Origin of the sequence: Vibrio sp. 1731, from assembly GCF_033339955.1 — a bacterium.
Taxonomy (GTDB): domain Bacteria; phylum Pseudomonadota; class Gammaproteobacteria; order Enterobacterales; family Vibrionaceae; genus Vibrio; species Vibrio alginolyticus.
Map to the genome: position 1 here is coordinate 1 of NZ_JAWOVO010000022.1, position 57,264 is coordinate 57,264.

General features: G+C 46.6%; 60 protein-coding genes (1 of these 60 only partly in view). 23 read left to right on the plus strand and 37 right to left on the minus strand.

The genetic code is table 11. The features are described from left to right. Positions 1-84: 84 nt before the first annotated feature. The gene (locus tag R7035_RS20210; RefSeq protein ID WP_005379096.1) at positions 85-633 is read left to right on the plus strand and encodes a gamma carbonic anhydrase family protein; all 549 of its coding nucleotides are present in this window, start codon (positions 85-87) and stop codon (positions 631-633) included. A 7-nt stretch (positions 634-640) separates the two neighbouring features. Here the strand turns inward: R7035_RS20210 and R7035_RS20215 are convergent, their stop codons facing one another. From R7035_RS20215 to R7035_RS20230, 4 genes are all read right to left on the minus strand, one after another. Continuing rightward, positions 641-904 carry a DUF1488 domain-containing protein gene (locus R7035_RS20215; RefSeq protein WP_005379090.1) on the minus strand — a complete coding sequence of 88 codons (264 nt, stop codon included), beginning with the start codon at positions 902-904 and terminating at the stop codon, positions 641-643. A 3-nt stretch (positions 905-907) separates the two neighbouring features. Further along, a complete protein-coding gene (gene aroE, locus R7035_RS20220; protein WP_017635616.1) occupies positions 908-1,741 on the minus strand; it encodes a shikimate dehydrogenase in 834 nt (277 codons plus the stop codon). 101 nt (positions 1,742-1,842) lie between these two features. Next, positions 1,843-2,760, minus strand: a complete 918-nt coding sequence (hemF, locus tag R7035_RS20225) for an oxygen-dependent coproporphyrinogen oxidase (RefSeq protein ID WP_065274969.1) — start codon at positions 2,758-2,760, stop codon at positions 1,843-1,845. A gap of 47 nt (positions 2,761-2,807) precedes the next feature. Beyond that, the gene (locus R7035_RS20230; RefSeq protein ID WP_005379084.1) at positions 2,808-3,365 is read right to left on the minus strand and encodes an L-threonylcarbamoyladenylate synthase; all 558 of its coding nucleotides are present in this window, start codon (positions 3,363-3,365) and stop codon (positions 2,808-2,810) included. A 198-nt stretch (positions 3,366-3,563) separates the two neighbouring features. On the opposite strand from R7035_RS20230, the gene purE reads away from it, so the two are divergent. Next, entirely contained in the window at positions 3,564-4,049 is a 486-nt protein-coding gene (gene purE / locus R7035_RS20235) for a 5-(carboxyamino)imidazole ribonucleotide mutase (RefSeq protein ID WP_005379082.1), read from the plus strand. Between the two features lie 4 nt (positions 4,050-4,053). Continuing rightward, positions 4,054-5,187 carry a 5-(carboxyamino)imidazole ribonucleotide synthase gene (locus tag R7035_RS20240; RefSeq protein ID WP_132937257.1) on the plus strand — a complete coding sequence of 378 codons (1,134 nt, stop codon included), beginning with the start codon at positions 4,054-4,056 and terminating at the stop codon, positions 5,185-5,187. Positions 5,188-5,253: 66 nt separating this feature from the next. On the opposite strand, the gene R7035_RS20245 is transcribed toward R7035_RS20240, so the two are convergent. The 4 genes from R7035_RS20245 to R7035_RS20260 form a co-directional block, all read right to left on the minus strand. Beyond that, positions 5,254-5,823, minus strand: coding sequence for a type I DNA topoisomerase (locus tag R7035_RS20245; RefSeq protein WP_017821580.1), 570 nt, complete (start codon positions 5,821-5,823; stop codon positions 5,254-5,256). 76 nt (positions 5,824-5,899) lie between these two features. Beyond that, complete coding sequence (locus R7035_RS20250) at positions 5,900-6,379, minus strand: DUF494 family protein (protein WP_033906575.1); 480 nt, start codon at positions 6,377-6,379, stop codon at positions 5,900-5,902. A 2-nt stretch (positions 6,380-6,381) separates the two neighbouring features. Next, entirely contained in the window at positions 6,382-7,491 is a 1,110-nt protein-coding gene (dprA, locus tag R7035_RS20255; protein ID WP_017821579.1) for a DNA-processing protein DprA, read from the minus strand. Continuing rightward, positions 7,475-8,569 (minus strand): LysM peptidoglycan-binding domain-containing protein, encoded by a 1,095-nt coding sequence (locus tag R7035_RS20260; RefSeq protein ID WP_033906576.1) that lies wholly within the window; start codon positions 8,567-8,569, stop codon positions 7,475-7,477. Before R7035_RS20260 ends, dprA begins: the two co-directional genes overlap by 17 nt. Before the next feature lie 138 nt (positions 8,570-8,707). Here R7035_RS20260 and def point away from each other — a divergent pair, with 138 nt between their 5' ends. The 6 genes from def to R7035_RS20290 all read left to right on the plus strand — a co-directional run bounded on the left by def (position 8,708) and on the right by R7035_RS20290 (position 15,077). Then, a complete protein-coding gene (gene def / locus R7035_RS20265; RefSeq protein WP_005379068.1) occupies positions 8,708-9,226 on the plus strand; it encodes a peptide deformylase in 519 nt (172 codons plus the stop codon). A 33-nt stretch (positions 9,227-9,259) separates the two neighbouring features. Further along, positions 9,260-10,207: a methionyl-tRNA formyltransferase gene (gene fmt / locus R7035_RS20270; RefSeq protein ID WP_005379066.1), complete on the plus strand. Its 948-nt coding sequence runs from the start codon at positions 9,260-9,262 to the stop codon at positions 10,205-10,207. Positions 10,208-10,287: 80 nt separating this feature from the next. Beyond that, the gene (gene rsmB / locus R7035_RS20275; protein ID WP_005379065.1) at positions 10,288-11,571 is read left to right on the plus strand and encodes a 16S rRNA (cytosine(967)-C(5))-methyltransferase RsmB; all 1,284 of its coding nucleotides are present in this window, start codon (positions 10,288-10,290) and stop codon (positions 11,569-11,571) included. A gap of 63 nt (positions 11,572-11,634) precedes the next feature. Then, positions 11,635-13,011, plus strand: a complete 1,377-nt coding sequence (trkA, locus tag R7035_RS20280) for a Trk system potassium transporter TrkA (RefSeq protein ID WP_005379062.1) — start codon at positions 11,635-11,637, stop codon at positions 13,009-13,011. 9 nt (positions 13,012-13,020) lie between these two features. Next, entirely contained in the window at positions 13,021-14,466 is a 1,446-nt protein-coding gene (locus R7035_RS20285; RefSeq protein WP_005386656.1) for a TrkH family potassium uptake protein, read from the plus strand. Positions 14,467-14,492: 26 nt separating this feature from the next. Then, positions 14,493-15,077: a DUF3157 family protein gene (locus R7035_RS20290; protein ID WP_005379050.1), complete on the plus strand. Its 585-nt coding sequence runs from the start codon at positions 14,493-14,495 to the stop codon at positions 15,075-15,077. A gap of 33 nt (positions 15,078-15,110) precedes the next feature. Here the strand turns inward: R7035_RS20290 and trhA are convergent, their stop codons facing one another. Together trhA and R7035_RS20300 are read right to left on the minus strand one after the other, a co-directional pair. Further along, on the minus strand, positions 15,111-15,764 hold the full coding sequence (gene trhA / locus R7035_RS20295; protein ID WP_005386658.1) for a PAQR family membrane homeostasis protein TrhA: 654 nt from the start codon (positions 15,762-15,764) through the stop codon (positions 15,111-15,113). A 70-nt stretch (positions 15,765-15,834) separates the two neighbouring features. Next, on the minus strand, positions 15,835-16,641 hold the full coding sequence (locus R7035_RS20300; RefSeq protein ID WP_017635607.1) for a sporulation protein: 807 nt from the start codon (positions 16,639-16,641) through the stop codon (positions 15,835-15,837). A gap of 296 nt (positions 16,642-16,937) precedes the next feature. Here R7035_RS20300 and R7035_RS20305 point away from each other — a divergent pair, with 296 nt between their 5' ends. From R7035_RS20305 to R7035_RS20325, 5 genes are all read left to right on the plus strand, one after another. Next, positions 16,938-17,105 (plus strand): hypothetical protein, encoded by a 168-nt coding sequence (locus R7035_RS20305; RefSeq protein ID WP_005379043.1) that lies wholly within the window; start codon positions 16,938-16,940, stop codon positions 17,103-17,105. Positions 17,106-17,271: 166 nt separating this feature from the next. Beyond that, positions 17,272-17,538 (plus strand): YihD family protein, encoded by a 267-nt coding sequence (locus R7035_RS20310; RefSeq protein ID WP_017821571.1) that lies wholly within the window; start codon positions 17,272-17,274, stop codon positions 17,536-17,538. Between the two features lie 311 nt (positions 17,539-17,849). Next, positions 17,850-19,271: a cytochrome c oxidase accessory protein CcoG gene (gene ccoG / locus R7035_RS20315; protein WP_053304040.1), complete on the plus strand. Its 1,422-nt coding sequence runs from the start codon at positions 17,850-17,852 to the stop codon at positions 19,269-19,271. A 53-nt stretch (positions 19,272-19,324) separates the two neighbouring features. After that, positions 19,325-20,311, plus strand: a complete 987-nt coding sequence (locus R7035_RS20320; protein WP_031777274.1) for a serine/threonine protein kinase — start codon at positions 19,325-19,327, stop codon at positions 20,309-20,311. A gap of 34 nt (positions 20,312-20,345) precedes the next feature. After that, positions 20,346-20,948 carry a thiol:disulfide interchange protein DsbA/DsbL gene (locus R7035_RS20325; RefSeq protein ID WP_005379036.1) on the plus strand — a complete coding sequence of 201 codons (603 nt, stop codon included), beginning with the start codon at positions 20,346-20,348 and terminating at the stop codon, positions 20,946-20,948. A 46-nt stretch (positions 20,949-20,994) separates the two neighbouring features. Here R7035_RS20325 and R7035_RS20330 read toward each other — a convergent pair whose 3' ends face one another. Next, complete coding sequence (locus tag R7035_RS20330; RefSeq protein WP_017821568.1) at positions 20,995-21,873, minus strand: acyltransferase; 879 nt, start codon at positions 21,871-21,873, stop codon at positions 20,995-20,997. A gap of 149 nt (positions 21,874-22,022) precedes the next feature. Here R7035_RS20330 and R7035_RS20335 point away from each other — a divergent pair, with 149 nt between their 5' ends. Then, the gene (locus R7035_RS20335) at positions 22,023-22,979 is read left to right on the plus strand and encodes a DUF2860 domain-containing protein (RefSeq protein WP_005379034.1); all 957 of its coding nucleotides are present in this window, start codon (positions 22,023-22,025) and stop codon (positions 22,977-22,979) included. Positions 22,980-23,034: 55 nt separating this feature from the next. Here R7035_RS20335 and R7035_RS20340 read toward each other — a convergent pair whose 3' ends face one another. Continuing rightward, positions 23,035-24,558 (minus strand): YifB family Mg chelatase-like AAA ATPase, encoded by a 1,524-nt coding sequence (locus R7035_RS20340; RefSeq protein ID WP_005383862.1) that lies wholly within the window; start codon positions 24,556-24,558, stop codon positions 23,035-23,037. 465 nt (positions 24,559-25,023) lie between these two features. On the opposite strand from R7035_RS20340, the gene ilvG reads away from it, so the two are divergent. From ilvG to ilvA, 5 genes are read left to right on the plus strand one after another with little or no spacing between them, the layout of a single operon-like run. Beyond that, the gene (gene ilvG / locus R7035_RS20345; RefSeq protein WP_005378960.1) at positions 25,024-26,670 is read left to right on the plus strand and encodes an acetolactate synthase 2 catalytic subunit; all 1,647 of its coding nucleotides are present in this window, start codon (positions 25,024-25,026) and stop codon (positions 26,668-26,670) included. 11 nt (positions 26,671-26,681) lie between these two features. Continuing rightward, positions 26,682-26,966: an acetolactate synthase 2 small subunit gene (ilvM, locus tag R7035_RS20350; protein WP_005378958.1), complete on the plus strand. Its 285-nt coding sequence runs from the start codon at positions 26,682-26,684 to the stop codon at positions 26,964-26,966. Positions 26,967-26,978: 12 nt separating this feature from the next. After that, positions 26,979-27,917, plus strand: coding sequence for a branched-chain-amino-acid transaminase (gene ilvE, locus R7035_RS20355; protein ID WP_005378953.1), 939 nt, complete (start codon positions 26,979-26,981; stop codon positions 27,915-27,917). A gap of 13 nt (positions 27,918-27,930) precedes the next feature. Beyond that, entirely contained in the window at positions 27,931-29,772 is a 1,842-nt protein-coding gene (ilvD, locus tag R7035_RS20360) for a dihydroxy-acid dehydratase (RefSeq protein WP_005383859.1), read from the plus strand. 2 nt (positions 29,773-29,774) lie between these two features. After that, positions 29,775-31,322 carry a threonine ammonia-lyase, biosynthetic gene (gene ilvA / locus R7035_RS20365; protein WP_065274979.1) on the plus strand — a complete coding sequence of 516 codons (1,548 nt, stop codon included), beginning with the start codon at positions 29,775-29,777 and terminating at the stop codon, positions 31,320-31,322. 54 nt (positions 31,323-31,376) lie between these two features. Here ilvA and punR read toward each other — a convergent pair whose 3' ends face one another. After that, positions 31,377-32,279, minus strand: a complete 903-nt coding sequence (gene punR, locus R7035_RS20370) for a DNA-binding transcriptional activator PunR (protein ID WP_017821565.1) — start codon at positions 32,277-32,279, stop codon at positions 31,377-31,379. A 152-nt stretch (positions 32,280-32,431) separates the two neighbouring features. On the opposite strand from punR, the gene punC reads away from it, so the two are divergent. Next, on the plus strand, positions 32,432-33,637 hold the full coding sequence (gene punC, locus R7035_RS20375; RefSeq protein WP_005378946.1) for a purine nucleoside transporter PunC: 1,206 nt from the start codon (positions 32,432-32,434) through the stop codon (positions 33,635-33,637). A gap of 44 nt (positions 33,638-33,681) precedes the next feature. Here the strand turns inward: punC and R7035_RS20380 are convergent, their stop codons facing one another. Continuing rightward, entirely contained in the window at positions 33,682-34,458 is a 777-nt protein-coding gene (locus R7035_RS20380; RefSeq protein WP_017821564.1) for a transporter substrate-binding domain-containing protein, read from the minus strand. A 115-nt stretch (positions 34,459-34,573) separates the two neighbouring features. On the opposite strand from R7035_RS20380, the gene R7035_RS20385 reads away from it, so the two are divergent. Then, positions 34,574-35,314 carry an amino acid ABC transporter permease gene (locus R7035_RS20385; RefSeq protein ID WP_005383852.1) on the plus strand — a complete coding sequence of 247 codons (741 nt, stop codon included), beginning with the start codon at positions 34,574-34,576 and terminating at the stop codon, positions 35,312-35,314. A gap of 84 nt (positions 35,315-35,398) precedes the next feature. Here the strand turns inward: R7035_RS20385 and glmU are convergent, their stop codons facing one another. The 23 genes from glmU to R7035_RS20500 form a co-directional block, all read right to left on the minus strand. Then, entirely contained in the window at positions 35,399-36,760 is a 1,362-nt protein-coding gene (gene glmU, locus R7035_RS20390; protein WP_025768924.1) for a bifunctional UDP-N-acetylglucosamine diphosphorylase/glucosamine-1-phosphate N-acetyltransferase GlmU, read from the minus strand. Between the two features lie 149 nt (positions 36,761-36,909). Beyond that, positions 36,910-37,332: a F0F1 ATP synthase subunit epsilon gene (locus tag R7035_RS20395; RefSeq protein WP_005378937.1), complete on the minus strand. Its 423-nt coding sequence runs from the start codon at positions 37,330-37,332 to the stop codon at positions 36,910-36,912. A gap of 18 nt (positions 37,333-37,350) precedes the next feature. Beyond that, a complete protein-coding gene (gene atpD / locus R7035_RS20400; protein ID WP_005383849.1) occupies positions 37,351-38,754 on the minus strand; it encodes a F0F1 ATP synthase subunit beta in 1,404 nt (467 codons plus the stop codon). Between the two features lie 35 nt (positions 38,755-38,789). Continuing rightward, positions 38,790-39,656 (minus strand): F0F1 ATP synthase subunit gamma, encoded by an 867-nt coding sequence (atpG, locus tag R7035_RS20405; RefSeq protein ID WP_005378932.1) that lies wholly within the window; start codon positions 39,654-39,656, stop codon positions 38,790-38,792. Between the two features lie 44 nt (positions 39,657-39,700). Next, complete coding sequence (gene atpA, locus R7035_RS20410; protein WP_005378931.1) at positions 39,701-41,242, minus strand: F0F1 ATP synthase subunit alpha; 1,542 nt, start codon at positions 41,240-41,242, stop codon at positions 39,701-39,703. 13 nt (positions 41,243-41,255) lie between these two features. Continuing rightward, on the minus strand, positions 41,256-41,789 hold the full coding sequence (gene atpH / locus R7035_RS20415; protein WP_017635596.1) for a F0F1 ATP synthase subunit delta: 534 nt from the start codon (positions 41,787-41,789) through the stop codon (positions 41,256-41,258). A gap of 14 nt (positions 41,790-41,803) precedes the next feature. Beyond that, entirely contained in the window at positions 41,804-42,274 is a 471-nt protein-coding gene (gene atpF / locus R7035_RS20420) for a F0F1 ATP synthase subunit B (RefSeq protein WP_005378929.1), read from the minus strand. Between the two features lie 74 nt (positions 42,275-42,348). Then, complete coding sequence (gene atpE, locus R7035_RS20425; RefSeq protein ID WP_002540812.1) at positions 42,349-42,603, minus strand: F0F1 ATP synthase subunit C; 255 nt, start codon at positions 42,601-42,603, stop codon at positions 42,349-42,351. A 57-nt stretch (positions 42,604-42,660) separates the two neighbouring features. Further along, positions 42,661-43,473 carry a F0F1 ATP synthase subunit A gene (gene atpB / locus R7035_RS20430; RefSeq protein WP_005378922.1) on the minus strand — a complete coding sequence of 271 codons (813 nt, stop codon included), beginning with the start codon at positions 43,471-43,473 and terminating at the stop codon, positions 42,661-42,663. Positions 43,474-43,481: 8 nt separating this feature from the next. Next, positions 43,482-43,871: a F0F1 ATP synthase subunit I gene (locus R7035_RS20435; protein ID WP_318146242.1), complete on the minus strand. Its 390-nt coding sequence runs from the start codon at positions 43,869-43,871 to the stop codon at positions 43,482-43,484. A gap of 189 nt (positions 43,872-44,060) precedes the next feature. Beyond that, positions 44,061-44,942 (minus strand): ParB/RepB/Spo0J family partition protein, encoded by an 882-nt coding sequence (locus tag R7035_RS20440; protein WP_005383840.1) that lies wholly within the window; start codon positions 44,940-44,942, stop codon positions 44,061-44,063. 24 nt (positions 44,943-44,966) lie between these two features. Continuing rightward, complete coding sequence (locus R7035_RS20445) at positions 44,967-45,740, minus strand: ParA family protein (RefSeq protein WP_005383838.1); 774 nt, start codon at positions 45,738-45,740, stop codon at positions 44,967-44,969. A 10-nt stretch (positions 45,741-45,750) separates the two neighbouring features. Beyond that, complete coding sequence (gene rsmG / locus R7035_RS20450) at positions 45,751-46,386, minus strand: 16S rRNA (guanine(527)-N(7))-methyltransferase RsmG (protein WP_206225441.1); 636 nt, start codon at positions 46,384-46,386, stop codon at positions 45,751-45,753. Further along, positions 46,386-48,281, minus strand: a complete 1,896-nt coding sequence (gene mnmG / locus R7035_RS20455) for a tRNA uridine-5-carboxymethylaminomethyl(34) synthesis enzyme MnmG (protein ID WP_318146243.1) — start codon at positions 48,279-48,281, stop codon at positions 46,386-46,388. The genes rsmG and mnmG overlap by 1 nt, the downstream gene beginning before the upstream one ends. Before the next feature lie 477 nt (positions 48,282-48,758). Further along, the gene (mioC, locus tag R7035_RS20460; RefSeq protein ID WP_318146244.1) at positions 48,759-49,193 is read right to left on the minus strand and encodes an FMN-binding protein MioC; all 435 of its coding nucleotides are present in this window, start codon (positions 49,191-49,193) and stop codon (positions 48,759-48,761) included. Positions 49,194-49,293: 100 nt separating this feature from the next. After that, on the minus strand, positions 49,294-50,655 hold the full coding sequence (gene mnmE / locus R7035_RS20465) for a tRNA uridine-5-carboxymethylaminomethyl(34) synthesis GTPase MnmE (protein ID WP_005383836.1): 1,362 nt from the start codon (positions 50,653-50,655) through the stop codon (positions 49,294-49,296). Between the two features lie 130 nt (positions 50,656-50,785). Then, positions 50,786-52,408 carry a membrane protein insertase YidC gene (gene yidC / locus R7035_RS20470; protein WP_005383834.1) on the minus strand — a complete coding sequence of 541 codons (1,623 nt, stop codon included), beginning with the start codon at positions 52,406-52,408 and terminating at the stop codon, positions 50,786-50,788. Between the two features lie 2 nt (positions 52,409-52,410). Then, on the minus strand, positions 52,411-52,668 hold the full coding sequence (gene yidD / locus R7035_RS20475) for a membrane protein insertion efficiency factor YidD (protein ID WP_005378822.1): 258 nt from the start codon (positions 52,666-52,668) through the stop codon (positions 52,411-52,413). Further along, positions 52,635-52,958, minus strand: coding sequence for a ribonuclease P protein component (gene rnpA, locus R7035_RS20480; protein WP_005394102.1), 324 nt, complete (start codon positions 52,956-52,958; stop codon positions 52,635-52,637). Before rnpA ends, yidD begins: the two co-directional genes overlap by 34 nt. A 46-nt stretch (positions 52,959-53,004) precedes the next feature. After that, the gene (gene rpmH, locus R7035_RS20485; protein ID WP_005378825.1) at positions 53,005-53,139 is read right to left on the minus strand and encodes a 50S ribosomal protein L34; all 135 of its coding nucleotides are present in this window, start codon (positions 53,137-53,139) and stop codon (positions 53,005-53,007) included. Between the two features lie 242 nt (positions 53,140-53,381). Beyond that, positions 53,382-54,119 carry an amino acid ABC transporter ATP-binding protein gene (locus R7035_RS20490; protein ID WP_005378827.1) on the minus strand — a complete coding sequence of 246 codons (738 nt, stop codon included), beginning with the start codon at positions 54,117-54,119 and terminating at the stop codon, positions 53,382-53,384. Beyond that, positions 54,116-54,787, minus strand: a complete 672-nt coding sequence (locus R7035_RS20495) for an amino acid ABC transporter permease (protein WP_005378829.1) — start codon at positions 54,785-54,787, stop codon at positions 54,116-54,118. The genes R7035_RS20490 and R7035_RS20495 overlap by 4 nt, the downstream gene beginning before the upstream one ends. Before the next feature lie 114 nt (positions 54,788-54,901). Next, positions 54,902-55,648 (minus strand): amino acid ABC transporter substrate-binding protein, encoded by a 747-nt coding sequence (locus R7035_RS20500; RefSeq protein WP_005378831.1) that lies wholly within the window; start codon positions 55,646-55,648, stop codon positions 54,902-54,904. Between the two features lie 412 nt (positions 55,649-56,060). Between R7035_RS20500 and dnaA the strand changes: the two genes are divergently transcribed. Beyond that, on the plus strand, positions 56,061-57,264 hold the 5' portion of the coding sequence (gene dnaA / locus R7035_RS20505) for a chromosomal replication initiator protein DnaA (protein WP_005378835.1). The gene runs 203 nt beyond the window's last position; only the first 1,204 of its 1,407 coding nucleotides appear in the window; the start codon lies at positions 56,061-56,063; the stop codon falls past the right edge of the window.

Genomic DNA, 57,264 nt, shown 5'->3' on the forward strand with positions numbered 1-57,264 from the left:
TGGGTGTTTTTTATTCTAAAAGGCGAGTTTTCACTACTATTCTACCTCCATACACCCTGTAATCGCCCTGAATAAGGAAAAAAGATGAGCTCAATGAGAAGCTACAAAGGTATAAAGCCTGAACTTGGTGAGCGTGTTTACGTTGACCCAACCTCTGTTTTAGTCGGTGATATCCGAATTGGCGATGATTCTAGCATTTGGCCACTGGTAGCAGCGCGAGGTGATGTAAACCACATTCACATTGGTGATCGAACGAATATTCAAGATGGCAGTGTTTTGCATGTCACCCATAAGAACGCCGAAAACCCAAACGGCTACCCATTGATTATTGGTAATGACGTTACGATTGGCCACAAAGTGATGCTGCACGGTTGTGAGATCCACGATCGTGTTTTGGTTGGTATGGGAGCTATTGTTTTAGATGCTGTTGTAATTGAGTCAGAGGTGATGATCGGAGCAGGCAGTTTAGTGCCACCTGGGAAAGTATTAGAAAGTGGCTACTTATATGTTGGAAGCCCAGTAAAACAAGCTCGCCCTCTATCAGAAAAAGAACGAGCTTTCTTGCAAAAGTCTGCCAACAACTATGTGCAGAACAAAAACGACTACTTAAATGAAGTAAAAGACTTGAACTAAAACCCTGTTAACCGATGATGATATGGCCTTCTTCGTTGAAGGCTTCATCTTCTATTAGCTCTTCAGCCATTTCTTCTAGGTCGAATCGGTAATCAGTAAACACTTTAATTGCCGCTTGCTCAGTTTCAATCAGTGAACCACTGAGCTTTTCTAACTTTTGTTTCGTCACAAAGCACTCTATTAGTGCGCCTGATTGTTGCGCCGAAAAGTTTACCGATTGTGATACTTCATCCCATGATTGAATATCTGGGAATAAGATGGATTGATTCATCGCTTATTGACCTTCAAGGTTCTTTCTTAGTTCTCTGAGAATTTGTTTGGCACCAGGACGTAAGCCACGCCAGAGCATAAAGCTTTCCGCAGCCTGCCCAACTAACATTCCAAGACCGTCATACGCATGAGCGGCACCATTCTCTTTTGCCCATAAGTTAAAGCTCGTCACCCCTTTGCCATAAATCATGTCATAGCTTGTACTGTTAGCGGCAAAGATGGAGGATGAAATAGTCGGTAGTTCACCACTAAGAGAAGCGGATGTGGAGTTAATGATGACATCATACTCTTCATCAATACTTGCCATCTCTTTGGCGCGGATAGGACCGTGAGAGACAAACAGCTCTGCAAGCTCCTGTGCTTTACTAAAGGTACGGTTGGTAATGGTTAAAGAGGTCGGCTTTTGATCGAGTAGTGGCTTAATAACACCACGAGCTGCACCACCAGCGCCAATAATTAGGATTCGCGCGCCTTCCAATACAACCTGATGCTGAAGCAGATCTTGCACTAAACCTGCACCATCAGTGTTGTCACCGATGATTTCACCATCGTCTAACTTCTTGAGGGTATTTACCGCGCCTGCTAACTGAGCCCGTTCTGTCAATCGACTAGCAAATTGATAAGCATCTTCTTTAAATGGCATAGTGATGTTGCACCCCTTGCCACCTTCAGCAAAAAACACCTTCGCCGCGTCAATAAAACCATCAACAGGTGCACTTTCTGCGGTATACACCAAAGACTGATTAGTTTGACGAGCAAACAAAGTGTGAATGAATGGCGACTTACTGTGTCCGATAGGATTACCAAACACGGCATAGCGATCGATTTGCTGGGTCATTTCCTTACCTTTGTTCCTTACTTAGATATAGAGAAAACAGGGCCACCTGATTACAGATGACCCTATCACTATCTATCTATATAGAAAAGGAGATTCCGTGCTTACCACTCTCGTGGCGTTAGGTATCGCTCGTAAAGTTCAGCTTCTGGCGATCCCGCTTCTGGCTCGTAGCAGTACTCCCAGCGAGCGAGCGGCGGCATTGACATCAGAATCGACTCAGTACGCCCACCACTTTGTAAACCAAATAAGGTACCACGGTCATACACTAAGTTGAACTCTACGTAACGGCCGCGACGATATAGTTGGAATTCACGCTCACGCTCACCATACTCGATCTCTTTACGACGAGAAACGATCGGCAAGTAAGCCTGGCAATAGCCTTCACCGACTGCTTTGATGTAAGCAAAACACTTATCAAATTCCCACTGGTTTAGATCATCAAAGAACAAACCGCCAACACCGCGAGTTTCATTACGATGTGGTAGGAAGAAGTATTTGTCACACCATGCTTTATGCTCTTGGTAAACATCGTCACCAAATGGCGCACAAAGCAGTTTTGCAGTGTCGTGCCATGATTGGCAATCTTCTTCAAATGGATAGAACGGCGTTAGGTCAAAACCACCACCAAACCACCAAATTGGGTCTTCGCCATCTTTTTCTGCAATAAAGAAGCGGACATTGGCGTGTGAAGTCGGTACGTAAGGGTTTTTAGGGTGAATAACCAAAGAAACACCCATCGCTTCAAAACGACGACCCGCTAGCTCTGGGCGATGCGCTGTCGCAGATGCTGGCATTTCTTTCCCTTCCACATGCGAGAAGTTCACACCTCCCTGCTCGAAAACAAGGCCATCACGCAAAACACGTGAGCGACCACCGCCACCCAGACGCTCTCCTTTTTCACGTTGCCATGCATCTTCGACAAAGACGGCCTTTCCATCTTCTTGTTCTAACTGCTGACAAATGGAGTCCTGAAGTGACATCAAGAACTGCTTTACGGCGTGCTTATCGATCGCTGACATACGTTATTACCTATTACGTGAAACCTAATGATGGCTGGCTAGCAGGGTTAACCCTGTCTTAATATTTGTGAAGTTTTAGCGTCACGAATCTCGCTGGGTTTATCACGACCGCTGGTCTCGCCACGAAGAATGGCGACCAGCTTATCACCCAACTGCTCTTCGACTTCTTCCGTGGTCATACACGGTGGTAAGCCGGAGAGATTCGCGCTGGTAGAGGTTAACGGCTTTCCGAATGCATTACACATTTTTTGCACCAAAGGATGATCAGTCACACGAACCGCAATTGAATCAAACTGCCCTGAAACCCAGTTGGATACTTTATCGCTCGCTGGCATGATCCAGGTGTATGGGCCTGGCCAAGTGGCATGAACAGTCTGTAATTGTTCTTCAGTCAACTGAGATTCATCAATATAAGGCAAGAGCTGATCATAACTTGCCGCGATGAGAATCAGCCCTTTTTCTACCGGACGCTGCTTGAGCTCTAATAGCTTTTGAATTGCTTCTGGGTTATCTGGATCACATCCGACACCAAAAACCCCTTCTGTTGGATAGGCAATCACTTCGCCTTGCTTGAGTGCGTTGAGCACTTGTTCAAAGTTATCCACCGATTACTTCCTATTTGTTTGACTGTGTTGTTTTCACTAAGTGTACAAATATTCATTCTCAGACACTAAAGCAATTTTTTATAAAATGTATCAATAGCGCCAACAACAAGACGCAAACGTTTGCTTGAGATAAAAATCCCCGTATAATGCGCACAAATTTATAGCTCACCTAATTTTTGCAGCTTAAAGGAGTTTGAGATGAAAGTCGGTATCATCATGGGTTCTAAATCCGATTGGCCAACCATGAAACTAGCAGCGGACATGCTAGACCAATTTGGCGTGCCTTACGAAACAAAAGTCGTGTCAGCACACCGAACTCCTCAATTACTGGCTGACTACGCTAGTGGCGCAAAAGAACGCGGCATCAAAGTTATCATCGCAGGCGCAGGTGGTGCAGCCCACCTACCAGGTATGGCGGCGGCGTTTACTAGTTTGCCAGTGCTTGGGGTTCCCGTTCAGTCTCGTGCACTGAAAGGTATGGATTCACTGCTTTCTATTGTACAGATGCCAAAGGGAATTGCGGTTGGTACATTGGCGATTGGCGAAGCGGGCGCAGCAAACGCCGGTATCCTAGCAGCGCAAATCCTAGGCACTCATGATGAAAACATCATGGCGAAGGTAGAAGCATTCCGTAATGAGCAAACGGAAACAGTTCTCGCAAATCCAAACCCTGCAGAGGATTAATCAGATGCATGTACTGGTTCTTGGTGCGGGTCAGTTGGCTCGTATGATGTCTCTGGCTGGTGCGCCACTGAATATTCAAATTTCAGCTTACGATATCAGCAGCGGTGATGTCGTTCACCCTTTAACTCAACAGGTACTTGGCCATGGCTTGGAAAATGCGATTACGCAAGTTGATGTGATTACTGCCGAGTTCGAGCATATTCCACATGACGTGCTCAAGGTTTGCGAAGCGAGCGGCAAGTTCCTACCAAGTACGCAAGCCATCAAAGCAGGTGGTGATCGCCGTATTGAAAAAGCACTGCTTGATGATGCTGGCGTGCGCAACGCGAAATACTACGTCATTGAAACTCGTGAAGACTTTGACCGCGCAATTGAACACGTTGGTATGCCAATGGTTCTGAAAAGTGCATTGGGTGGTTACGATGGTAAAGGTCAATGGCGCTTAAAAGAAGCTTCTCAAGTCGACGACATTTGGACTGAGATGTCGGAGTGCATCGCGGCAACACCAACTCAAGCGATTGTTGCTGAAGAGTTTGTTCCTTTTAACCGCGAAGTATCACTGGTTGGTGCTCGAAGCAAAGATGGCAGTGTGGAAGTGTACCCTCTGGCAGAGAATGTTCACACCAACGGTGTATTGAGTCTTTCTACTGCGATTGATGCGCCAGGGTTACAGGAACAAGCAAAGCAAATGTTCACGGCAGTCGCAGATAGCCTAGATTACGTTGGCGTATTAGCGCTTGAGTTCTTTGATGTCGATGGGGCACTTTTAGTGAATGAGATTGCTCCACGCGTGCACAACTCTGGTCACTGGACACAGCAAGGTGCAGAAACGTGTCAGTTTGAAAACCATCTGCGCGCAGTGTGCGGCTTACCATTAGGTAGTACGAAATTGGTTCGTGAAACTTCAATGATCAATATTCTTGGTGAAGACACACTACCAGAAGCATTGTTATTAATGGATGGTTGCCACCTTCATTGGTATGGCAAAGAGAAACGTGCAGGTCGCAAGATGGGACACATCAACGTGTGTGGCGACTACCCAGGAGAATTGCACCGTAGGTTGTGCGCTCTGGCAGACATCTTAGACCCAATAGCTTTCCCAGCCGTGCAAGCGTTCGCTAAACAGCCTCAACACTAACGTTTGGCAGCAAAAAAATAAAAAAAGGGTCGCACGATGCGACCCTTTTTAATTCCTTTGATGTATTTACCCTTGTTGGGTGTGCTGGCACTTACGGTTGGCACATTGCAATTTCACACCACTGGCGAGTTTCTTCTCCACCAACAAAGTAAAACCACATTCTTCGCATCGCCCCTTGACCGGAGCAAGGTTCACAGCAAATTTGCATTTAGGGTAGTTATCACACGCGTAGAATGTTTTGCCAAATCGGGTTTTACGCTCAACCAAATGTCCTTTGCCACATTCAGGGCAAGCGTGTTGCTCTTGTGACTGCGCCTCTGGCTCTGGTTGATTAATCGACTCAATATGATGACAAGCCGGGTAATGGCTACAACCAACGAACATACCGTAGCGCCCTTGGCGGAGAACCAACTCATTGCCACACTCAGGACAAGGCACACCCAACTCTTTCACGATGTGACCATCATTGCTGTGTAGCGGTTTAATGTAATCACAGCTTGGGTAATGGTTACAGCCGAGAAATGGGCCATGTTTTCCGTGCTTGAGAGTCAGCTCACCACCACATTTTGGACACGGCTCGTGCTCCAAAGCGTGTTCATGGGCAGAGAAAAGGGTGTTGTCGATTTTACTACTCATACTTACCGTTTCGTGAAAAACACACAAAAAGACAAACTCGCGTTTATTCTAGCTAAACTCGAACTTGCCCAGATGGTTAGTGAAGAATCCCTTGTTCCTTGGTGTACAACAGCTCTTCCATTAGCGTGTAAGCGTTTTCGTTGCCAGGCACATTAAACAGCACCATCAGAATGATCCATTTGAGGTCTTCAAGCTCAAACTCACTCGTTTCTAATCCCATCACTCGGTCAATCACCATTTCGCGAGTTTCTGTGGTTAACACATTGATTTGCTCGAGAAACAATAGAAATCCTCGGCATTCCAAATCTAAACGCTGCGTCTCTTTCGCTGTGTAGATACGAGTTGATGACGAAGCCATGCAAGTCGAGATTGCAGAAGAGGTGTCACTTTGCTGCAATGCGGCAAGCTCTTCTAACCAGACAAGGGCTTTGTAGATATCTTTTTGTTGGAAGCCTGCACGAAGCAACTCTTCTTCCAACTCGTCTTGTTCGACCTGTAACTCTGCATCGCTATGGATGTAGGTTTCGAATAGATACATCAGTATATCCATCATCATAGCTAGCCCCTCCCCTTTCGAATATAGCCACCTGAAACCGCAACGACATGCCCAGAGAGTTCTAACTCTAAGAGCTGCATCATGACTTCTTGGACAGGTATATTGGTCCTGTTTGCAAGAATATCAACCGGTGTAGCTTCACTTCCTACGTTAGCTAACAGCTGAGGAAATGGCAATTCTTCTTCATCATTTAACGTAGAAAATAAATCGGTACTCTGATTAATAGACCAATCAAGCAAGGACTGTATTTCATCTAAGACATCTTTCGTCTTTTCTACGAGGCAAGCGCCATGACGTATCAACTGGTTTCCACCGCAGGCATTGGGGGCATTGATTGACGCTGGCAGCGCAAATACTTCTCGACCTTGCTCAAGCGCGTAACGAGCTGTAATTAACGAGCCGCTCTTTTTCGCCGCCTCGACGACCAGTACACCAAGCGATAATCCACTAATAATACGATTACGACGCGGGAAGTTTTCTGGGCGCGGCTTGGCATTAGGCCGAAACTCAGACACCAAAGCCCCGTGTTCAATAACACGTTGCGCTAAACTACGATGACGTGCTGGATAAATATTTGCTAAACCAGATCCTAGCACCGCAATCGTCTTACCACCGGCTTGCAACGCACCATCATGCGCATGACCATCAATGCCTAAAGCGAGACCACTGGTGACAATAAAATCGTGCTGAACAAACTCTGCAGCAAACTGACGTGCATGCTGTAATCCATCAATACTCGCATTTCGACTGCCAACCATCGCGATTTGTGGCTGAGAGAGACAAGTAGGGTTTCCTTGAACAAAAAGTAGAGGTGGCGGTGCAACGATTTGTTTGAGTTGAGGTGGATAACGCGGGTCAGTCAGTGTCAGGATATGATGATTTGTAGAAGCCTCAAGCCAGCTTAAACAAGCATCGACTTCTTTATCTGTTGAAGCCCAAGCTTGAATTTGCTTAGTTGTTAACCCAAGTTGTTGTAGCTGTTCAGGAGAGAAGTTTACGATGTTACGTGGCGTGTCTCTTGCCAGTAGCTTATTCATTTTGACGCCGCCAATGCCTGGTAAACAACTCAGTTTTAACCAGGCAGCGAGATCATCGTTATTTCGTCGATTCATCGATGGTTAATTCGTCCGCCAACGGTGACACCACCGAAATATCTTGGTTAATGGGTTTAGTACTGTTAGTGATCAGTGCCAAGCTAAAGTACTCATAAGGACGAATGACCAGCAACTCACCAACTTTGCTTTGAGGCAAAGTAATTTTCTTATCAAGCACGCCAAACTCTTTCTTGAACTCATCGCCGTCTTTGTAAACTGGGTGCGCGTCTTCTTTTAAATCAAACACACTGCCTTGCTTCAGATTGTCTGACGTGCCTTTATCAATCACCACGACTTGGTTAGTTGAACTAAAGCGAATGCCTTCGATATTACCTAGCAACTTTGCAGAACTGCCTTGTGGCGACGGCAGCGGATAGAACGTAGTCGTGAAGTCAGTATTCTCAACCGATTGATTTGGCAACGCGATATCGTTACGTAGGATTTCTTGCATTTGCGATGTAAGCTTCAAACCTGAATAATCACTCGAAGCTTCAACGAGCTCGCCTTTGGCAATCAAACGCAGCGCGGTAATCTCTTCGGACACATCGTCACGCGAAAAGGTAGCTACTGGTCGGTAAATAGCCCAACCTGTCGCGGTCTGATTGCCATTGATATACAGCACATCTTCTGCAGTCAGATACTTACTGCCTTTGCTGCTACCCATCACTTTTGCTGCTCTGTTCAACGAATCTTTATCTAGCAACCGATCCGATTGAAGGTAAGGCATCACCAAACCTTCCGCAACGGTTGGTACGGCTTTCTTTTCTGTGATGCGAGCTTTCGGGCTCAGCTTCTTAACCGGTTTTAGGCTCAACACGGGCTGACCGTTAATCCACACCAAAGACAGCTTGTCTCCGGGATAAATTAAATGAGGGTTATCGATTTCCGGGTTTACTTGCCATAAACGAGGCCACAACCACGGGCTATCTAAGTACATGGCCGAAATATCCCATAGCGTATCGCCCTTCACGACTACATACGTTTGTGGCGCATCATCTTTAACAGTCAGTGGGTTCGCATCCACATTTGCTACAGCGTTGAAAGAGAAAAGTAACGGCAACGTAACACTGGCAACGTTGCGGAAAATTCGATTCATGACCCTCGTCCTTGGTCTATTAAGCAGGAACCAGAATGGAAATTGGTGCAAGGATGCTGTCATTTAGGCTATAAAATGTCTAGAATTGAGCCAACAAGGTTTGTGCTGTTTCGGCACAGTTCAATATTTCGAGTGAATATGTCTGTATTACAAGTATTAACATTCCCGGATGATCGCCTGCGCACAGTCGCAAAGCCTGTTGAAGCGGTGACCCCTGAGATTCAAAAAATCGTCGATGACATGATTGAAACCATGTACGACGAAGAAGGTATTGGCCTTGCTGCAACGCAGGTTGATATCCACAAACGTATCGTAGTGATTGATATTTCAGAAACTCGCGATGAGCCGATGGTGCTAATCAACCCTGAGATTCTGGAAAAGCGTGGCGAAGATGGCATCGAAGAAGGCTGTCTGTCGGTACCAGGTGCACGCGCACTTGTGCCTCGCGCTGCAGAAGTTACCGTTAAGGCACTGGATCGTGATGGCAAAGAGTTCACCTTTGAAGCCGACGACCTGCTAGCGATTTGTGTTCAACACGAGCTTGATCACTTACAAGGTAAGCTGTTCGTGGATTACCTATCGCCACTGAAACGCAAACGCATTCAGGACAAGCTAGCGAAAATCAAACGCTTTAACGAGAAGCAGCAAAACGCTTAATCTCGAACCATACCAATTAGAAGGAAGTCTACCTTGAGTCAGTCTTTACGAATTGTCTTTGCAGGTACTCCGGATTTCGCCGCCCGTCACTTGGCGGCGTTGTTGTCTTCGGAGCATGAAGTCATCGCGGTTTACACAAACCCAGATCGTCCAGCGGGTCGTGGCAAAAAATTGGCTGCGCCACCGGTAAAACAACTGGCGCTAGAACACAATATCCCGGTTTACCAACCTGAAAGCTTTAAGTCCGACGAAGCGAAACAAGAACTTGCCGATCTGAACGCCGACCTCATGGTTGTCGTGGCGTACGGTATGCTGCTGCCACAAGCGGTTCTTGATACCCCTAAACTGGGTTGTATCAACGTACATGGTTCTATCCTACCTCGTTGGCGTGGTGCGGCTCCAATCCAACGCTCTATTTGGGCGGGCGATGCAGAAACTGGCGTGACCATCATGCAGATGGATATCGGTCTCGACACTGGTGATATGCTGAAGATTGCAACTCTGCCAATCGAAGCGACAGATACCAGCGCTTCAATGTACGAAAAATTGGCTGAGCTTGGTCCAGAAGCCCTGATTGACTGCCTAGTAGACATTGCTGCGGGTAAAGCAGTGCCAGTGAAGCAAGACGATGAGCTCGCGAACTATGCGAAAAAGCTCAGCAAAGAAGAAGCACGCATCAACTGGAACGACGATGCGGCGCACATTGAGCGCTGCGTTCGTGCATTTAACCCATGGCCAATGAGCCACTTTGAGGCGGCAGAAAACAGCATCAAAGTATGGCAAAGCCGTGTGGCAGAGCAAACCAGTGACAAGCCAGCCGGCACCATCGTACAAGCAGATAAAACCGGTATTTATGTTGCGACAGGCAACGGCGTACTGGTGCTAGAGCAACTGCAAGTTCCTGGCAAAAAAGCCATGTCAGTTCAGGATATTCTGAACTCGCGTGCGGCTTGGTTTGAAGTGGGCACTCTGCTGGTTTAAGCCATACTAGGGGTTATTATCCCCAATTATACGAACTTTTAGAGGGCAGAGATGCCCTCCTTTACTTTAAGGTACTCATCATGAATGTTCGCGCTGCGGCTGCTAACGTCCTGTATCTTGTCGTCGACAAGGGCCACTCACTTTCAAGCGCTCTTCCAGCGGCTCAACAAACGGTACGACCTCGTGACCACGCTCTGTTACAAGAGATCTGTTACGGTGCGCTACGTTACCTCCCTCGCCTAGAAATGATCGCAAACCAGTTGATGGATAAGCCGCTCAAAGGCAAACAACGTGTATTCCATCACCTAATTCTGGTTGGTATTTACCAACTGAGCTTCATGCGTATTCCTGCGCACGCAGCAGTCGGTGAAACGGTTGAAGGCACTAAAGAGCTGAAAGGTCCTCGTCTGCGTGGTTTGATTAACGCGGTATTGCGTAACTACCAGCGCAACCAAGAAGAACTCGACCAAATGGCCGTCAGCAACAACGCTGGCAAGTACGGTCACCCAAGCTGGTTACTAAAACTGCTGCAAGAGGCCTACCCACAGCAATGGGAAAGCATTGTTGATGCGAACAACCAAAAAGCACCAATGTGGCTGCGTGTGAACCATCAACACCACACTCGTGATGAATACCTTGCGCTGCTCAAAAATGAAAACATTGATAGCACGCCACACACAGAAGCAATGGACGCCATAAAATTGGCCGCACCATGTGATGTGATGAAGCTACCTGGTTTTGAAAAAGGTTGGGTTTCGGTCCAAGATGCGGCGGCGCAGCTCTCGATCAACTACCTAAAACCACAAGACGGCGAACTGATTTTAGATTGCTGTGCTGCGCCAGGTGGCAAGACTGCGCATATTCTAGAGCGCACGTCGGGCAGTGAAGTGGTCGCGATTGACTGCGACGACACACGCCTGAAACGTGTGCATGAAAACCTGAAGCGTCTCAACCTTCAGGCAAAAGTGGTTTGCGGTGATGCGCGTAATCCACAAGAATGGTGGCAAGGCGAGCAATTTGATCGCATTTTGCTGGATGCCCCATGTTCTGCGACTGGCGTGATTCGTCGTCACCCAGACATCAAATGGCTACGTCGTGCAGACGACATCGCCGCATTAGCAGAGCTACAGAGTGAAATTTTTGATGCCATGTGGACGCAACTGAAACCCGGCGGCACAATGGTTTACGCGACTTGTTCAATCACACCGCAAGAAAACGTGGAGCAAGTAAAAGCGTTTTTAGCACGTACCGCGGATGCGCAACTGCTGGATTCTGATCCCGACCAGCCTGGTCGTCAAATTCTACCAGGCGAAGAAGATATGGATGGTTTCTACTACGCAGTGCTAACTAAAACACACGCGTAACAGCATGCTAAATAGGGCGATTGGAGTGATTTCAATCGCCTTTTTCAGATACGAGAAAAGAGTATGAAGATCATTATTCTTGGTGCAGGTCAGGTTGGCGGCACACTGGCAGAAAACCTAGTGGGTGAAAACAACGACATCACCATCGTCGACAATAATGCCGACCGACTGCGTGAATTGCAGGACAAATACGACCTGCGTGTGGTCAATGGCCATGCGAGCCACCCAGACGTGCTGCATGAAGCTGGCGCGCAAGACGCCGATATGCTCGTCGCAGTAACCAACACTGATGAAACCAACATGGCTGCCTGTCAGGTCGCGTTCACTCTATTCAATACCCCAAACCGCGTTGCACGTATTCGCTCTCCAGAATACTTGGCAGAAAAAGAAGCCCTGTTTAAATCTGGCGCTATTCCTGTTGATCACCTTATCGCACCAGAAGAACTCGTCACGAGCTACATCGAACGTCTGATCCAATACCCAGGCGCGCTGCAAGTGGTGAGCTTTGCTGAACAGAAAGTCAGCCTAGTGGCGGTGAAAGCCTACTATGGTGGCCCGCTGGTGGGTAATGCGCTGTCTGCTTTGCGTGAGCACATGCCGCACATCGATACCCGTGTGGCGGCTATTTTCCGCCAGGGTCGCCCGATTCGCCCACAAGGTACCACCATCATTGAAGCCGACGATGAAGTGTTCTTCGTTGCAGCAAGTAATCATATTCGCTCAGTGATGAGTGAGCTTCAGCGCCTAGAAAAACCGTACCGCCGCATCATGATTGTTGGCGGGGGTAACATCGGCGCAAGCTTGGCAAAACGCCTAGAGCAAACTTACAGCGTGAAGCTGATTGAGCGTAACTACCAGCGTGCAGAAAAGCTCTCTGAGCAACTAGAAAACACCATCGTGTTCTGCGGTGATGCGGCAGACCAAGAGCTTCTCTCGGAAGAGAACATCGACCAAGTCGACGTCTTCATCGCGCTGACCAACGAAGATGAAACCAACATCATGTCTGCAATGTTGGCAAAACGCATGGGCGCCAAAAAAGTGATGGTGCTGATCCAACGTGGCGCTTATGTAGACCTGGTACAAGGCGGCGTAATTGATGTAGCAATCTCACCTCAGCAAGCCACTATTTCAGCCTTGCTAACGCACGTTCGTCGCGCTGATATCGTAAACGTGTCCTCACTTCGCCGCGGTGCTGCGGAAGCGATTGAAGCCGTCGCTCACGGTGATGAAAGTACATCTAAAGTGGTTGGACGTGCAATTGGAGATATAAAACTTCCACCTGGGACCACCATTGGTGCTATCGTTCGTGGCGAAGAAGTTCTTATTGCCCACGACCGTACGGTCATCGAGCAGGATGACCATGTGGTGATGTTCCTGGTCAACAAAAAATACGTATCAGACGTCGAAGCGCTATTCCAGCCGAGTCCATTCTTCCTCTAGGATTTTCCTATGGTCAACTTACGTCCCGTACTGTTTGTTATCGGGCTAGTTTTATCCAAACTGGCCCTGTTTATGTACGTGCCGACTTTGGTCGCTTTCTTTACCGGTACGGGGGGATTCCTCGATTTCGCCCAAGCCGTTGTGATCACGCACCTTGCCGCCTTCATCTGCCTAACGATAGGTCGAACCGCCAAGTTCAAACTCAGCGTACGCGATATGTTCCTCATCACCAGTTTGGTTTGGACCATCGCGAGTGCGTTTGCCGCCTTGCCATTTGTGTTTATCAACCACATCAGCTTCACCGACGCCTACTTCGAAACGATGTCGGGTATCACCACGACGGGCTCAACGGTGCTCAGTGGCCTAGACAACATGGCGCCGAGCATCTTGCTATGGCGCTCTATTTTACAGTGGCTTGGTGGCATTGGTTTTATCGTGATGGCGGTAGCAGTGTTACCTATGCTGAATGTCGGTGGTATGAAGCTATTCCAAACCGAATCATCAGATTGGTCGGATAAAAGTAGTCCAAGAGCGAAAACGGTCGCCAAAAACATCGTAGCGGTTTATTTAATGCTAACGGGCTTATGTATTTTGGGCTACTTGGTCACTGGCATGAACCTGTTCGAAGCAATCAACCATGCCTTTACTACGCTATCGACGGGTGGATACTCTACATCTGATGGGTCAATGAACCACTTCTCTAATGGCGCACACTGGGTGGCCACTACCTTTATGTTCTTAGGTGGTTTGCCGTTTTTGCTCTTTATCGCCGCGTTACGTAAACGCCGTATTGATGTGTTGGTTAACGACGCTCAAGTTAGAGGATTTGCGTACCTGTTCGTATTCTCAAGCTTAGTGATTTCAGCTTGGTTAGTGATTCGAGATGGGTACACCATTTTGGATGCCCTGCGAGTGTCGATGTTTAATATTGTCTCTGTCGTCACCACAACTGGCTTTGGCTTAGAAGACTTCACCGCATGGGGCGCATTACCCACCACTCTTTTCGCATTCTTAATGATGGCGGGGGCATGCTCAGGATCAACGTCTGGCGGGATCAAAATCTTCCGCTTCCAAATTGCAATGACGCTGCTAAACAAACAAATGATGAAGTTGATTCACCCTTCAGGAGTGTTTGTACAGCGTTATAACCAGCGACCGGTGAATGATGATATTGTTCGCTCAGTGGTGGCATTTGGCTTGATGTTTTTTATCACTATTATCTTTATCGCGGGTTGTTTAAGTGCACTAGGCCTCGACCCTGTGACCAGTATTTCTGGCTCAATCACCGCCGTTGCCAATGTTGGCCCTGGTATGGGCAGTGTGATTGGCCCAACAGGCAACTTCGCGCCTCTGCCCGATACTGCCAAATGGCTCTTAAGCTTTGGGATGTTAATGGGCCGCTTGGAAATTCTGACTATTCTTGTACTGTTCTTTCCTGCGTTTTGGCGCCGCTAAGCAGACTCTAATTAAAAGGTATAACAATGAAAACATGGATTACTCTGGCGACCCTACTTGCCGCCTCATCCACATACGCCGCCGAGGTCATCACTTTAGCTGATGGTCGAGAAGTGAAGTTGAACGATGACTTTACCTGGGAATACGTCATGAAAAAACCGGCGCAGCAAGCGACGGAGACACAAACAACAGCAAGCGTAGTTGAAACAATCGCAGCTCCTGCGATTGCGACAATTCCAGTGGTAACGAAAACCGTTGGCACGACCGTGGTGGTAAACGCCAAAAAGCCAACCATGCAGCTATCAGATTCAGGTGTGGATGTATTGATTGGTTCAGCAAGCTATCAAAGCGGTGAGCTTATTTTACCTACATCAATCACTAACCAAAGCTCTCAATCTGTCATTCAAGTGGAAGTTGAGGTGCAAGTGTTTGATATGTCTGGTCAGCAACTGGCAAAAGAAAACGTGACGGTTTGGCAATCCATCAAGCGCATGGCGGATACCTACCTGCGACCACAGCAAGCGGAACAAGGTAAGAGCATTAAATTGGCTGTACCGCAATCACAGCAATACCAGTTTTCTGCCAAAGTGCTAGAGGTAAAAACTCGCTAATACGTGTTTAATATTCTTTGTTGAGCCTATCGGCTAGATAGGCTCAACAAAGTAATAAATCGCAAAGAAATGGCACACGCAGCCAGCCAAAACAAAGCCGTGCCAAATCGCATGGTTAAAGGGAATGCGCTTCGCGACGTAGAAAATTACCCCTAGTGAATACACAATTCCACCAGCAGCAAGCAGTGTAAGTCCGCCGACATCCAAGTTAATAGCTAATTGATAAATCACAATCAACGATAACCATCCCATCACCAAGTACGTCATCAAAGAAAGCTTTTTAAATCGATAGACGAACGCAACTTTCATGATGATGCCGATCAACGCAATGCTCCAAATAACGATCATCAACCCAAATGCTAGAGGTGTTCTTAAGCTGACTAACAAGAAAGGGGTATAGCTGCCTGCTATCAAAAGATAAATAGCACAGTGGTCGAAGGTTTTTAGCCAACGTTTCGCTTTGGGATAAGGGATCGCATGATAGAGCGTCGAGGCCAAAAATAGCACGATAATACTCGCACCATAAATCGCCATACTGGTAAGCGTTAAAGTGTCAGCTTGATGGTCTATGGCTTTAACTAACAGCAGTATCAAGCCAACAATACCAAAAATCATCCCTATACCGTGGGTGATGGTATTGGCCAGTTCTTCACGTTGACTGTATTGAGGTTTCTGCAGCTCGGACATCAATGCGCCTATACTAGAGTTTGAAATTTGCTCTAGTATGGCACATTAGGCTTACACGTGTAAGCTTAAATTAAGACTCATGAACGGCAGTAGTTTGATCGAGATAATTGAGTACCAGTTCGCCAACTTGATCTGGCTTAGTCGTGGCAGGGATGGTCAGCTCTCGCTTGAGTTTGCCACTACCCAGTAAGCTCGCGAGCATGCCACCTTGCCCCTTGCGTGTGCGGTCAACTTCAAACCATAACTTGAGTTCTTGCTCACTTCGGTGGGCAACAAATTCTAATTCGCGCCACACGCCGTGGTAAGGTCCGTCGGTTGGCACCAGTTCAAACTCTTGCACAAATGGTAGATCGAATCCTTTCACTTCCTCGCATTCCACCTGGCGAATTCGTAAACCTTGCGCTTCAAATGCAGATAGTACCGCATCCATCAGTGGATCAGGTCGAACGGTGAGGATGTCTTTATCAGTCGGATCCAAAGCAGCGGCAACGTCTAAGCCGGTTTCTAACCATACTTTGGCATCACCAATGGTGATAGGCGTGTTCCAAGGCACATCGAGCTTAACATCGAAGGTACGCTCTTCGCCGGAATGGATGGTAAATGCGTAAGGGAGACTCCACTTAGCAAGCACATGAGTTTGAGGTACTCGGCGCATGCTGTGTCCTTCTCGCGCACCACGGTCATCAGGGGCTTCTGCGATGTAGCGGCAACAGAGTTTTAAATCAATGTTGTCGATCGCTTGTTCAGTCGCACCACCATATACATGGATAGACACATCCACACTTTGACCTGGGTATAGCACGTCTTGGTTTAAGATTGAGTCGACGTTCGCGCTCCCAATCCCAAAACTGGCAAGTGTCTTCTTCAAAAATGACATAGGCACCTCCTTCATCGAGATCTCATACTACTACTGCTGATCGTGGGATCAAACAAAAATTGCCTCGAACATCGCGACAAAATGACAAAATCTAAACAATTCAATTGCTCAACTATCGACCAATTATTACAAGGATGCTAATCTTACACTTGATATGCATGCATATCGGTATTCCTGACTCATTAACTGGATTGGCGAGAGCCAGAAGAGTGATTCTTCAATCTTGTTGGAGCCTAGCTCATAATGATTCAGGCCATTACATCGGCAATGGATATGCCTGACAGTTAGGTAAATTAATGCGCCCAACAACAGTCAGGTTCGCACACACTAATACTAGTGCAATGCGCCGCCGCAGTGGCTTTACTACTGCACCAAAGGCAAAGCAAGTTGCGCCAGCAATGACATTGGTTGAGAAGACAGCAATGATGTCGAGTGTTCCGGCCAAAGTTATCAAAGCAGCTTAATCAAAAGCGCGGCGCCAGCTGCGCTTTTTTCTTTGCACGCAACTCATAAAACTTCAAAGACTTAGAACAAACCACGGTGAAAGAGATCGTTTTTCCTATTTGGTCTTAGCAAAGCAATTTGGTACCTTTACTGCTAATTACACCTATAAATTCTGTGGAGAAAGAAATGAAGTGTCATCGCATTGAAGAGCTGCTTGAGCTACTAGAGCCTGAATGGCATAAAGATCAGGAGCTGAACCTATTGCAGTTCATCGTTAAGCTGGCAAAAGAAGCAGGCTATGAAGGAAAGCTAGAAGATCTGACCGACGATGTACTGATCTACCACCTTAAAATGCGTAATAGCAGCAAAGATGAAATGATCCCTGGACTCAAAAAAGACCAAGAGGACGATTTTAAAACGGCGATCCTACGCGCTCGTGGCATCATCAAATAACCAGCTCAACAGCCAGTATTCTTTAAGCGACTCTCTCTGTGAGTCGCTTTTTTATAACCAAAGTTTTTAGTCCCACAATTGGTTATAACTGTTCAGCCAATTATCAGGTTAACTGTACTGATTTTTGTTGTTAAACATTGACTGCGTTAAAGAAAAGGAATTGTTATTGATTGTATAATCGCCGTTCATCAGTATTTACTAAAATAATTATGTCCGGTCATGATTTATGATAAGGACGAAGTAGCAATGTCATCGAGCGACATCAATAGAAATGACGCCGTACATTATAAAAGCCTAAGAAGGATGAGTGCATGAGTCAGGATAAGATCGATATCAAAGATGTGACTCCTAAAACCTACAACCCTAAGACTCATAAAGGGAATGGGGATCGGTTCAACCCAAGTAATCGCATCTATGTACGCGAAAGCAAAGGGACTTACCAGAAACTGCGTCGTTACGGTGGTTGGTTCTTACTGCTTCTCTTCGCTTTGATACCGTGGATCCCTTACGGTGAACGTCAAGCGATCTTGCTCGACATTGGCAACCAGCAGTTCAACTTTTTCGGTACCACATTGTATCCGCAAGATCTTACCCTACTCGCCTTGCTATTTGTGATCGCGGCGTTTGGGTTGTTCTTTATTACCACCTTCTTAGGTCGAGTTTGGTGTGGCTATCTCTGCCCACAAACCGTCTGGACCTTCATGTATATCTGGTTTGAAGAGAAGCTCGAAGGTAGTGCCAATAAACGCCGCAAACAAGACTCCAATAAGCTGACGGCGAATTTAGCGATGCGTAAAACCGTCAAACATATAGCTTGGTTTACCATAGCGCTCGCCACTGGTTTTACTTTTGTTGGCTACTTCGTACCAATGAAGCAATTGGTTATCGACTTTTTCACCTTTAACGCCAACTTCTGGCCCGTCTTTTGGGTAATGTTCTTTGCCATTTGTACTTATGGTAATGCTGGTTGGATGCGTTCCATCATGTGTATTCACATGTGTCCTTACGCGCGCTTCCAGTCTGCCATGTTTGATAAAGACACCTTCATCGTTGGCTACGATGCAAAACGTGGGGAAAAACGTGGCCCACGTCCGCGTAAAGCCGATCCAAAGCAACTTGGTTTGGGTGATTGTATTGATTGTGATTTGTGTGTGCAGGTGTGCCCAACAGGTATCGATATTCGTGACGGCTTGCAGTATGAATGTATCAACTGTGGCGCCTGTATTGATGCGTGTGACAACACCATGGATCGCATGGGCTACGAGAAAGGCCTAATTAGTTACACCACCGAGCACCGCTTATCGGGTAAGAGTACCAAAGTCATGCGTCCGAAGCTGCTGGGCTATGGAGCTGTGCTACTGGTCATGATTGGTCTGTTCTTTGCCCAAATTGCAGCGGTAGACCCAGCAGGCATGAGTGTTATTCGCGACCGTAACCAACTGTTCCGCGTTAATAGCTCGGGAGAAGTAGAAAACACCTACACCCTCAAGGTGATCAACAAAACTCAGCAAGTGCAAGAGTACTCGTTGGATGTTGAAGGGCTATCCGATGTAAGCTGGTATGGTAAGCAGACAATTCAGGTCCAGCCAGGTGAGGTATTGAACCTGCCAATGAGTCTTGGTGCCGATCCTGACAAGCTAAACTCTGCGATTACGACAATTCAGTTTATACTCACCGATAAGAGCAACGAATTCACTATTGAAGTAGAAAGCCGTTTTATTAAAAAACTATAGCGCTACTTCAGTGACTAACGGAAAAAGGCTCAGTAATGAGCCTTTTTGTTTATATGTCCCAAAGTATGTTTAACTTTGACGCCCTTACCCCAGACTTTATGTGGTACGCGTTAGAAAGCATCGGCGTTCGCGCAGAATCAGGCTTTCTTCCCCTCAATAGCTACGAAAACCGTGTTTATCAATTCACTGACGAAGAGCGTCGTCGTTATGTCGTCAAGTTTTACCGTCCTGAACGTTGGAGCAATGAACAGATCCAAGAGGAACACGACTTTACTTTAGAGCTGATTGGCAATGAGATCCCCGTCGCACCACCTGTGCGCATCAACGGTGAAACCCTGCATCACTATCAAGGCTATGCTTTTGCGCTGTTTGATAGCGTGGGTGGTCGCCAATACGAGGTTGACAATTTAGATCAGCTCGAAGGTGTAGGGCGTTTCCTTGGCCGCATCCATAAAGTCGGCAGCCGCCAAGCCTTCCAACATCGCCCTACGATCGGCTTACAAGAATACCTGTATCAACCAAGAGAGATTCTGCAAAACGCCAATATGATTCCAATGCACTTGGAGAACAGCTTCTTCAATGACTTGGATATGCTGATCAAATCAATTGAAAGCCACTGGCAAGAAGGCTTCAATATCATTCGTTTGCATGGCGATTGCCACCCAGGCAATATTTTGTGGCGAGATGGCCCTATGTTTGTTGATTTGGATGACGCTCGTAACGGCCCTGCAGTACAAGACTTATGGATGCTATTGAACGGTGAACGCCAAGACAAACTGATGCAGTTGGATATTGTTTTAGAGGCTTACCAAGAGTTTTGCGACTTTAATCCTGCAGAATTGAAACTAATCGAGCCACTTCGCGGTCTACGAATGGTGCACTATATGGCATGGCTAGCAAAACGTTGGCATGACCCTGCATTTCCTCTCGCTTTTCCATGGTTTAATGAGCCAAAATACTGGGAAGGTCAGGTCCTTGCATTTAAAGAGCAGATCGCCGCTTTAGAAGAAGCACCGCTGTCTTTAATGCCTCAATGGTAAGTCAGGCCAAAAATTCAAAAATGGAGATATTTCGATGAAAAAACTGTTCGCACTGTTTTCTATGCTGATGTTAAGCCTGTCGGCACATGCAGCGCAATTCAAAGAAGGTGAACATTACAAAGTATTGGATCTTGAGGCATCAAAAAAACCTCTTGTGACGGAGTTTTTCTCTTTCTACTGCCCGCATTGCAATAGCTTTGAACCAGTTATCCAGCAACTGAAAAAGCAGTTGCCAGAAGGTACTAAGCTATTAAAAAACCATGTTTCTTTCATGGGTGGCAACATGGGCCCATCAATGAGCAAAGCCTACGCAACGATGGTTGCACTAAAAGTGGAAGACAAAATGGTGCCAGTGATGTTTAACCGCATCCACAATCTAAAGAAGGCGCCACGTAATGATGAAGAACTTCGTCAAATCTTCCTTGATGAAGGTGTAGACGCGAAGAAATTCGACTCTGCATTCAAAGGCTTTGCGGTTGATTCCATGGTTCGCCGTATGGACAAGCAATTTGAAAACAGCGGTCTAACCGGCGTTCCTGCGGTTATCGTTAACAACAAATACCTAGTTCAAGCACAAAGCATCAAAACGATGGATGAGTACTTCTCTCTGGTGAACTACTTGCTGACACTAAAATAAGCACATCGATATCAATCAAAAGGGGAGCACATCGCTCCCCTTTTGTTTACTTGTAAATCTCTTGTAGTAACCGATCTTTTTCTTGCCACACATCACTCAGCCATTGCTGAAATTGCCGCTTATAGGGCTTATCGTTGAAGTAATCACCAAGCACTCTTTCATCAACGGGTAACACATTTACACGCACAACCACCTTGCTCATGCGGCCCATCAATAAATCCTTGAACGGTTTATGCGTATTTTCTGGGTACGCCAACGTCACGTCGATAATGCTCTCGAACTGTTCCCCCATCGCCGCTAACGTGTACGCAATCCCGCCCGATTTTGGTTGCAGCAAATATTGATAGTTTGCTTTACTCTTACGCTGCTTTTCTTCGGTAAATCGGGTTCCTTCGACATAGTTAACCACTGTGGTTGGAGTGTGTTTGAACTTAGCGCACGAGCGACGTGTCGTCTCTAAATCTTGACCTCGCTTATGAGGATTGCGGATCAGATACTCTCGCGAATAGCGACGCATAAATGGCATGTCGAGCGCCCAACACGCCATCCCGATGAAAGGCACATACAGCAGTTGTTGCTTGAGGAAAAACTTCGGCATGGGAATACGGTCTTTAAACACGCAGCAAAGCACAACAATATCGGTCCAACTGAGATGGTTACTGATCAGCAGATACCACCCGTCTTTTTTAAGCGCTTCACCGCCCTGAACATCCCACTCAACACGGTTAGATACCGCCAGAATGCACGCATTAACGGTAGCCCATAACCACATCACCTTATTGGCACAAACGGTCGCTATCGCTTTTAGCTTTACGCCAGGAAGCAATATTTTAAATACAGCGATAACACAAATTGCGAGTGAACAAACCGCAGAATTGAGAATCACAAAAGAAGCGTTAAAAAAAAATAACAAATATGCCAACATGATAGTCAAACAACAGTGATAATGTGTGAAGAATAAAACAGCGTGTAATTATACTGCGCCTTTGCCACATTGGAACATGCGTGGAAATGGTCAGATTTGTTACCGCAACCAATATGTGCACCACTCATTCGACAACAAGGAGATAACGAATGAAACCAAGGCTACTTCTCTTGCCTTTGGCCTTTGTCGTCAGTTCTGCTCAGGCTCAACTCGCTGAAACCGCAGGTTTTGGCGGTGAAATTTCGCTGAATGCCGGATTCATATCATCAGAATCCAATTTCAATACAGAAAATAGTAACACCATCGATTCTCTCGATAAGCGTGCCGATAGTGACAGTTCCGTTATCGCTGCACCGCTAGGGAGTGTGACATACACCTTTGGTAGCCGACTCAACCACCAAGTTTACGCCGGTACCACACGCTCAGATGTCGCGGTAGGTACACTCGCTTTTCAGTTGGGCTATCAACACGAGCTACAATCTGGCACCGTGCTCGATGTTTCCTATCTGCCGACGGTACTCAAAGGCGAAACTTGGCGCAACCCTTATCAAGTAGGAACCGCACGTAAAGAGACGGATGTTGACGGCAATGCGTATCGCTTTCAGATCAAAGGGTTGATTGATAAGAACTTCAACCTTGATCTTGCTTATGCTGATAAAGACATCGAGCAGGAGGAAGTGACAGACCGCTCACTTGCTCGCGATGCTAACCTTTACTATGTCAAAGGCGACTATCGCATTCCACTCAACCAAACATCTATGTTGCAACCCGCTTTCACCTACATCAATCAAGATGCCGACGGTAAGGCGGAGTCATTTGATTCGTACGGATTTGACATTAGCTGGTTTAAATTTATCAACCGTCATCGATTGGCCCTCACCGCGGGTTATGCATGGAAAGACTATCAAGCAGCTAGCCAAACTTTTGCTAAAACACGAAATGACGACACCATCAGCCTATTTGCGGCCTACGAATATCAAAACGTATTTGACTGGCAAGACTGGTCGTTCATTTCTTTAGCCGGCTATAGCCAAACTGACTCGAATATCACGTTTTATGAGGAGAAAGAGTACCTATTGTCGCTTGGTCTCAACTACACCTTCTAACGTCCTTCATCGCAACAAGGTGCTTACAAAACTTGTTGCGATGACACTTTGCTGTCTATACCGCTTGCGCCGTAAGCTGTTTCAGTAAACGGTCCATCGCTCGATACCCAAGTGCCTCGGCCAAGTGCGTTCGTTCAATTTGCTCCGCCCCATCCAGATCGGCGATTGTTCGCGCCACTTTGATAATACGATGATACGCACGAATCGAGAGTCCTAAACGGTGCAAAGCGGTTTCAAGAAACTCAGCATCACTCTTGTGCAAGGGACAAAACGCCTCAATTTCTCGACTACCTAGCAGTGCATTGACCTTACCACTGCGGTTTAGCATATTGTTACGCGCATGGCTCACACGCGCTTTTACGATAGCAGTCGGCTCACCGCGATCACCACCTTCTGCTAATGTCCCTTTTGGCAAAGCTGGGATTTCTAAAGACATATCAAAGCGATCTAACAGTGGTCCAGATAATCGACCAAGGTAGCGCAAAATAGCTTGTGGATTGGTGCGCGCTTGATTGCCTTCGTAATATCCTGTCGGGCTTGGGTTCAAGGCTCCAACTAATTGGAAGCGAGCCGGAAAGCGTGTTTTACCTTGCGCTCGAGAGATAATGATCTCGCCAGATTCGAGCGGTTCGCGTAACGAGTCTAGAACTTTACGATCAAATTCGGGCATTTCATCGAGAAACAATAACCCGTTGTGGGCTAAAGAGATCTCCCCTGGTCTGGGTACCGAGCCACCGCCGACTAATGCCGCCATTGAACTTGAATGATGCGGAGAACGAAACGGACGCGACTTCCAGTTATGCTCATTAATTTCACTCTGAGTCAACGATGCCACCGAAGCGGTTTCCATTGCTTCTTCGTCACTCATTTCCGGTAATAAGTCACACAAACGCGAAGCCAACATCGTTTTTCCAGTACCTGGCGGGCCAAGGAAAAGTAAGTTGTGGTTTCCAGCGGCAGCAATCTCCAGTGCTCGCTTACCTTGTTGTTGGCCAATAATATCTTGTAAGTCTCGACCATGTTTTTCGATCGTTTTTCGCTTAGGCGTTTGAAAAAGATTCAGTCGATGTTGACCACAAAGCTCGGCACATACTTCCAGTAATGATTGGGCCGATTTATGTTGTTCCTTCCCCACCAGCGCCGCCTGATCGCCATTCACATGTGGGACGACCAAATGACGTTGAATCTTACTGGCTTCCAGCGCAGCAGGCAGCACACCTTTTACAGGTCTCAGACCACCAGATAACGCTAACTCACCAACAAATTCGTAGTTTTTGAGCTTATCTGTCGCGATTTGCTCCGAAGCGGCCAAAATTCCCAATGCAATAGGAAGATCAAAACGCCCTCCCTCCTTGGGTAGATCTGCCGGAGCCAAGTTCACGGTGATCCGCTTAGCAGGAAATTGAAAGTTAGAATTAATGATCGCACTGCGTACGCGATCTTTGGACTCTTTTACCGTTGTCTCTGGCAAGCCTACTAAGGTAAACCCTGGCATGCCGTTGCTGATATGAACTTCTACACTAACCGATGGCGCTTGCACCCCGACGCTTGCTCGACTATGAATGATTGCCAGCCCCATACGTTCCTCAATTTTTTTGAACACTCTGTAAACAAATGTTTTATCTAGTTGGTTATGTTATATACCGCGTCCCAATTGAGAGTTAATGTGAAAAAAGAATGACTTTTTGCTTGTCATGCAGCGGAATTGTGTGATACCACTAATGACGCAAACAATTTCGTAGAACATTACACAACATTTTTTAACGAAAAAAGAACGACAGACAGATGAACCTTTTCGCTCATATCAACGCACTGCTAGCCCTGATTATCGTGGTCATTATTGGCACCGCGCGGGGTATTGTGGGCGAAAGGTAACCACAAATTACAAAAAACCCCCGCACTGAAAAGTCCGGGGGTTTTTTTACAACTACAAGTTGTCATCTGTCTAACCCTCGGACAGTTTAACGGGAAGAATGGGAGTGCACATGAAGTGCAATAAATATGGCAATCGCTACGAGCCACAACGTAGCAAAGGAGGTTTACGATGACTGGTGCACAACTTGTCGTAGCCGCTTTAAGACAGCAAGGCATCGAAACCGTTTTTGGCTACCCCGGCGGGGCCATCATGCCAATCTATGATGCTTTGTATGACGGTGGGGTGGAACACATCCTATGCCGTCACGAGCAAGGGGCCGCTATGGCAGCTATCGGGATGGCTCGTTCCACTCAAGACGTTGCTGTGTGCATGGCAACTTCTGGCCCAGGAGCCACTAACCTTGTTACCGGCCTTGCCGACGCTTTCCTTGACTCCGTACCTCTAGTTGCCATCACAGGCCAGGTTGCTAGCTCTCATATCGGTACCGATGCATTCCAAGAAATGGATGTGATCGGAATGTCCCTAGCCTGTACTAAGCACAGCTATCTCGTGACCGAAATTGAAGATCTAGCTCCGACACTTGCCGAAGCCTTTGAGGTCGCAAAAACCGGTCGTCCGGGTCCTGTCATTGTCGATATCGCCAAAGACGTTCAACTCGCTCAAGCACCTACAGACCTTCTTCCTCCATACATAGCACCAGCAATCGAAGATGTCAGCGCTGAAGATATCAAACGTGCGCAAGATGTGCTGGCAGCATCTACTCGCCCAGTGTTGTATGTTGGTGGTGGCGTGCAACTTGCGAAAGCAACCGATGCAGTACGCGAATTTCTTCGCTTAAACCCAATGCCTGCAGTTAGCACATTAAAAGGCCTCGGTACCATTGAACGCCATGATCCTCACTATCTTGGTATGTTGGGTATGCACGGCACCAAAGCCGCTAACCTAGTGGTTCAAGAAGCCGATCTATTGATCGTGGTTGGCGCGCGCTTTGATGACCGTGTGACGGGTAAGCTCGACACGTTTGCACCAAATGCGAAAGTGATTCACATCGACATTGATGCTGCGGAGATTCATAAACTGCGCCACGCCAACGCACCATTACGTGGCGACATCAACACCATTCTTCCTCAGCTAGAGCTGACTCAAGATATTTCACCGTGGGTTCATCACAGTGAAAGTCTGCGCAGCGGCTTTAAGTGGCGTTACGACCACCCGGGCGAGTTAATCTACGCACCGCTATTGCTTAAACAACTGTCTGACATGATGCCAGATAGCTCAATTGTCTCGACCGACGTCGGTCAGCACCAGATGTGGGCAGCGCAACATATCCAGCCACGCGAACCACAAAATTTCATCACTTCTGCTGGCCTTGGCACCATGGGCTTTGGCTTGCCAGCAGCGATGGGCGCTGCAGTCGCACGTCCTGATGATCAGTCTATCCTTATTACAGGTGACGGTTCATTTATGATGAACGTTCAGGAATTGGGCACGCTGAAGCGTCGGCAGATTCCAGTGAAGATTGTCCTTCTTAATAACCAACGTCTTGGCATGGTTCGCCAATGGCAGTCATTGTTCTTTGACGGTCGCCACAGTGAAACCATTCTTGATGACAACCCAGATTTCGTGATGTTAGCAAAAGCATTCGATATCCCGGGCAAAACCATCACCAAGAAAGAAGAAGTCGAACCTGCTCTCAAAGAGATGCTAGCGAGTGAAACTTCTTACATGCTTCACGTTTTGATTGATGAAGAAGAAAACGTGTGGCCATTGGTGCCACCTGGCGCATCAAACAGTGATATGTTGGAAAATACATAGGAGACAATCGCATGGACAGATATTTACTCGACATCAAAGCCGATGACAAACCGGTACTGTTGGAGCGCGTTCTACGTGTGATTCGTCACCGAGGCTTCGTGATCAAACAAGTCGCTGCTACGCAAAACCACGAAAGCAAAGTAGCCAGCGTCGAGATCATCGTCGACAGCGATCGACCAATCTCGTTTTTGATCAATCAAATAGAGAAGTTGTGGGACGTTCGTAAGGTTGAGGTGCTAAAAATCCGCAACGATGAACTGCCAAATCACAACTTACAACAACACGTAAGTGCATAAGGAAGGCAACAAATGGCAACGAAAACTGCAGATTTCATTTGGTTTAATGGTGAGATGGTTCCATGGGCAGAGGCGAACGTTCACGTTCTGACTCACGCAATGCACTATGGTACATCCGTGTTTGAAGGCGTGCGCTGTTACAACACACCAAAAGGCCCAATTGTCTTCCGTCACCGTGAGCATGCACAACGTCTAAAAGATTCTGCCAAGATTTACCGCTTTCCGATCCCTTTTTCTGTAGAAGAAATCATGGAAGCGACCCGCGAAACACTGCGCCAAAACAAACTCGACAGCGCTTACATTCGTCCATTGGGTTTTGTCGGTAATGTTGGCTTAGGCGTATGTCCACCAGTTGGCACTGAGATGGATCTAATCATTGCAGCATTTCCTTGGGGCTCTTACTTAGGCGAAGAAGCGCTAGAAAAAGGTGTCGATGCGATGATTTCAAGCTGGAACCGCGCTGCGCCAAACACCATCCCAACTGCGGCTAAAGCAGGCGGTAACTACCTATCTTCACTACTGGTTGGTGGTGAAGCGCGTCGTCACGGTTACGACGAAGGTATTGCGCTAAGCGTAGATGGTTACCTATCGGAAGGGGCTGGTGAAAACATCTTCGTTATCAAAGATGGCGTAATCACCACACCACCAGCAACTAGCGCGATTCTACCGGGCATCACTCGTGACTCGATCATGACAATTGCACGCGATAAAGGCTACGAAGTACGTGAAGCGAACATTGCTCGTGAAGCCCTTTACCTTGCCGATGAAGTCTTCATGACAGGTACTGCGGCTGAGATTGTACCAGTGGCAACCATCGACAAGATTGAAGTGGGTACTGGTAAGCGCGGCCCTATCACTAAAGAACTACAAGCAGCCTACTTTGGCCTATTTGACGGCACCACGGAAGATAAGTGGGGCTGGTTAGACTATGTGTACCCAGAACAGAAGTAAGAAGGATTAGGAAATGCCAAAATATAGATCAGCTACCACCACACATGGTCGTAACATGGCGGGTGCACGAGCACTGTGGCGTGCAACGGGTGTGAAAGAAGAAGACTTCGGTAAACCAATCATCGCCGTTGTAAACTCGTTTACTCAATTTGTTCCGGGTCACGTACACCTGAAAGACATGGGCCAGCTTGTAGCGCGTGAAATCGAAAAAGCCGGCGGCATCGCAAAAGAATTCAACACCATAGCGGTTGATGATGGTATCGCAATGGGTCACGGCGGCATGCTGTACTCACTGCCTTCACGCGAACTGATCGCAGACTCTGTGGAGTACATGGTCAACGCGCACTGTGCCGATGCCATGGTATGTATCTCTAACTGTGACAAAATCACTCCGGGAATGTTGATGGCATCTATGCGTCTCAACATCCCGGTTATCTTTGTTTCTGGTGGTCCAATGGAAGCGGGTAAAACCAAGCTTTCTGATCAGATCATCAAACTAGACCTTGTAGATGCGATGATCCAAGGCGCGGATCCAAAAGTGTCTGATGAGCAAAGCGAGCAAATCGAACGCAGCGCATGTCCAACGTGTGGATCGTGTTCAGGCATGTTCACTGCAAACTCGATGAACTGTCTAACGGAAGCACTGGGTCTTTCTCAACCAGGTAACGGTTCTATGCTGGCAACGCACGCTGACCGTGAACAACTGTTCCTTAATGCAGGTCGTCGCATCGTTGAACTGACTCGTCGTTACTACGAGCAAGATGACGAATCAGCACTGCCACGCAACATCGCTACGTTTGATGCGTTCGAAAATGCGATGGCACTGGATATTGCAATGGGTGGCTCAACCAACACCATTTTGCACCTGTTGGCTGCAGCGCAAGAAGGTGAAGTGGATTTCGATATGGAAGATATCGATCGCCTATCACGCCAAGTACCACACCTATGTAAAGTGGCACCATCTACCCAGAAATATCACATGGAAGACGTACACCGCGCTGGTGGCGTCATGGCAATTCTTGGTGAGTTAGATCGTGCAGGTCTTCTACACAATGATGCGCGCACCGTGCTTGGCCTTTCGATGAAAGAGCAGCTGGCGAAATACGACATCATCCAAACTGAAGACGAAGAAGTACTTAAGTTCTACCGCGCAGGTCCCGCGGGTATTCGTACTACTCAAGCGTTCTCACAAGATTGCCGCTGGGATCGCCTTGATGACGACCGTGCGGAAGGTTGTATTCGTACTATCGATCATGCCTTTAGCCAAGAAGGTGGCCTAGCCGTTCTATCAGGCAACATCGCATTAGATGGTTGTATCGTTAAGACTGCTGGTGTTGATGAGAGCATCCATAAGTTCACTGGTCCAGCCGTGGTATTTGAAAGCCAAGAAGACGCCGTAGAAGGCATCTTGGGTGGCAAAGTAAAAGCAGGCGACGTGGTTGTTATCCGTTACGAAGGCCCTAAAGGTGGTCCGGGCATGCAAGAAATGCTTTACCCAACCACTTATCTAAAATCGATGGGCCTTGGCAAAGAGTGTGCACTTCTGACTGACGGCCGTTTCTCTGGCGGCACATCAGGTCTGTCAATCGGTCACGCCTCTCCTGAAGCAGCAAACGGCGGTGCAATTGGCCTGGTAAAAGAAGGCGATATGATCGCAATTGATATTCCAAACCGTTCAATTTCACTCCAAGTGTCTGAACAAGAACTTGCTGAGCGCCGTGCAAAACAAGACGAACTAGGCTGGAAACCAGTTGACCGCCAACGTGAAGTTTCCTTTGCACTCAAAGCGTACGCGAGTATGGCAACCAGTGCTGACAAGGGTGCAGTACGAGACAAGTCGAAGCTAGAGGGCTAGCAATGATGGAAGCTCAACCCGAAAAACAAGTGAACCAAACTGGCGCAGATTATCTGCGCCAAATCCTTCGCGCACCTGTTTATGAAGTAGCAACAGTGACGCCACTGCAAGAAATGCCTCGTTTATCTGCACGTATCGGGAATAACGTGCAGATCAAGCGTGAAGATCGCCAACCCGTACACTCGTTCAAATTGCGCGGTGCATACAACATGGTGGCGAGTTTATCTGAAGCACAAAAAGCCGCTGGTGTCATTGCAGCATCGGCAGGTAACCACGCTCAAGGCATGGCGCTCTCTGGTACTAAGCTAGGCATCAAGACCACCATCGTAATGCCCAAAACCACACCAGACATCAAAGTCGATGCGGTACGCAGCTTTGGTGGCAATGTAGTGTTGCACGGCAGTAACTTTGATGAGGCAAAAGCCGAGGCAGAGCGTCTATCCGAGTTAAACGGGTACACCTTTGTCCCTCCCTTCGATCATCCACTGGTGATTGCTGGTCAAGGCACCATCGGCATGGAAATGCTGCAACAAAATGGTCACCTTGACTACATCTTCGTTCCTGTCGGTGGTGGCGGTTTGGCTGCCGGTGTTGCGGTACTCGTGAAGCAGCTCATGCCAGAAATCAAAGTCATTGCGGTCGAGCCAGAAGATTCTTCATGCCTCAAAGCGGCATTGGATGCAGGTGAACCAGTAGTATTAGACCAGGTCAGCATGTTTGCCGATGGCGTTGCAGTAAAACGCATTGGTGAAGAGACGTTTCGTCTATGCCAAAAGTACATTGATGGCCATATTGCCGTCTCTAGCGATGAAATCTGCGCAGCCGTAAAAGACATCTTTGAAGACACTCGCGCCATTGCTGAGCCTTCGGGCGCACTTGCTCTGGCAGGTTTGAAGAAGTTTGCTGAGCAAAACAAATTGCAAGGTAAGAATCTAGGAACTGTACTGTCTGGTGCAAACACCAACTTCCACGGTCTGCGTTATGTTTCTGAACGCTGCGAGCTTGGTGAAAAACGTGAAGGTCTGCTTGCCGTCACCATCCCTGAGCGTCAAGGTGCTTTCTTTGAGTTCTGTAACCTCATTGGCGGCCGTGCCGTGACAGAGTTTAACTACCGCTACAACGATGACGCATTGGCAAATATCTTTGTCGGTGTGCGTTTGCAAGGCGGTCAGGAAGAGCTAGAACATATCATTCACGACTTACGTGATGGTGGCTACCCAGTGGTTGATTTGTCTGATGATGAAATGGCGAAGCTGCACGTGCGCTACATGATTGGTGGTAAGCCGTCTAAGCCGCTTAAAGAGCGCCTATACAGCTTTGAATTCCCAGAATATCCGGGAGCGCTACTCAAGTTCTTAAGCACACTCGGTACTCATTGGAATATCAGCTTGTTCAACTACCGTAACCACGGCGCTGACTACGGACGTGTTTTATGTGGTTTCGAGTTAGATGAAAGCGATTTAGCTCAGTTTTCTGCACATTTACGTGAACTTGGCTATCAATGCAAAGACGAGACAGACAACCCATCGTATAAGTTTTTCTTGTCATAAAACGCCACATTTCAAATATATCAAAGACAACACCTCGCATTAGCGAGGTGTTTTTTATGACTGTAACCAATCTTTATGTAGCTGATTAGGCGACCCAAGATAGTCCACCATCCACTGGATCAATTTATGATTATCATCTTTGCGCCATACTAAGCAGCAGTGACTGAGCGGTTTATCATCCGGCATGACCTTCTCCACCAGTACACCATCATTGATTAAGGGTGTTGCAATATGACGTGGCATGTAACCCACGCCCACCCCATTTTTTAAACATTCAATCGCACTATACCAATTGGGCAATAATAATCGGCGCTGTTGCGGATAATGGCCAGTATGGCGTTTTGGCAGCACGTTCGAAGTATCATCAAGACAGATCGCCGGAAATTGACTCACAAACTCTTCAGTAAGCACTTGTTGTCGAACGCAAGGATGAGCGGGTGACATTACAAATGCCCAATCTAATACGCCCATATCTTTGACTTCAAAATCCCCACCAACGGGAACCGCAGACGTGGCTCCAACGACTATATCGGCTCGTCCTTGTGCTATAGCCTCCCAAGAACCATTGAAGACCTCCATATTGATCTGCAATTCAGCAAATTCAAACTCGCGATAAAAATCTTCCACCAAAGGTTTGAGTTTTTCTAACTTCACCACGTTATCCAAGGTCAGCTTTAACGTGCTTTTCCATCCTTGAGCCGCTCGCCGCGTTTGTGCTTTCACCTCTTCCATTTGACGCAGCAAAGAGCGCGCCTCGGCCATAAAAAGTTCACCCGCTGGAGTTAGCTCGACTTTCCTTGGTAAACGTCGAAACAGCACCACATCTAAATCTTGCTCGACCTGCCTTACTCCATAGCTGATGGCTGAGGGGACTTTATGCAATACCTCAGCCGCAGCGGTGAAACTGCCTAAACGGGCAACCGTATCCAGCATTTCCAAAGACGCTTTAGAGAACATGATTTAACCTTTCAAAAAATTTGATTGATAACCAACAATTTTAGCGTTTTATTTTCTAAAAATCGAAAAATAGAATAATAAGGTAAATAAATCAGGGTTGGCGCCAACTGATGTTGATTAAAAAATGATTAAATAATTTGACTGGTTGAATCATGAAAATCTCAAAACTACAGCTCATTTATCTGGCAGCATTATCGATGCTTGGCTTCGTTGCTACCGATATGTATCTGCCAGCATTCAAAGCGATGGAAATCGACTTTGCAACAGGCCCTGAGCAAATTGCGCTCTCTTTAACGGTATTCCTCGTTGGTATGGCGATTGGCCAACTAATGTGGGGATTGGCATCCGATAAATTTGGCCATCGTAATACACTCGCAGCCGGGTTGGTGCTATTTACTATCGCGTCATTCGGTTTGGCTTTCTGTGATCAAGTATGGCAACTACTCACACTGCGCTTTATCCAAGCTATCGGTGTGTGTGCACCAGCCGTGATCTGGCAGGCTATGGTCATTAAGCGCTACTCAAGCAGTAGCCAACAAATTTTTGCGACAATCATGCCACTCGTCGCGCTATCACCAGCACTAGCACCTCAATTAGGGGTTGTGTTGGCAGATAACTTCGGCTGGCACAGTATCTTTATTACGCTAACACTAGTTGGCGTCTTTTTGGTCTTTGCGACCATGGCACAAAAAGACGAGAAAGCAGAAATCAAACAAACCAGTATGTCTGCCGACATAAAAGCGCTGCTGAGTTCTAAAAAATACCTTGGCAACGTGTTTATGTTTGCGACGGCTTCAGCTGCATTCTTTGCTTACCTAACTGGGATGCCAGAAATCATGGCGCAACTGGGCTACGAAGCAAAAGATATTGGTTTGAGCTTTATCCCACAAACCATCGCGTTTATGGCTGGTGGCTACTTAGGTAAAGTAGGCGTTCGAAAATTTGGTGATGAAAAGGTTCTGCGCCAACTGATTGGCCTATTTAGTGTCGCGGCATTAATGATTTTCATTGCTTCACAGTGGGAGCTGTCATCGATTTGGCCTATTCTTGCGCCATTCTGTTTGATTGCCGTTGCTAACGGCGCACTGTACCCAATCGTGGTAAACCGTGCACTGGCCAGCGCACAACAGAGCCCTGCAACAGCAGCAGGTTTGCAAAACAGCCTGCAAATCTGTGTAAGTAGCTTCTCAAGTGCATTGGTAGCCGCAATGGCAAGCCAAGCTCAGATGGTTACTGGCATCGCAATCATCATCTGTATGGGTGGGCTGTGGATGGGATACATTCTGTCGAATCGCGAATTATCCAAGCACTTTACGACTCCTGACAACGCCCGAGTCGTGAGTGAAGACGAACTTTAATCGTTCAGATAATAAAAAGAGCCGCGCAATGCGGCTCTTTCTGTTTATAAGCTTTTCAACCCCCATTTCTTGGCAGTCTGCTTAAAAAAGCCTTGAGTCTTTTTCAACTCTACCCAGTGATTGATGTAATTAATCCATACTTGATCGTCTTGCGGCAACAACATAGCAATTGGGGTTGGTTTACGCGGTGCGGTCACTGGCACTATCGCCAACTGTTTAAACTTATCCACCAACGTCGCTGCTTCCACATTGGACGTCACGGATACATCGGCCCTGCGAGCTAGTAGTTCTTGGAAGTCGCGCGCTGGCGCTTCAATAACAATATGCTGAGCAGACGGGAAGAACTCTTTCACCATTTTTTCTTGTACCGTACCTAACGTCGCTGCGACTTTTACTTCTGGTTTATTAAAATCCGCCCAATCAGAAAATTTGGCGAGATCTTTCTTTTGCACCACAGGTACAAAGGCAAGGTAGAAATACGGCTGGCTGTATCCAGCTACTTTCGCGCGCGACATGTTCAGAGATGCGCTGCCAGTAATATCGTATTTGTTGGCGGTAATGCCATTAACTAGCGTCTTCCAATCCGTGGGCACATACTCCACTTTTACACCGAGATCTTTAGCAAGTTCTGTTGTTACATCGATATCGAAGCCACGATAACTGTTTGTCGCGGGGTCTTTCATCGTCATCGGATTCCAATCTCCCGTCGTTCCAACTCGGAGTACGCCATTGTCTAAAATGGATTGAAGACGGCTTTCAGCGTGAGCGACTTGAGTCACAGCAAGCAAACACATTCCTAGCACTAGTAAAATCTTTCTCATTTTTATTCCCTTAAAAATAATGACCTTATACGGTTTAATAATTAACCTTTATTAGAGCTCTACTGATAACATAGCAGCAACAAAGGAAGTTTTTTAGTTAATTCAGGGAGTAAATGTGACGTTTCGAACTCTATGGCTATTTTCATTGCTATTACTCACTGGTTGTTCAGATTATCAATGGGGCTGGTATGTACTTGACCCTTCGACGGATCAAGGGCTCACCAATCTAAAGTTTTTAATCGCTGGGTTTAATGACACCATTCAGGTATCACTCCTCAGTATGTTATTTGCGATGAGCTTGGGCCTGATCGTTGCGTTACCCGCTCTGTCGGACTCTGCCTCTCTGAAGTGGATAAACCGTATTTATGTCGAGGTGATCCGTTCAGTGCCAGTTTTAGTCTTACTACTTTGGGTGTATTACGGCATGCCTACGCTATTGGATGTCTCACTCAATCACTTTTGGGCGGGTGTTATTGCACTGACTATCGCTGAGAGTGCGTTTATGGCGGAAGTGTTTCGCGGTGGGATACAAGCTATCAGCCGTGGCCAGCATGAAGCAGCTGAGTCTTTGGGCTTAAGCTATTGGCAAAAGATGCGCTTGGTAATTCTTCCCCAAGCGTTTCGACAAATCCTCCCTCCACTGGGCAATCAATTTGTCTACATTCTCAAGATGAGTTCTTTAGTCAGCGTGATTGGTTTAAGCGATCTCACTCGCCGTGCTAATGAGCTGGTGGTGAATGAGTACTTACCCCTAGAAATTTATACCTTCCTCGTTTTGGAGTACTTGTTGCTCATCCTATTTGTATCTCAAGCCGTTCGTTGGCTCGAAAAACGTATTGCTATTCCTAGCTACTAACGATGAAGCCAGAGCTAGAAACAACAAAGCCGCTCTTGTTGAGCGGCTTTGACAGTATAGCGATAGAGTGAGTGCAGGTAATGTTTATTTCTGTTTTACAGGACGCTGCCAGCCAGTAATTTTGCGCTCTTTGACGCGAGTAATTACTAACTCACCTTCTTCAACATCTTTTGTTAGTGTCGTGCCTGCACCGATGGTTGCGCCATCAGCGATAGTGACAGGCGCCACCAGCTGGCTATCAGAACCAACAAAAACATCATTACCGATGATGGTTTTAAACTTGTTCGCACCATCGTAGTTACAAGTGATAGTACCTGCACCGATGTTAGTACGTTGGCCGATCTCTGCATCACCTAAGTAAGTTAGGTGGTTCGCTTTTGAACCTTCTCCGATGCGCGCATTTTTCACTTCAACGAAGTTACCCACATGGGAATCGTTACGCATTTCAGCACCAGGACGAAGGCGAGTAAATGGACCAACCGTACATTCTTCACCAACCGTTGCACCTTCAATCACACTGTAAGGGCGAATGATGGTGTTGTCGTCGATTTCACAATCTTTCAGTACACAACCCGCACCGATAACCACGTTATCACCCAGTGAAACTTTACCTTCGATGATAACATTCACGTCGATTTCACAGTCCATACCGCACTGTAACTCACCACGCAAATCAAAGCGTGCTGGATCGCGTAGCATGACACCTTGCTCTAGTAGTTTCTGAGCTTGCATTGACTGGAAAGCACGCTCTAGACGAGCAAGCTGTGCGCGGTCGTTGACCCCTTCCACCTCAATGGCATTGACTGGGTGTACTGCCTCAACGGCACGACCTTCATCGTGTGCAGCTGCAATAACGTCAGTTAGGTAGTATTCGCCTTGTGCGTTGTTGTTGTTTAAGCCAGACAACCAACGCTTAAGATCCCCACCAGTCGCAACCATCACGCCAGTGTTGATCTCTTTAATTTGTTTTTGTTCTTCTGTTGCATCTTTTTGTTCAACGATCGCAACAACAGGACCATTTTTACGGATAATACGACCGTAGCCTGTCGGGTTATCTAGAATCACTGTTAGTAGTGCAATACCGCCTGTTGGCTGTGCATCTAATAGGTTTTCAATCGTTTCAGCTGAAATCAGTGGAACATCACCGTAAAGCACCAGTACTTTTTCATCGTCTTCAAACTTCGGAGACGCTTGATCAACCGCATGACCTGTACCTAACTGCTCCGCTTGAAGCACCCAATTTACAGGCTCTTCTGCTAGCGTTTGCTGCATTTGATCACCACCGTGACCATATACTAAGTGGATGTTTTGTGCGCCAAGACCTGTACATGTATCGATAACATGTTTTGCCATTGGCTTCCCTGCCAAAGTGTGTAGCACTTTAGGCATGTTTGAATACATACGGGTACCTTTACCCGCAGCAAGGATCACAGCACTGAATTTCATTAATAACCTATTGACGTTCTATTTTAATTGGGCGTTATTTTAAACACCTTGGAAGGATTAGTTAATGGTGGGATGTAAATTTCCAACTAAAATTAATCAAAAAGGCGACCAATTGGCCGCCTTTTTTCATGCAACGTTGCTAATTGAGCTTAGCGACGCTTTTTTGTCAGCTCGATAACTCGTAGCTGAGCAATGGCTTTAGCCAGTTCACTGGCCGCTTGTGCGAAGTCCATGTCACCATGCTGATTCTGGATTTGCTCCTCAGCGCGGCGTTTGGCTTCTTCTGCCTTCGCTGCGTCTAGCTCTTCACCACGGATAGCTGTATCAGCTAGTACAGTCGCTGTACCAGGCTGAATCTCTACCATACCACCAGAAACATAAATAATTTCTTCGTGGCCGTGCTGTTTCACAATACGCACCATACCAGGCTTGATAGCGGTCAGCAGCGGTGTGTGACCATGGAAAATACCAAGTTCACCTTCGCTACCGGTCACCTGAAACGTTTCAACACGACCAGAGAAGATTTTCTTCTCAGCGCTTACTACGTCTAGGTGAAAGGTTATTGCTGCCATATCGCCTCCTAGTTAGCCTTATAGCTTCTTCGCATTCTCAATAGCATCGTCGATGCTACCGCAGTACATAAATGCCTGCTCAGGAATGTCGTCGTATTCACCAGCTAGTAGACCTTTAAAGCCACGTAGAGTCTCTTTTAGAGGTACGTAAATGCCAGGGTCACCTGTAAATACTTCTGCTACGTGGTAAGGCTGAGTTAGGAAACGCTCAATCTTACGTGCACGAGATACAACTTGCTTATCTTCTTCAGATAGCTCATCCATACCTAGGATAGCAATGATATCTTTCAGCTCTTTGTAGCGCTGAAGAGTCTGCTGAACACCACGAGCAACTTCGTAGTGATCTTGACCAACGACTAGTGGATCAAGCATACGAGATGTTGAATCTAGCGGGTCGATCGCAGGGTATAGACCCATTGCAGCGATGTTACGGTTAAGTACAACCGTTGCATCCAAGTGCGCGAACGTTGTTGCTGGAGACGGGTCAGTCAAGTCATCCGCTGGTACGTATACCGCCTGTACAGACGTGATAGAACCTGATTTCGTTGACGTGATACGCTCCTGAAGTACACCCATCTCTTCTGCAAGAGTTGGCTGGTAACCTACCGCAGAAGGCATACGACCTAGTAGTGCTGATACCTCTGTACCTGCAAGTGTGTAACGGTAGATGTTATCAATGAACAGTAGTACGTCACGACCTTCGTCACGGAAACGCTCTGCCATTGTTAGACCAGTCAGTGCAACACGTAGACGGTTACCTGGTGGCTCGTTCATCTGACCGTAAACCATCGCTACTTTTGATTCTTCAGGCTTCTCAACGTTTACAACGCCCGCTTCCTGCATCTCGTAGTAGAAATCGTTACCTTCACGAGTACGCTCACCAACACCAGCAAATACTGATAGACCTGAGTGCTGTAGTGCGATGTTGTTGATAAGTTCCATCATGTTAACGGTCTTACCTACACCTGCACCACCGAATAGACCGATTTTACCACCCTTAGCGAATGGACAAATTAGGTCGATTACTTTAACGCCCGTTTCTAGAAGTGCAATTTCGTTTGATTGCTCTTCGTAGCTTGGTGCACTACGGTGGATAGAGTAAACCTCTTCCGCACCCACTTCACCACGCTCGTCAATCGCGTCACCTAGGACGTTCATGATACGACCTAGAGTTTTAGTACCTACTGGTACTGAAATTGGAGCGCCAGTGTTAACCACTTCAACTCCACGACGTAAACCATCAGAGCTACCCATTACGATACAACGAACTACGCCACCGCCTAGCTGTTGTTGAACTTCAAGAACTAGACGCTCTTTTGAGTCCGTTACGTTTAGAGCGTCATATACACTAGGTACATTGCTCTGTGGGAACTCTACGTCGACTACCGCACCGATGATCTGTACGATCTTACCTGTAGCCATCGTTAATCCTCTAAACTATTTCGTTTTACCTAAGCTTAAACCGCAGCTGCACCACCAACGATTTCTGATAGTTCTTGTGTAATCGCAGCCTGACGGGCTTTGTTGTACACAAGTTCCAAATCGTCAATCAAACTGGTTGCGTTATCCGTTGCAGCCTTCATCGCAATCATTCGAGCCGCTTGCTCACAAGCAAGGTTCTCAACCACACCTTGGTATACCTGAGACTCTACGTAACGCACTAATAGCGTATCCAGTAGAGGTTTTGGTTCAGGCTCATAGATGTAGTCCCATGAATGCTCACGCTGCATCTCTTCGCTGTCCGATTTAGGCAAAGGTAGCAATTGATCGATCGTTGGTTGCTGAACCATAGTATTAACAAACTTATTGAATACTACATATAGACGGTCCAGTTCACCTTCATCGTATTTCTTCAGCATTACGCCAACAGAGCCGATTAGGTCTTGTAGGCTTGGATTATCTCCAAGACCAGAAACCTGTGCCGCAACTTTTGCGCCACCATGTTTAAAGAAAGCTGTTGCTTTTGAGCCAACAACGGCTAGCTCAATCTCAGCACCTTTCTCTCTCCATGCTTGCATGTCTGTAACGGCTTTTTTGAACACGTTAATATTCAAACCACCACACAGACCACGGTCTGTCGAAACGATGATGTAACCAACACGTTTAGCTTCACGCTCTTCTAGGTACGGATGACGGTACTCTAGGTTTGCGTTAGCCACATGACCGATCACTTTACGCATTGTTTCAGCGTATGGACGAGAAGCTTCCATTGCATCTTGAGAACGACGCATTTTTGAAGCTGCTACCATTTCCATCGCTTTCGTAATTTTCTGAGTGCTTTTAACACTACCGATTTTATTACGTATCTCTTTTGCGCCGGCCATCGTTACTCTCCGTTAGTTGGTGGCAGAAACTGCCACCGACCTAATTACCAAGTTTGGGTTGCTTTGAAGTCGTCAGTCAGTTTCTTCAACTGAGCTTCGATTTCATCGTTGTAAGCGCCAGACTTGTCGATCTCAGCTGCTAGTTCAGCGTATTGACCGCGAGCGTACGATAGTAGAGCCGCCTCGAAATCTAGAACTTTGTTAAGTTCTACATCATCAAGGTAACCGCGCTCTGCCGCGAAGATAGTTAGAGCTTGGTCAAATACAGACATTGGAGCATACTGCTTCTGCTTCATTAGTTCTGTAACTTTTTGACCATGGTCTAGCTGTTTCTTCGTTGCGTCATCAAGGTCAGAAGAGAACTGAGCAAATGCCGCTAGTTCACGGTATGCAGCTAGTGCTGTACGGATACCACCTGATAGTTTCTTGATGATTTTCGTCTGAGCTGAACCACCTACACGAGATACTGAGATACCTGGGTCAACAGCAGGACGAACACCAGCGTTGAATAGCTCAGTTTGTAGGAAGATCTGACCATCGGTAATCGAGATTACGTTAGTCGGTACGAATGCTGAAACGTCACCTGCTTGAGTTTCGATGATAGGAAGAGCAGTCAAAGAACCAGTCTTACCTTTCACTTCACCGTTAGTGAAACGCTCTACGTACTCTTCGTTTACACGAGCTGCACGCTCTAGTAGACGCGAGTGTAAGTAGAATACGTCACCTGGGAATGCCTCACGGCCTGGTGGACGTTTAAGTAGTAGAGAGATCTGACGGTAAGCTACCGCTTGCTTAGATAGATCATCGTAAACAATCAGTGCGTCTTCACCGCGATCGCGGAAGTATTCACCCATCGCACAACCTGCGTAAGGCGCTAGGTATTGAAGCGCTGCAGATTCAGAAGCTGATGCAACTACAACAATAGTATTTTGTAGTGCGCCGTGCTCTTCTAGTTTGCGAACAACGTTAGCGATAGTCGATGCTTTCTGACCGATTGCTACGTAGATAGAGAAAATACCAGAGTCTTTCTGGTTGATGATCGCGTCGATCGCCAGTGCTGTTTTACCAATCTGACGGTCACCGATGATAAGCTCACGCTGACCACGACCGATTGGGATCATTGAGTCAACTGACTTATAACCAGTTTGCACAGGTTGGTCTACCGATTTACGGTCGATTACACCTGGTGCGATCACTTCTACAGGCGAAGTCATTTTCGCTTCGATTGGACCTTTACCGTCGATAGGCTCACCCAGCGTATTTACTACGCGGCCTAGCAGTTCTGGACCAACTGGCACTTCAAGAATGCGGCCAGTACCTGTAACTTTCATGCCTTCCTTAAGGTCAGCATATGGGCCCATTACAACCGCACCAACCGAGTCACGCTCAAGGTTAAGTGCCAGTGCATAACGGCCACCCGGTAATTCAATCATTTCACCTTGCATCACGTCCGCTAGGCCGTGGATGCGGATGATACCATCGCTTACCGATACGATAGTACCCTCGTTGCGAGCTTCACTAACAACTTCGAAAGATTCGATACGTTGTTTGATCAGATCGCTAATTTCCGTGGAATTAAGTTGCATGCTCCAATCCCCATTAAGACTGCAATGCATCGCTCAGGCGGTTCAAACGACCACGCGCTGAGTCATCGATGACTAGGTCTCCGGCTCGAATAATAACCCCACCAAGTAGGGTCTCATCTACACTGCAATTCAGCTTCACTTTGCGTTCAAGACGCTTTTCAAGTTTGCTGCCAATGTTTGCAAGTTGTTCATCAGAAAGCTCTGTTGCTGAAATTACTTCAACATCAATTTCTTTCTCATGTTCTTTTTTCAGAGTAAAAAACTCCGTGCAAACATCAGGAAGGGCCGCTAAACGACCATTCTCAGCCATTACCTTCAAAAGGTTTTGACCGTGCGCATCAACTTGTTCGCCGCAAACTGCAACAAAAATTTCTGCCATTTTGTCAGCAGAAACCGAACCCGTTAGTAGTTCGTTCATTTGTTCGTTTTTGGCCACTTCAGCAGCAAAAGATAACATTTGGCCCCATTGGTCCAACTGGTCTTTCTCTAAAGCAAAGTCGAAGGCTGCTTTAGCATAGGGGCGTGCGATAGTAGTCAAATCAGACATATGCGCCCCCAGACTTAAAGTTTTGCAGTAATGTTGTCGAGAATATCTTTTTGCGCATCTTTATCGATAGAACGCTCAAGGATTTTCTCAGCACCAGCTACAGCCAGAGTAGCAACTTGTTTGCGCAGCTCATCGCGTGCACGATTGCGTTCAGCTTCAAGTTCTGCTTCTGCTTGCGCTAGGATTTTCTGGCGTTCTGCCTGAGCTTCCTCGCGAGCTTCATCAAGAATTTGAGACTTACGCTTGTTCGCTTGTTCGATGATCTCAGTTGCTGTGCGCTTCGCTTCTTTCAATTGATCAGAAGCGTTGGCTTGTGCTAGATCCAAGTCTTTCGCAGCACGTTCTGCTGCTTGAAGACCATCAGCAATTTTCTTCTGACGCTCTTCGATCGCTTGCATCAATGGTGGCCATACATACTTCATGCAGAACCACACAAATAGTGCGAACGAGATTGCTTGACCTAGCAGAGTTGCGTTTATGTTCACAACAGCTACCCCTCTATTTGGACTTAGTGTTAATCAGTGACAAGCGATAATCGCCCGTCCCGAGTTAAAGGTGATTAACCTAGTTGACCAACGAATGGGTTTGCGAAAGTGAATAGTAGCGCGATTACGATACCGATCATTGGAACCGCATCAAGTAGACCCGCGATGATGAACATCTTAACTTGTAGCATAGGAGCCATTTCTGGTTGACGTGCAGCACCTTCTAGGAATTTACCACCTAGCAGTGCGAAACCAATCGCTGTACCAAGAGAAGCAAGACCGACGATAATACCTACGGCGATTGCAGAAAAGCTCAGTAAAGTTTCCATTACTATCTCCAATTTATAGTTGTTGGCTTAGTGCCCAAATAAAAAGCTTTAAAAAAATTAATGATCAGGATCTTCGTGTGCCATTGACAGGTAAACAATTGTCAACATCATGAATACGAAGGCTTGAATCGTAATAACCAAGATATGGAAGATTGCCCACGGTAGTGAACCCATCCATTGTAAGTACCATGGTAGCATTGCCGCACAAAGAATGAATACAACCTCACCCGCGAACATGTTACCGAATAGACGCATACCAAGTGATAGAGGTTTCGCTAATAGCGATACCACTTCAATTAGTAGGTTAAACGGAATCATCAGTGGGTGATTGAATGGATGTAGTGCAAGTTCTTTTGCGAATCCACCTAGACCTTTTACTTTGATGCTGTAGTAAATCATCAATGCAAAAACGCCTAGAGCCATAGCCATGGTGATATTCACATCAGCAGACGGTACAACCTTAAGGTAAGGAATACCTAGCCAATGCTCTGCTGGGTATGGTAAGAAGTCGATAGGAACTAAGTCCATCACGTTCATCAAAAATACCCAACAAAAGATAGTCAGTGCTAAAGGCGCGATCAGTGGGTTGCGTCCATGGAACGTGTCTTTGACGTTATCGGCGACAAATTCAACGATCATTTCTACAGCACACTGAAGCTTACCCGGTACACCCGCTGTTGTTCTCTTTGCTACTTTGTAAAAAATTCCGAGGAAAATTAAACCAGTAAACCAAGAAAAAAACAGGCTATCGATATGTACGTTCCAGAAACTTGTCTCCGACCCTACTAAACCCAACTTGTATAGCGATAGGTTAGAAAGGTGGTGGGCAATGTAACCGGACGATGTTAGCGCTTCACCTGGCGCAGCCATAACTCATCCTATTTTTTGTTGTTAATGAATAGCACTGGTGCACAGATATTAATACCTAGTACCAGCAAATAGGTTAGTTTGAGGGGAACAAGTTCCACCTGCATATACATGTAGGCAACATAGAACTGTGCAACCGTGATGAGAATTTTCAGTACTTCACCCGTATAGAAGGAAGCAGCGATGCGCTTGGCAGCGCGAGCTCCACTAAACATGAAAGCACACAGCGCGAATACTGCATTGGCAACAACAAAAATGCCTCCGCCAATCAGCGCTGAAAATCCCCAGTCAGGATTTATGGCTACCGCCATTCCTGCTGCCACAAAAATAACCGCGCCAAACTGGATCATTAACAATTGCCTTGCGAGCTCTCGTCCTGGTCTAGCTAACGCAGCTACCATGTATTCGTACCTCTAGTAATATCCACTTCGCACTTAACTCTCTGTGCTGGGAAATTGGCGAAAATTATACGTTCAGTTCAACGTAAAGCAATTCGATTGCATCAAAAACTTACAGTTTTGTTTACAAAACGACAACTTTCGCACAAAATTCGATTAATTAGATTAATTGACCTAAATCAATTATCTCATCTAGGCCTCAAGCTTGGCAATTAGTTGGTCCAATTTGTGAGGCTCATCAAGACTTATCGTCAATTTCGCTTTTCCGTTTGCAGAACGGGTAAGAGAAACTTTTGCATCAAGCAGCTGACTCAATTTATGCGACATTTGCTCGGCTTCGGTATCCTCTTGTTGCCCTTTTTGCTCATTTTGTGGGGCTAAGCACTTTTTTACTAACTGTTCGGTTTGGCGAACAGTCATTTGCTTCTTAGCCACTTGTTGAGCTACTTCGACTTGCTGTTCGCCTTCTAACGCTAACAGAGCTCGAGCATGACCCATTTCCAATTTTTTATCTGCAACCAGACCTTTTACATCAACTTCCAACTGATTCAGACGTAATAGGTTACTCACCGTCGTTCTTGATTTACCAATCACATCGGCCACTTGCTGATGTGTCAGCGTGAATTCATCTTGTAGACGCTCAAGCGCTTGGGCTTCCTCAATCACATTCAAGTCTTCACGTTGAATGTTTTCAATCAACGCCATGGCGATGGCGGCACGATCTTCAACTTTTTTCACCAAACACGGCACGCGTTTTAAACCCGCCTGCCTTGCAGCACGCCAGCGGCGCTCACCTGCGATGATCTCAAACTGACCATTTTCGACCTGGCGAACCACGATTGGTTGAATAATGCCTTGTGATTGAATCGAAGCCGCTAGTTCTTCTAGCGCTTCAGGCGCCATATCTTTACGCGGTTGGTATACGCCCGGCTGCAATTGACCAATCGCTAAATCGGTTAACTCACCGTCTGCCGATAATTCTTGGCTATGCGATGCAATATGCTGTTTTTCACGAGCAAACGAACTGGTCGACAATAACGCATCTAGTCCTTTTCCGAGACCACGCTTAGACATGGGATTGAATTCCTTAGGTTAGAGTTAAACTGGGATTTCTTCGCGGCGGAGCATTTCGCCCGCTAGAGCAAGATACGCTTTGGCACCTGCGGAGTACTTATCGTAGTACATTGCAGGCTTACCGTGACTTGGCGCTTCAGCCAAACGAACATTACGCGGAATGACAGTACGGTAAACTTTATTGCCAAAGTGTTTTTTAAGTTGATCGGATACTTCATTCGATAAGCGGTTGCGTGGGTCGTACATGGTACGCAATAAACCTTCGATTTTGAGGTTTTCATTCACAACAGCCGCTAACTTGCTGATTGTATCCATAAGAGCAGTTAAACCTTCTAACGCAAAGTATTCACATTGCATCGGCACCAGCACAGAGTCAGCTGCCGCCATCGCATTGATTGTAAGAAGGTTTAGAGAAGGAGGACAATCAATAAAGATGAAATCATAGTTATCGCGAACTGAGGACAATGCATTTTTTAGACGCACTTCACGAGCGAAAACTTCCATCAATTTGATTTCTGCCGCGGTGACGTCGCCGTTCGCCGCGATCAAATCATACTTCCCTGTTGTTTGGGTACAAACGACTTGATCGAACGGTGTATCTTCGACCAAAAGATCGTATGCGGTGGCGTCGACCATATACTTATCCACGCCACTGGCCATCGTAGCATTGCCTTGCGGGTCGAGATCGATCACCAAAACCTTGCGCTTTGTTGCCGCCATCGAAGCCGCTAAGTTAATGCACGTTGTTGTTTTGCCGACCCCACCTTTCTGGTTGGCGATTGCTACAATTTTACCCACGATTACCTCGCTAATTTCCCTTGCGCGATAAGATTACTAGATGACGATCACCTTCCAACTCAGGAACAGCCAAAGATATGATCTCTGTCACACTGCACCATTCAGGAAGCTGATCCATTTCATCTTTAGGGTGCTGTCCTTTCAGCGCTAGAAACACCCCGTGCTCTTGTTTCGGCAAATGGTGGCACCATTCCACCATGTCTATCATTGAAGCAAAAGCTCGACTCAAAACGCCATCAAATTTTTCTTCAGGTTGGAATTCTTCGACACGACTTTGAATTGGTGTCACGTTTTTCAGCCCTAATGTGTGCACAACTTGCTTGATAAAACGGATGCGTTTGCCAAGACTGTCGAGCAAAAAGAAGGTTTTCTCAGGGTTCATGATTGCCAAAGGGATGCCCGGTAACCCCGGACCAGTACCAACATCAATGAAGCGCTCACCGGGCAGGTGTGCGCTTACAACGATACTATCAAGAATATGTTTCACTAACATATCAAGCGGATCACGTACCGATGTTAAATTGTACGCTTTGTTCCATTTGTCGAGCAGTTCGACATAACCAACTAACTGCTCTCGTTGCTGTTCTGACACTTCCAAATCTGTTTTCGCGATCAGTGAATCCAGCTTTGTTCGCAATGCGCTCATTATTCTTCCTCACCTTTCTTCAGCAAACCATGCTTTTTCAAGTGAACAAGTAGAATAGAAATTGCAGCAGGCGTAATACCAGAAATGCGTGATGCAATACCGATGCTCTCTGGTTTGGCCTCGCTCAGTTTAGCAACGACTTCGTTTGATAAACCTTTTACATCGCGGTAATCCAAATCAGCAGGTAACTTGGTATTTTCGTGACGCAGTGATTTTTCGATCTCTTCCTGCTGACGCTTGATGTAACCATCGTATTTCACTTGAATTTCAACTTGCTCAGCCGCTTGCTGATCTTCAAGAGCAGGAGCAAACGCTTCAAGTTGCGTCAGTTGCGAATAAGTGATCTCTGGACGACGCAGAAGATCCTCACCACTCGCTTCACGGGCCATTGGGGTTTTCAGCAGCTTGTTCAACTCATCAACACCCTCTGACTTCGGATTCATCCACGTTGCTTTCAAACGCTGACGCTCCGTTTCCATATTGTTGATTTTCTCGTTAAAGCGAGCCCAACGAACATCATCAATCAAGCCTAGCTCGCGCGCTTTTTCCGTTAAACGCAAATCGGCATTATCTTCACGAAGTAGCAGGCGGTATTCCGCACGAGAAGTGAACATGCGGTACGGCTCTTTGGTACCCATGGTCGATAAGTCATCAATCAACACGCCCATGTAAGCTTGGTCACGACGTGGGCTCCAGCCTTCTTTGTCTTGGCTAAACAAGCTTGCGTTTAGGCCCGCCATCAAGCCTTGCGCTGCGGCTTCTTCGTAGCCAGTCGTACCATTAATCTGGCCAGCAAAGAACAAACCATGGATGAACTTCGTCTCGTACGTTTGCTTCAAATCACGTGGATCGAAGAAATCGTATTCAATCGCATAACCTGGGCGAACGATGTGTGCATTTTCAAACCCTTTCATTGAGCGCACGATTTGTACTTGCACATCAAATGGCAAGCTGGTCGAGATACCATTAGGGTATAACTCGTGCGTGGTTAGGCCTTCTGGCTCAATGAAGATTTGGTGGCTGTTTTTGTCAGCGAAACGCATCACTTTGTCTTCAATAGACGGACAGTAACGAGGACCAATACCTTCAATCACACCTGCGTACATTGGACTGCGACCCAAGTTACTACGGATCACATCGTGAGTTTGTTCATTGGTGTGGGTAATGAAACATGGAATCTGACGCGGATGCTGTTCACGTTTGCCCATGAACGAGAATACAGGCGTTGGGTTATCACCGTGCTGAGCTTCTAGCACTGAAAAATCAACTGTACGAGCATCAATGCGCGGTGGAGTACCTGTTTTTAAACGATCCACACGGAACGGCAGTTCACGCAGTCGATCCGCTAATGCGATCGATGGTGGATCCCCGGCACGACCACCAGACGAGCTTTCCATACCTATGTGGATCTTACCACCAAGGAAGGTACCCACGGTTAGCACAACGGCTTTCGCATGGAAGCGAAGTCCCATTTGAGTTACCACACCAACTGCGCGATCTTGTTCAACAATCAGATCATCAACTGACTGCTGGAACAACGTTAAGTTAGGCGCATTTTCTAATGCATTACGAACGTACGCTTTGTACAGAGCGCGATCGGCTTGAGCTCGAGTTGCTCGTACTGCAGGACCTTTGGAGGCATTTAGTGTACGAAACTGAATACCTGCATGGTCGATGGCTTCAGCCATCAAACCGCCCATAGCATCTACTTCTTTTACTAAGTGACCTTTACCAATACCACCGATCGCCGGATTACAAGACATCTGGCCTAATGTATCGATGTTATGGGTAAGGAGAAGCGTTTTTTGTCCTGTGCGTGCAGATGCGAGCGCGGCTTCCGTTCCTGCGTGTCCGCCACCGACAACAATGACGTCAAAGTTTTCGTGATAAAGCATGAACTGACCTCAGGTATTCAAAGGGATTTAATGGACAGATAAAGGAGCCGTATTTTACCTGCTTTATGCCAGAGAGAAAAACGTTTTCTCGTTTTATCCGTTTTAAGCTTCAAGATAAATATATATAAGATCTATATATATGATCTTTTATTAGATCTACTATTAGGATCGACCGTTTCTGTGGATAACCTAAAAATGATCAACAAGATCATGGATCTTCTTTGGATCATATCTTGTGATCATGATTGGATCAGATCGAGGATTACCTGGGATCAAAAGTGGTAGTTATACACAGGAGGTAAAATTGATCAAAGTTGTTATTGGGATAACTAAAGGAAAATCACTGGATCTTATTGTAGTTATCCACAGTCTGTTTGGTTAGTTTTTGAGCGGTTAAACAAAATAATTTGGTGGGAGTTATTCACATGGGAGAAAACAGAGCCGAATTTCGACTCTGTTGAAGGGAAAGTCGTGAGTTTAAAAACGTTCGATATTCTCTTTTAACCACATCTCTGCGGCGTCTTCTGGCACATCATGGCTCAGTACATCGATTTTAAAGCAATCTGTGAGAGGGGTTGCACCAATATCCTCTAATAAATCATAAGCGTGTTGACCAGCGGCACAGAACGTATCGTAGCTAGAGTCACCAATCGCAATCACCGCAAATTTTACATCAGTCATTTTTGGCGGTGTATTTTGTAATGCTGCGATAAAAGGTTGGATATTATCAGGATACTCACCAGCTCCATGTGTAGAGGTGATCACCAACCACGTACCTTGATTTTCGATATCACTGAGGGAAGGCTGGTTGTGGATCGTTGTTTCAAATCCATTCTCGTTGAGTAGATCACTCAGGTGATCCCCTACGTATTCTGCGCCACCTAACGTGCTGCCTGTAATAATGTGGATCATACTACTTCCTTATTGAATGCGACGGCTAAAGCTCATGGATGGCTTGCCGTACAAAAAGAAACGCGGTGTGAGTTAAGCTCAGCACCGCGCGTTCGATTATTTACTTCCCGATACAGAATGAAGAGAAGATTCGTCCCAGTAAGTCGTCAGAACTGAACTCACCGGTAATCTCATTGAGATGTTGTTGGGTGATACGTAGCTCTTCAGCCAATATTTCACCTGCCATATAGCCTTCAAGCTGCTCCTGGCCTATTTGAAGGTGCTGTGCGGCACGTTCTAATGCATCGAGATGACGACGACGAGCCATAAACCCACCTTCACTGTTGCCAGAGAAGCCCATACACTCCTTGAGATGATCGCGCAGAGCTTCAACCCCTGCACCAGTCTTCGCTGACAAACGGATAAGAGTAGGGTTATTGACGTGGCAGATCCCCATATCTTCACCCGTTTGATCCGCTTTATTACGGATCACAGTTATGCCAATGTTGTCTGGTAGGCGATCCACAAAATCTGGCCAGATATCTTTCGGATCGGTGGCATCGGTTGTCGTGCCATCCACCATGAACAACACGCGGTCTGCTTGGGCTATTTCATCCCACGCGCGTTCGATACCGATTTTCTCTACTTCATCGGAAGCATCACGCAAACCTGCTGTATCAATGATGTGTAGTGGCATGCCATCAATATGGATATGCTCACGCAGTACATCACGCGTGGTTCCTGCGATGTCGGTTACGATTGCAGATTCTTTACCCGATAGCGCGTTCAGTAGGCTTGATTTGCCCGCATTTGGACGACCCGCAATCACGACTTTCATCCCTTCACGCATAATAGCGCCTTGGTTAGCTTCTTTGCGCACCGCATCTAGGTTGTCGATGATGGCTTGTAGGTCACCAGCCACTTTACCGTCGGCCAAAAAGTCGATCTCTTCTTCAGGGAAGTCGATGGCTGCTTCAACATAGATACGCAAATGAATCAGCGACTCAACTAAGGTATTAATGCGGCCTGAAAATGCGCCCTGTAAGGATTGCAGTGCCGATTTTGCTGCTTCTTCAGAACTGGCATCAATGAGGTCTGCGATCGCCTCGGCTTGAGCGAGGTCGAGTTTATCGTTCAGAAATGCGCGTTCAGAGAACTCACCAGGGCGAGCAGCTCGAATACCATCTATACCTAGAATGCGTTTTATCAGCATATCCATCACGACAGGGCCGCCATGGCCTTGCAGCTCAAGTACGTCTTCACCGGTAAATGAGTGTGGGTTAGGGAAGTACAGTGCGATGCCCTGATCAAGCACAGTGCCATCTTCTGACTTAAACGGCAGGTACTCTGCGTAGCGGGGCTTTAGTGTTTTGCCAGTGACTTCTAACGCCACTTGGTTGGCTTTAGGGCCAGAAACTCGAATAATACCGACACCGCCACGACCAGGCGCGGTCGCTTGAGCGACAATCGTATCTGTAGTCATAATTTTGCCTTTTGAGCTGGGCTATAGGGAAGATACCTAGGGAGCCATCACAATTAATTAGCTGAATTGTAATCAGCCAAAAACAAAAAGGCGACCTTTTGGCCGCCTTTCTCAATCATTTCCTAAAAGGTTACTTGCTGTGTAAGCCTTTTTTCTCTAATCCTTTGTAGATCAGAGTTTGCTGGATAAGCGTTACGATGTTCGACACCAACCAGTACAGAACGAGACCTGATGGGAAGAACAAGAAGAAGAAGGTAAACATAACCGGCATAAAGGTCATGATCTTCTGCTGCATTGGATCCGTTACTGTTGTCGGGCTCATCTTCTGGATTAGGAACATAGACGCACCCATCAGTAGCGGCAGGATGTAGTAAGGGTCCTGCGCTGAAAGGTCATGAATCCAACCGAAGAATGGAGAGTGACGTAGCTCAACCGATTCCATTAGTGCCCAGTATAGTGCGATGAAAATAGGCATCTGTAGGATAAGAGGTAAACAGCCACCTAGTGGGTTCACTTTCTCTTTCTTGTACAGTTCCATCATTTCTTGGCTCATGCGCTGACGGTCATCACCGATGCGCTCACGCATAGCTTGCAGCTTAGGCTGAAGCATACGCATTTTCGCCATAGACGTGTATTGCGCTTTTGTTAGTGGGTACATTGCACCACGAACGATGAAGGTCAGACAGATGATTGCCACACCCCAGTTGCCAACAAAGCTCTGGATGAATGAAAGCAACATATGAAGAGGCTTCGCAATGAACCATAACCAGCCGTAGTCCACTACTAGGTCTAGGTTAGGTGCCACTTCTGCCATTTCATCTTGCAGTTTTGGACCAACCCAAAGTGTTGCTTCAAACTTAGCCTGATCGCCTGTTGCGATAGTTTTGTTCGGCATACGAACGCCGATGTCGCCGAGGTTGCCAATTACACGAGTGTATAGGTTAGTACCTGGTTCGTTACGTGGGATCCAAGCTGCGGCAAAGTAGTGCTGAATCATTGCTGCCCAACCTTGGCCATCGGCTAGGTTAAGAGACAGGTTGCGATCCTGCATATCATCAAAGCTGTACTTCTTGTAACGCGTATCTTCTGTTGAGTATGCGCCACCACGGTAAGTAGGCATTGTGATGCTACCACCATCGTCCATTAGGTTTTGACGTAGGTGAGCGTACATACCAAATGTTGCGTTGTTGCCTGAGTTGTTCACTACATCGTATTCAACATTAAGCGCGTAGCTGCCGCGTTTAAAGATGTAAGTTTTGGTGTATTCGATACCGTTTGCAGTGAATGTCATCGGAACGCGAAGTTCATCTTGACCGTCAGCCATTGTGAAGCTGTCTGCACTTACGTTGTAGTGAGGGCGATTTGTGCTGCTCAAGTCGATACCTTGAGGGCCCACTAGACCGCTTTGAGCGATAAATTGGTGACCTTGAGCGTCTTTAAGCAGAACAAAGGAATCTGATGAATCTAACTCAGCAGAGTATTCGTTAAGGTTGGCATGTACCACATCGCCACCAACGGTGTCGATCGACAGAGTTAAAACATCAGTCGTTACTGTGATAGTTTTTGCAGAAGCTTGCTGTTGACCAGGAACTGGGTCAAGTTCATCAGCAAAAGATGGTGCAGGTAGAGTGCTGCTTGATTGAGCCTGTTCAACTGCTTGAGGTTCTGGATTCTTTGCAACTTGCCATTGTTGAAACAGCAAAAAAGAAACCAGGGCCAAACCGATGAGCAGGATATTACGTTGAGAATCCATCGTTAGTTATCTCTGTCTTGTTTTTGGACTGGTGGAACGGGGTCATACCCCCCTTCATTCAAAGGGTGGCATTTTAATAGACGTTTGCCTGATAACCAACATCCTTTTACAAAACCGTGAGCTCTCAAAGCTTCTAGCGCGTAAGTGGAACAGGTTGGTGTGAACCGGCAACGAGGACCAATCAAAGGGCTGATAAACCAGCGATACAGATAAACGAGCCCAATGGCTATCCACGTGAAGGGCGAGACAGGCGTTGCCATAGCTTATCAAACAACTTAAAAATTTCCTCATTGCTTAAATCTTGCGCGCTTTTCTTCGCAATCACAACAAAATCTTTGTTTGGAAGCTGATGTTGATTGTTACGAAAGCTTTCACGAGCCAAACGCTTAAATCGGTTACGACCGACAGCCGTTTTGATTTGCTTTTTGGGAACCGCTAAACCTAATCGTGGGTGAGAAAGTTTGTTATTGCGAGCAATGATGGTGAAATGAGGCGAGCCAGCTCGATGAGCTTGCTGGAAGACGTTTTGATAATGCTCGGGAGTTAACAAACGTAACTCCCGATTAAACGCGTACGTGTTCAAAATAAACTAGCGATTATTTTGATAGGCGCGCACGGCCTTTTGCACGACGTGCGTTGATAACTTTACGACCGTTCTTAGTTGCCATGCGAGCACGGAAGCCGTGAGTACGCTTGCGCTTTAGAACTGTAGGTTGAAAAGTGCGTTTCATGATAATTACCTTTACTGATCAGTAGTTTTAGGTTCTTGTTAAACCCGGCGTGGGTATTTGCTTTCTTATATAAAGAAGCTCTTTATATAGAGAAGGACAACCGACGCCTCTCAACAAAGAGGCGGAATTGTAATCACACTCACATAATGTGTCAATGACTCAATGAGTACGAAATTCCGGCCGGGCGATTATACGTAGTGTGAGTAAAATCTCAAGGATCAATCGATCCTGATGCTTGATCGTTACTCTATTCCTACTTGGTTAAGGAATTTTTTCAAACGAGGATCTTGTGGATTATCGAAGATATCCTGTGGAGAACCTTGCTCAACGATATTGCCTTCCGCCATGAAGATCACTCTATCAGCGACTTCTTTCGCGAATTGCATCTCGTGCGTCACCACCAGCATGGTTTGATGCTGATTAGCTAACTTCTTCATTAATGAGAGAACTTCACCGACCCATTCAGGATCCAGCGCAGAAGTTGGTTCGTCAAACAACAGCAGTTCTGGTTGCAGCGCCATCGCTCGGCCGATACCCACACGTTGTTGTTGGCCGCCAGACAATGCCGCTGGATAACTATCGCCTTTATCCCCAAGGCCGATGTCATCCAGAATTTGTTGCGCTCGTTTGAGAGCATCGGCTTTTTTCCAGCCTCGAACGGTCACTAGACCTTCGGCAATGTTCTGGCGCGCATTCATGTGGGCAAACAGGGCATAGTTTTGGAACACAAAGCCAGTTCGACGACGCAGCGCTAATACTTCGGCTTTAGTGTGTTTTTGAGTATCAACGGAGATGTCATCTATCGTGATACGACCTTCATCTGCTTGTTCTAGAAAGTTCACCGTACGCAGCAAGGTTGATTTACCCGTACCACTTGAGCCGATAATCACGATGATCTCACCTTGCTTAATATCGAGGTCGATGCCTTTCAGCACTTCAGTCTCACCAAAACGTTTGTGAATATTTTCTAACTTAATCATCGTACGTACGCCTTATTCAGTTTTGCTTCTGCCCAGATTTGTACGCGAGTCAGAATCACCACCACGCCCCAGTAAATAAGAGCAACCGCAAGGAAAGCTTCAAAGAAACGGAAACTTGATGAGGCTTCCATCTGTGCTTTCGCCATGATTTCGGCCACACCAAGCGTGAAAGCAAGAGACGTTGACTTGATCATATCGATGAAATAGTTCATCAATGAAGGCAGTGCGACACGCGTTGCTTGAGGTAAAATCACTCGGCGCATTGCTTGGGATGTCGTCATACCGACCGATAAGCTCGCTTCCATTTGGCTGCGATCAATGCCAATAATGGCGGCACGAATACTTTCCGCCATATAAGCGGCAAAGTGCAGCGTTAAACCGATAACCGCTGCTGAAAAGGCGTCGATACCGACCATCAATGGAAAAATTTGCGGTAAGCCGTAATAGAGCAGGAAAAGCTGAACCAACAGTGGGGTGCCACGGAAGAAGCTGATGTACAGTTGGCTTAATTGATCCAGAACTGGCAGTTTAAATACGCGAATATTGGCTAAAATGACGGATAAAATCAGCGAAAACACCAATCCCCATGTCGCCATTTCCATGGTTGTGCCAAGATATTTCAGCAATATCGGCAGCAGTTCCAACATGTAATTAAAGTCAAATCCCATACGGCTTACCTAAAGGCTAGAGAAAAGAAAAGGTGGAAAACAAGTTCCACCTTTACGTAAGTTTATTTTAGTCCGAGAGTGATACCACTTTGCGGCCTAAAGTACAAAGAGTTCTTATTTCGTGATGTCAGCGCCAAACCACTTCACGGAAATTTTCTCTACTGTACCATCTGCGCGCATCTCAGCCAGTGCTTTGTTTACTTCTTCTTGCAGCTTACGACCTTTCTCGTTGTCAACGAAAGGCCATGCGTTTTGAATGGTCTCAAACGGTTCGCCTGCCAATTCCAGAGGAAGGCCAGTTTTCTTAATCAGCTCTAACGCAGAAAGACGATCCATTACAAACGCGTCTGCACGACCGAGCGCCACGTCATGTTCGATACCTGTGTCGTACGTTTTAATGTTGATCTTGCCGTCTTTGTCGTATTGACGCAGCAGTTGCTCAAAGTTAGAGCCTAGGTTCACCGCAACGGTCTTGCCCGCAAGATCGTCAACACCTTTGATGCTGTCGTTGCCTTTACGCACGGTAATTTGTGCGCCATCTACAACGTAAGGGTCAGCAAATAGGTATTTAGCTTTACGCTCGTCAGTCATGGTGATTTGGTTGGAGATCGTATCGATACGACCAGTTTCTAAAAGACCAAATAAACCAGAGAAGTTGGCTGTTACGTATTCGATTTTGTAATCGTTACGTTTACCGATTTCATCCCACATGTCGACTTCAAAGCCTTGTAGCTTGTCTTGCTTTACAAAAGTAAACGGGAAGTAGCGACCTGACATACCAACTTTGACTTCAGTAGCGGCTTGTACGGTTGCTGCCGACAGTGCAATGGCTGCAACGGCAACCTTAATCCAGTTTTTCATAATACATCTCCATAATTTTATGGTTGGAAATACTACTGTTAGTTAGCTCAATTAAATAAATAACCAAGAGCAATAACCTAGACCTGTGAGTTATTAGATAATAGAAGAAGAATGTTAAATGTGACGAAAATGCGAACTGAACCTAGCGAAATGATCGACAAAATCAGCATTGGGAATAAAATAATACACAGACTTATCACCAATCGCTCGATCTTGTGAATTTTGCCCAATTGTGGATCGTTGTGTGGGCAAATTTGGGGCAAGGTGTGTTGATCTCATCAAGTTTGCAGAAATAATTGTGAATAACTTGGATCTTATTCACTGGATCGTCGATCAATCGCTGGCGATCTTGGTTATCAACAGGTAAAATTGCCAGTCTTTTCCGATAATTCAATTACTCAGTGGGGGCACCGTGTCATCTTCGCTTTGGCTGCAATGTTTGCAGCAGCTTCAAGAAGAGCTACCAGCTACAGAATTCAGCATGTGGGTTCGTCCGCTACAAGCGGAGCTCAATGACAATACTCTCACTCTATTCGCGCCAAACCGCTTTGTGTTGGACTGGGTGCGTGATAAGTATCTGAACAATATTACTCGCTTACTGCAGGAATACTGCGGTGGCGATATTCCTAACTTACGTTTTGAAGTGGGGAGCCGACCTGTCTCTGCACCAAAACCAGCGCCGACACGTACGCCTGCAGATGTGGCTGCCGAGTCATCTGCACCTGCGCAATTACAGGCGCGTAAGCCAGTACACAAAACCTGGGATGACGACGCTCAAGCGATTGCGGCTATCAATCACCGCTCAAACATGAACCCAAAACACAAGTTCGATAACTTTGTTGAAGGTAAGTCGAACCAACTGGGTTTGGCTGCGGCGCGTCAGGTATCGGATAACCCAGGTGCAGCTTACAACCCACTATTCCTATACGGCGGCACGGGTTTGGGTAAAACCCACTTATTGCATGCGGTGGGTAACGCGATTGTGGATAACAACCCGAACGCAAAAGTGGTCTACATGCACTCAGAACGTTTTGTGCAAGACATGGTGAAAGCGCTGCAAAACAATGCGATTGAAGAATTCAAACGCTACTACCGCAGCGTGGATGCGCTCCTTATCGATGACATCCAATTCTTTGCTAATAAAGAACGTTCACAAGAAGAATTCTTCCATACCTTCAACGCACTATTGGAAGGTAATCAGCAGATCATTCTAACGTCTGACCGTTATCCTAAAGAAATTAATGGCGTTGAAGATCGTCTTAAATCTCGCTTTGGTTGGGGTCTTACTGTTGCGATCGAGCCGCCTGAGCTTGAAACGCGTGTGGCGATCTTGATGAAAAAAGCTGAAGATCACCAAATCCACCTTGCTGATGAAGTGGCATTCTTCATTGCCAAGCGTCTGCGTTCGAACGTTCGTGAGCTAGAAGGTGCACTGAACCGTGTTATTGCGAACGCGAACTTTACTGGCCGTCCAATTACGATTGATTTTGTTCGTGAAGCGCTGCGCGATCTGCTTGCTCTACAAGAGAAGCTTGTGACAATCGATAACATTCAAAAGACAGTGGCGGAATACTACAAGATTAAAGTAGCGGACTTGCTGTCTAAGCGTCGTTCTC

Excerpts from the sequence above, each read along its gene's own strand:
- ilvM (WP_005378958.1), top strand. The coding sequence starts at position 26,682 with ATGGACAGATATTTACTCGACATCAAAGCCGATGACAAACCGGTACTG.
- R7035_RS20380 (WP_017821564.1), bottom strand. The coding sequence starts at position 34,458 with ATGAGAAAGATTTTACTAGTGCTAGGAATGTGTTTGCTTGCTGTGACT.
- trhA (WP_005386658.1), bottom strand. The coding sequence starts at position 15,764 with ATGTCCGAGCTGCAGAAACCTCAATACAGTCAACGTGAAGAACTGGCC.
- R7035_RS20305 (WP_005379043.1), top strand. The coding sequence starts at position 16,938 with ATGCGCCCAACAACAGTCAGGTTCGCACACACTAATACTAGTGCAATG.
- R7035_RS20490 (WP_005378827.1), bottom strand. The coding sequence starts at position 54,119 with ATGATTAAGTTAGAAAATATTCACAAACGTTTTGGTGAGACTGAAGTG.
- trkA (WP_005379062.1), top strand. The coding sequence starts at position 11,635 with ATGAAGATCATTATTCTTGGTGCAGGTCAGGTTGGCGGCACACTGGCA.
- R7035_RS20500 (WP_005378831.1), bottom strand. The coding sequence starts at position 55,648 with ATGAAAAACTGGATTAAGGTTGCCGTTGCAGCCATTGCACTGTCGGCA.
- R7035_RS20395 (WP_005378937.1), bottom strand. The coding sequence starts at position 37,332 with ATGGCAGCAATAACCTTTCACCTAGACGTAGTAAGCGCTGAGAAGAAA.
- rsmB (WP_005379065.1), top strand. The coding sequence starts at position 10,288 with ATGAATGTTCGCGCTGCGGCTGCTAACGTCCTGTATCTTGTCGTCGAC.
- atpA (WP_005378931.1), bottom strand. The coding sequence starts at position 41,242 with ATGCAACTTAATTCCACGGAAATTAGCGATCTGATCAAACAACGTATC.
- R7035_RS20240 (WP_132937257.1), top strand. The coding sequence starts at position 4,054 with ATGCATGTACTGGTTCTTGGTGCGGGTCAGTTGGCTCGTATGATGTCT.
- R7035_RS20300 (WP_017635607.1), bottom strand. The coding sequence starts at position 16,641 with ATGTCATTTTTGAAGAAGACACTTGCCAGTTTTGGGATTGGGAGCGCG.
- R7035_RS20320 (WP_031777274.1), top strand. The coding sequence starts at position 19,325 with ATGTCCCAAAGTATGTTTAACTTTGACGCCCTTACCCCAGACTTTATG.
- atpH (WP_017635596.1), bottom strand. The coding sequence starts at position 41,789 with ATGTCTGATTTGACTACTATCGCACGCCCCTATGCTAAAGCAGCCTTC.
- mnmE (WP_005383836.1), bottom strand. The coding sequence starts at position 50,655 with ATGACTACAGATACGATTGTCGCTCAAGCGACCGCGCCTGGTCGTGGC.
- atpB (WP_005378922.1), bottom strand. The coding sequence starts at position 43,473 with ATGGCTGCGCCAGGTGAAGCGCTAACATCGTCCGGTTACATTGCCCAC.
- R7035_RS20210 (WP_005379096.1), top strand. The coding sequence starts at position 85 with ATGAGCTCAATGAGAAGCTACAAAGGTATAAAGCCTGAACTTGGTGAG.
- ilvE (WP_005378953.1), top strand. The coding sequence starts at position 26,979 with ATGGCAACGAAAACTGCAGATTTCATTTGGTTTAATGGTGAGATGGTT.
- hemF (WP_065274969.1), bottom strand. The coding sequence starts at position 2,760 with ATGTCAGCGATCGATAAGCACGCCGTAAAGCAGTTCTTGATGTCACTT.
- R7035_RS20290 (WP_005379050.1), top strand. The coding sequence starts at position 14,493 with ATGAAAACATGGATTACTCTGGCGACCCTACTTGCCGCCTCATCCACA.
- def (WP_005379068.1), top strand. The coding sequence starts at position 8,708 with ATGTCTGTATTACAAGTATTAACATTCCCGGATGATCGCCTGCGCACA.
- R7035_RS20310 (WP_017821571.1), top strand. The coding sequence starts at position 17,272 with ATGAAGTGTCATCGCATTGAAGAGCTGCTTGAGCTACTAGAGCCTGAA.
- R7035_RS20325 (WP_005379036.1), top strand. The coding sequence starts at position 20,346 with ATGAAAAAACTGTTCGCACTGTTTTCTATGCTGATGTTAAGCCTGTCG.
- ilvA (WP_065274979.1), top strand. The coding sequence starts at position 29,775 with ATGATGGAAGCTCAACCCGAAAAACAAGTGAACCAAACTGGCGCAGAT.
- yidD (WP_005378822.1), bottom strand. The coding sequence starts at position 52,668 with ATGGCAACGCCTGTCTCGCCCTTCACGTGGATAGCCATTGGGCTCGTT.
- glmU (WP_025768924.1), bottom strand. The coding sequence starts at position 36,760 with ATGAAATTCAGTGCTGTGATCCTTGCTGCGGGTAAAGGTACCCGTATG.
- rpmH (WP_005378825.1), bottom strand. The coding sequence starts at position 53,139 with ATGAAACGCACTTTTCAACCTACAGTTCTAAAGCGCAAGCGTACTCAC.
- ilvD (WP_005383859.1), top strand. The coding sequence starts at position 27,931 with ATGCCAAAATATAGATCAGCTACCACCACACATGGTCGTAACATGGCG.
- atpE (WP_002540812.1), bottom strand. The coding sequence starts at position 42,603 with ATGGAAACTTTACTGAGCTTTTCTGCAATCGCCGTAGGTATTATCGTC.
- R7035_RS20215 (WP_005379090.1), bottom strand. The coding sequence starts at position 904 with ATGAATCAATCCATCTTATTCCCAGATATTCAATCATGGGATGAAGTA.
- R7035_RS20335 (WP_005379034.1), top strand. The coding sequence starts at position 22,023 with ATGAAACCAAGGCTACTTCTCTTGCCTTTGGCCTTTGTCGTCAGTTCT.
- atpG (WP_005378932.1), bottom strand. The coding sequence starts at position 39,656 with ATGGCCGGCGCAAAAGAGATACGTAATAAAATCGGTAGTGTTAAAAGC.
- punC (WP_005378946.1), top strand. The coding sequence starts at position 32,432 with ATGAAAATCTCAAAACTACAGCTCATTTATCTGGCAGCATTATCGATG.
- mioC (WP_318146244.1), bottom strand. The coding sequence starts at position 49,193 with ATGATCCACATTATTACAGGCAGCACGTTAGGTGGCGCAGAATACGTA.
- atpD (WP_005383849.1), bottom strand. The coding sequence starts at position 38,754 with ATGGCTACAGGTAAGATCGTACAGATCATCGGTGCGGTAGTCGACGTA.
- purE (WP_005379082.1), top strand. The coding sequence starts at position 3,564 with ATGAAAGTCGGTATCATCATGGGTTCTAAATCCGATTGGCCAACCATG.
- R7035_RS20495 (WP_005378829.1), bottom strand. The coding sequence starts at position 54,787 with ATGGGATTTGACTTTAATTACATGTTGGAACTGCTGCCGATATTGCTG.
- dprA (WP_017821579.1), bottom strand. The coding sequence starts at position 7,491 with ATGAATCGACGAAATAACGATGATCTCGCTGCCTGGTTAAAACTGAGT.
- R7035_RS20250 (WP_033906575.1), bottom strand. The coding sequence starts at position 6,379 with ATGATGATGGATATACTGATGTATCTATTCGAAACCTACATCCATAGC.
- aroE (WP_017635616.1), bottom strand. The coding sequence starts at position 1,741 with ATGACCCAGCAAATCGATCGCTATGCCGTGTTTGGTAATCCTATCGGA.
- R7035_RS20245 (WP_017821580.1), bottom strand. The coding sequence starts at position 5,823 with ATGAGTAGTAAAATCGACAACACCCTTTTCTCTGCCCATGAACACGCT.
- R7035_RS20435 (WP_318146242.1), bottom strand. The coding sequence starts at position 43,871 with ATGGTAGCTGCGTTAGCTAGACCAGGACGAGAGCTCGCAAGGCAATTG.
- R7035_RS20440 (WP_005383840.1), bottom strand. The coding sequence starts at position 44,942 with ATGTCTAAGCGTGGTCTCGGAAAAGGACTAGATGCGTTATTGTCGACC.
- R7035_RS20340 (WP_005383862.1), bottom strand. The coding sequence starts at position 24,558 with ATGGGGCTGGCAATCATTCATAGTCGAGCAAGCGTCGGGGTGCAAGCG.
- R7035_RS20285 (WP_005386656.1), top strand. The coding sequence starts at position 13,021 with ATGGTCAACTTACGTCCCGTACTGTTTGTTATCGGGCTAGTTTTATCC.
- R7035_RS20330 (WP_017821568.1), bottom strand. The coding sequence starts at position 21,873 with ATGTTGGCATATTTGTTATTTTTTTTTAACGCTTCTTTTGTGATTCTC.
- ccoG (WP_053304040.1), top strand. The coding sequence starts at position 17,850 with ATGAGTCAGGATAAGATCGATATCAAAGATGTGACTCCTAAAACCTAC.
- ilvG (WP_005378960.1), top strand. The coding sequence starts at position 25,024 with ATGACTGGTGCACAACTTGTCGTAGCCGCTTTAAGACAGCAAGGCATC.
- mnmG (WP_318146243.1), bottom strand. The coding sequence starts at position 48,281 with ATGCTTTATCACGAAAACTTTGACGTCATTGTTGTCGGTGGCGGACAC.
- punR (WP_017821565.1), bottom strand. The coding sequence starts at position 32,279 with ATGTTCTCTAAAGCGTCTTTGGAAATGCTGGATACGGTTGCCCGTTTA.
- yidC (WP_005383834.1), bottom strand. The coding sequence starts at position 52,408 with ATGGATTCTCAACGTAATATCCTGCTCATCGGTTTGGCCCTGGTTTCT.
- rsmG (WP_206225441.1), bottom strand. The coding sequence starts at position 46,386 with ATGAGCGCATTGCGAACAAAGCTGGATTCACTGATCGCGAAAACAGAT.
- R7035_RS20260 (WP_033906576.1), bottom strand. The coding sequence starts at position 8,569 with ATGAATCGAATTTTCCGCAACGTTGCCAGTGTTACGTTGCCGTTACTT.